The following is a 56509-nucleotide window of genomic DNA, read 5'->3' on the forward strand; positions in this document are numbered from 1 at the left end:
GCATCACAAGGAAAGCTTCCTCTACGAACGCTTCGACGAGATTACCGAGATCATGAAGGCCTATGACGTCGCCTACAGCCTCGGCGACGGCCTCCGCCCCGGCAGCATCTATGACGCGAACGACGAGGCGCAGTTCGCCGAACTCTACACGCTGGGCGAGCTCACCAAGCGCGCCTGGGCACAGGATGTGCAGGTGATGATCGAGGGGCCGGGCCACGTCCCGATGCACAAGATCAAGGAGAATATGGACAAGCAGCTGGAGGCGTGCGGCGAGGCGCCCTTCTACACGCTCGGGCCGCTCACCACCGACATCGCGCCGGGCTACGACCATATCACCAGCGGCATCGGCGCCGCGCAGATCGGCTGGTACGGCACCGCGATGCTTTGCTACGTCACGCCCAAGGAGCATCTGGGCCTGCCCGACCGCGACGATGTGAAGGTCGGCGTGGTGACGTACAAGCTCGCCGCGCACGCCGCCGACCTTGCGAAGGGCCACCCCGCAGCCCAAGTCCGCGACGACGCGCTATCGAAAGCGCGCTTCGAATTCCGCTGGCGCGACCAGTTCAACCTGTCGCTCGACCCCGACACCGCCGAGCAATATCACGACCAGACCCTCCCAGCCGAGGGCGCCAAGTCGGCTCATTTCTGCAGCATGTGCGGCCCCAAATTCTGCTCGATGAAGATCAGCCAGGAAGTCCGCGACTTTGCCAAGCTGCAAAATCAGGACAGCGCCGCCTTCATCGCCGCCGAAGAGGCCGAAAAGGGCATGGCGAAAATGAGCGAGGTTTATGAGGAAACCGGGCGGGAGCTGTATATGGGCGCTGGTGGTCGGGAGCATGATTAAGGCCGAAGACGCTCCGCTCAATTCGTCGACATATCGGCTCGACTCGTCGCGGGCTCAGACTGGCGCAGGATCGTTGACGTGAGTTAGATGCGGCTGCATCGCCCAACGTGACAGCGAATCACGCTGCGAATGGGGTACGGAAATGTCGTCTGGATATGATCCTCGCGTTGTCGTGAACGCGCTGATTGATGCTGCCAACAAGGCGCACATACCCGTCAGAAATGTTTCCATACAAAAGCTGCTCTATTTCGCTCATGCTTCCTTCTTGGTTCATTATCGGCGCCCGCTCGTAAAAGGAGCGTTCGAAGCGTGGGAATATGGACCGGTGTGTCGCCCGATTTACGACGCCCTGAAAGGTTATGGTCGCAGCGAGGTGACCGCACCGATCACAAGGACCGACCCATTTACCGGCGAAGTGTCGGAGCTACCTCTATTGCAGGATGCCGCTGCGCAGCGGCACATTGAGCATCTGATGCACGTTATGGGACGTGCCACGCCCAGCCAACTCATAAGCCTCTCGCACGTAGAGGGCGGCGCATGGTGGATTGTCTGGAACAAATCGAAAACAGGTGCTACAGTGGGCAACAGAATCGATGACGAGTTAACCATCGCGACCTTTGGGAAACTCAAGGTCGCGCTGAAACCGCCCGAAATGCAAGAGGGGTTAGATGAAGCTACGCCGTTTGCCGGAGACTGATCTGGCCCGCATCGCGCCTCTTTCGGTTGCTGACAAACACGCTCAGCTGCGAGCATTCAATTCCGGCGGCGGCAGTTGGTCGTATGCACCGGCCCGCGAACAAAACTTCAACATTGCCAATCCCAAAAACCCAATGGGCTTGCAGTCGCCGCGCCCATCTCTCGAAAAGATTAAAGCACTTGTCGCACGATCTTGTTCGCGTGAAGAGCAAGAGGACAGCTGCGTTGAGGTTGTCGAACTTTTCTTCAACTGGTTCACCCAGAATGCATCTGACGCAATCGAACGGCATATCCCGTCTATGGGCATTGGTACGCTCGGCGTCGTTCGATACTGGGAAAATTTTGCTGCAATGATTGACGGCCGCCCGTGCTTCTTTTTTCTCGACTATCGCCGGAACGGTGGGTTGACGTCCAGAGCGCGTCGGTTTGCCTTTTCAATGATGAACGAGCAAATTCGCCGGAGCGACCCCGATTTCTCTGATGCAAATCTCATGATTTTGCAGTTCACCCAGAAGAAAGGTGAAGCGAGAATCGTAAAAAACTACAGCGTGGATGAAGGCGAACTCTACAGCCTCAGCGACCTGAACGAAATGATCGACGAAACATACAAAATCTGGCAAGATGTCCTTATGGATCGTCGCGATGATACGGGACCCAAAAGAGCGGGTGGGCTTCTCTAAATAAATCTCGTTGATATTTACGACCCTAGATTATGCATTTCTAATTCCAAAAGGAATATGCACACACGGCGTATTTTCCGATGCAGGTGTGAGATGACCTATCTGATCGTCAAAGAATATCTGGGGTTTCATAATATCTAGAATGTTCTTTTTCTCGATACCTCCGGTAAGAAATAGTTCGTCTGCCTCAAGCCCCAAGTGCTTCATAGTATTTATAAGCCGCTCGTGAGCGGGAGCATTTCGTGCGGTGACGATCGAAATTCGAATAGCCTTTTCTGGATTATTCACACGAGAGGACTGCTCTTCTTGCAGTTTCTGGATATCGGAAAGGCGTTTCAAAAGCGGCATAAGAGGGCCGTCCTTCAAAGGCCGATCCTTGTTCTCGACTTCATAATGGAAGAATAACGGCAAGCCGCCGTCCGCATATTTTGACTCTGCTTCATCATCGACGAGCACTCCGTCGAAGTCGAAAGCTATTCTGAGCTGGTTATCACCATCGTCATTCGCCGCCGCTGCGCATGGCAGGACATGCCCCGCAGGGAAACCGCCAGCCACCGCCTCTTTGACCTCTTCCTTGTTAGTGCTGAGATAAAGGCACGCGTTGACGGCCTCCATATAGGGGTAGGGAGGCGCTCCCGACAAAAAGAATGCTCGCGTTATATCCAATTCATAGTGCGGCATTGCATCCATCATCCTCAAACCCGCTTCGGGGTCATTCCTCGACAGAATGACGACTTCAACTGGCATTTGGTCAGGGAAGATTTTGTTTAAATGGAGCAGTCTCTTGATGAAGGGAAATGCCGCACCAGGCGGCGGCACTTCGTGACGGTGTTCGGCCTGATATGATCTAAAAGCCTCCAATCCATCAGAAACGAAAATGTCGTGCTCTTTGGAAAAATCGAACAATGCTGTCGATGTTATTCCTACGACTAACTTGCTCTCGATTGGATACGCCAAAGCCAAACCCTCACAGGAAAAGACACTCTACATTTAAGTTAAGCTGGCGCTGGAGTCTATCCAGCGCCAAATGATGCCGATTATTGCGCTACCCCATTCATGCGCCCCAAATCCCCACACCATGCTACACTCCCACCCATGCGCGCCCGAAATCCCCTCTATGTCATGGCGAAGCCGCCGCCGGAGGTGCAGGCGGCGATCGTCGCGCTGCCGCGCAACGACCCTGGGCGCGGCCCCGACCTGCTCCATGTCACGCTGATCTCGCTCTACGACCTGCATTATGCTCCGCCCGAGTGGCTGCCCGCGACCATCGCCGCGCTCGACGGCTTCGCCGCGGCGCCCTTTCCGCTCCGCTTCGACCGGATCGAAAACCGCAAGGCGGTGACGCTGCGCACCCGCGATCCGCTGGCCGGGGCGCGGGCGTTCCAGAAGGCGCTGGTCGACCATCTGCTACGCGAAAAGGCACCGATCATGGACGGCACCACCCCCGAACCGCACATCACGATCAACTATCGCGGCGACCGGCTGAATGCGCAAAAGATGCCGCCGATCGGCTGGACGGTCGACGAGATCATCCTGACCGAAAGCATCGTCGGCAAGACCACCCATGTCGGCCATGGGCGGTGGAAATTGCGTGGGGGTGGGGGCTGATCGATTGCATCGCCCACCTCCGTCACCCCGGGCTTGACCCGGGATCCGCCTTCCTTCTTCGGACACCGGATCGAAGGCAAGGCAGGCCCCGGGTCAAGCCCGGGGTGACGTGTGTGAGCGAAATGCTGGCGGTCCGGTCGAACGCACCCCCTCAGCCGAAGCGACGCCGGAACCAGCCCCGCTTTCGGGGAACGACCGGGGTCTGGCCCGAAATCCGCACCAGATACTGACCCAGGATCGCCGCTTGCTGTTTGGTCATCAGGACCCGGAACAGGTCGGGGTCGTGCTTCCTTGCCGCTTCCGACGATTGCACGCTTTCGAGCCGGAGCATGACCCGGTCGCCCGCATCATGATGGTCCCAGCCGACCAGCGCTCCAAAACTTTCCATCATCCCGACCTGTCCCTTACGACCTGCCCCTTACGACCTGCGCGCGACCGACGCCGACATCCCGGGGGAGAGTTTACCAAAGCATCGGGCGAATGTCGCGTCCGCCCTATGCCGCGGGTTTCAGCCAGTTGTAGAGAAAATCCTGGATCGCATCGCCATAGTTGCGGTCGGTGTCGGCGGCCGCATCGTACAGCAGCCGCTTCCCCGCCGGCCACTGGGCCTGCGGCAGTTTCAGCGTCGCGCCGTCGTACAGGCGAATCGCGTCGCGGAACGGCGCCCAGCGGTTGCCCGCGTTCGACGCCTGCCACTTCGCGGTCAGCACCGCCTGTCCCGCGGCGCGCACGCGCTTGTGCAGGATTTCGGCCTTTTTCGGATCGCGCGCATAGATGCCGACGAGCGTGGGCCAGCCGCCCGCGTCCGCCCTGTCCCACTCGGTCTGCCACATCGCGGTCAGCTCACGCGCAAAGCTTTGCATCAGGCCCGGCGGGGTCGTCACCGCGGTCTTGCCCGCCCTGTCGGGCTTGCCGTCGGCGCCAAGCCGGGTGAGCTGGACAACGCGGTCCTTCGGGAACGCGAACTCCTCGAGCAGGTCGATCTCGCCCGCGTCCAGCCTGCCGTCGCGGCGCAGATGGCCGATCACCCGCTTCGCCTCGTCCTCGCCGATATATTTGCGGTACAGCGCGGGGTTCTTCGGGTCCTTTACCGGCGCCCATTCGGTCAGCAGCGCGAACACCTCGGGCGAAGCGACCGCCGCATCGTCGAGCGGCCTGGCATAGGCCGCCTCCCACTCGGTCGCGGGCAGCCCCGTGACCGGGGCGACGGTGCCGCCGGTCTGGGCGACCGCGGGACAGGCGAGCGCGAACGCCAGGGCGGCGAACAGCGGGCGGGAAAGCGGGACGGGTCCGGGCATCGTTCCTCCATCGACCCGCGTCCTGCCTATCAGCCCGCCGCCATCGCGCAAGCCCGAACCGCGACGCGCCCCGGCCGCCTTGTCTATCCGGCCGCCTTCGGGCAGGCTGCAAGGCGACGTGAACGAACCACAGGAGTAGCCGCATGACCGCCTATCGCCTCCCGTTACTCGCTCTCGCCGCCGCGCTGGCGCTGGCCGCGTGCGGTGCAAAGGCCGACAAGGCGCCCGCCGACGCGCCGGCTGGCGACGCACCGGCTGGCGACGGGGCCGCCGCCACGGCTGCGACCAAGGCCGGCGCCGACGATGCCGGGCCTACCGAAACCTCGCCGCTGCCGCCGACCGCGGGCACCAAACTCGCCGCCTATGCCGGCAAATATCCGTTCGACAAGGTCGACGGCGTCGCGTGGAACGACCATGCGCTGGTCAAGGCGGGGATCGCCGCGAGCGTGAAGGATGCCACGGTGCGCAAGGCGATCACCACGCTCGAAGGACCCGCCTCGCCGATCGAAATGCGCGGCGACAAGGTCGTGTCCTGGTCGTGCGAGGCGCATAATTGCGGGTCGCACCAATGGTCTGTCCAGATCGACCCGCGCACCGGCGCGACCGACGTCTGCTATTATGACGAAGCGGCCGACGCCGCGAAATCGCGGTGGTTCCTCGCGACCGGCAAGGAAGAAAAGCGCGACGGCAACTGCCAGTAAACGACGATTCGACACGGACGCCAGATGAGAACATAATAGGAACATTATCCGATTCGGAGGAAGACCGATGACGCCGATGTTCCGCTATTTCCTGGGCTTTCAGGTTCCCGCCGCCCGCGCCGGCTGGCTCGCGCGCCAGATGCCGCCGGTCGCGGGCGACCTGTTCGCCGGACTGAAACCGCAGCTTTATCATCTGACGCTGTGTACGATCGCCGAAATCGCCGAACCGCACCCCTTCCTGCGGCAGCGCGTCGCGCGAGCCTTTGAGGCGGGCCTGCCCGCCGCAAGCCCGATCCCGTTCGGCCGCATCGTCGCCCGGGGTCGGGGCGCCGAACTGGTCGCGGCCGGCAGCATCGCCGACATCAGGGGCCTCTACGCCGCGATCGTCGAGCTGCTCGCACCCTGCGGGATCGACGCGATGCACCGGCAGTCGGGCCTCCGGCCGCATATCACGCTGGGCTATGGCGACTGCGAATTCGATCCGGTCCCGCTGATATGGAACTGGGTTCCCGACCGGCTCGTCCTGATCGAAAGCCACATCGGGCACCGCCGCCACCGCGTGCTGCAAAGCTGGACGCTGGCGCCGCCGGCGCAGGGCCGGTTCGACTTCATGGCGGACGAACTGCCGGCGCCGCTGCGCCGCGCCGCCTAGGGTTCTTACCCTAGATCCTGGCCCTAGCTTTCGAGGCGGTGTTCCAGCGTGATCTCGCAATCGAGCAGCTTCGACACCGGGCAATTCTTTTCCGCCTCTTCGGCGATCCGGGCGAATTCTTCCGGCGCGATGCCGGGCACGTTGCCCGTCAGCGTCAGTGCCGACCTGGTGATGACAAAACCGCCCTCGACCTGATCCAGCGTCACCGCGGCGCTCGTTTCGAGCGTGTCGCCCGAATAGCCCGCGCGGGCGAGCCCGAAGGAGAGCGCCATGGTGAAGCACGCCGCGTGCGCCGCAGCGATCAGCTCTTCAGGGTTGGTGCCGGGCAGCCCTTCGAAGCGTGTGCCGAATCCATAAGGTTGTGCGTTCAGAACGCCCGACTTCGTGGTAATCGACCCTTTGCCCTCCTTGCCAAAGCCTTCGTAGCGGGCGGACGCACGATTGACGGTCATGGGGCTGTCTCCTTCGATTGAAAGCGTGTGGACTCGGGAAAGGGCCGTCGGGCCTTGATCAGCTTACGCCCGCTCCGGGCCCGCTGCCACGCCTTTCCGCGACCACAGGCTATGCGGCCGTGTCAGTGCCCGGTGCGCGCGACCCCGGCTCGATCAAGTTCCGGTCCAAGGCGCCCGGTGAGCCATAGCGCCCACATCCTGAAATCGGCGGCGAGGCTCCAGAGCGGATAGGTGAATGTCGCCGGCCGGTTCTTCTCGACCCCGAAATGCGCGACCCAGGCAAAGAAATAGCCGGCGATCGGCAGCGCGATCAACCATCCCCACCGCCCGGTCAGCGTCGCCGCGATCGCGATCAGGACGACCAGGCTCGTTCCCACATAATGCAGGGCCCGCGTCCGCACCTTGCTGTGTTCGCGCAGGTAGAACGGCCAGAATTCGGCGAAACTCGTGTATAGCCGGGGCATGGCCGCAGACTGTCGCGAGTGACCGCGACGGTCAAGCCCCGGCCACCCCGGACCTGCCCGCACGATTTGCCCTTCGCCCCGACGCGCCGCGTGATAGGGTGGCGAAAACGGGGAGAGGGAATGACCATATGAAAAAATCGATGCGCGCCCTGCTCGGGCTCGTGCTGCTCGACGCGATCGTCGTCTGCGGGGCCTGGTGGATGATCGACCGCACCACCAGCGGCGCGTGGAATTCGAACAATCCGGCCGAATCGGTCAACATGATAACGACCACGGCGGGCATGATGATCGGCGTGATCTCGGTCGTGCTGATCCTCGCCTTTTTCCGCCACCGCGCCGCCGGAAACTGACGTCAGACCGCCCGACCGTCACCAGTGGGGGGTCGGGCGGCGCCGGCGGCCCCGTCCACCCCCCGGTCGGAGGCGCCGCCGCAATCCTTCCGTCAAATCGTGCCCTCCCGCCGAGGGTCGCAACCGGCGGGAGGGCTGATCCCGGGCTGACGTGGTGCGTCGGCGCGGGACGAATCCGTCTCTTGCCAGGGATCATGCCGAATCCCGTTCGCCGCCGCGGTGATCGCCGTCACTCGCGCTGAAAAAATGGGCGGCCGGACAGCGCGGCCTATCCGGCGCGTTTCAGCCGCACCACCGCCGCATCGAGCGCTTGCAGGAATTGCGAGCGGTCCGCCCTGGAAAAGGGTCGCGGTCCGCCGATGCCCTCTCCCAACCCGGCGCGCAGGTCGGCCATGATCGCGCGCGTCGCGATCGCGGGCCCGATCGATGCGGCGGTGAACGGCTTGCCGGTTGGCGCCAGCACCGTCGCGCCCGCCTTCAGCACCCGATCGGCGAGCAGGATATCGGCCGTGACCACGATGCTGCGCGCGTCGGCCGCGTCGGCGATCCAGTCGTCCGCCGCATCGAAGCCGTCCGATACCACCACCCGCTCGACAAGCGGATGCTCGGGCACGCGCAGCCGACTGTTGCTGACGACCTTTACCGGCACCTCGTGCCGCCAGGCGACGCGATATATTTCGTCCTTTACCGGACAGGCATCGGCGTCGATCAACAGGACGGGTCCGCTCTTTCCGGTCGCCATGTTCACCCGCTCACCCCGTCCCAGAAAAGCTTGGCGCCAAGCAGGACCATCAAGCCGTAGATGATCCCGTAGAAACGCGCCGGATCCATCCGTTTCAGCCAGCGGACCGTCAGCAGGGTCGAAACGATCGCGAGCGGCATCAGGAGAAGCGCGGCGACGACGACCTCGTGCGGAAACGCGCCGAGCGCCAGATAGGCGGGCACCTTCATCCAGTTGATGATCGCGAAGAGGATCGAACTCGTCCCGATGAAGACGAGGTGCGGCAGCTTGCGCGGCGTCACCCACATCTGGAACGGCGGCCCGCCGGCGTGCGCGATCTGGCTGGTGAGACCCGTCACGGCGCCAAAGATCGTGCCGACCCAGCCCGGAGACTGCGAGGCCGCGGGAACGCGCTGACCGCGTTCGATCCACAGACGGTAGAGACCGAAGGCCAGCGTGATCGCGCCCAGCGCCGCCATCAACTGCGCCTCGTTGACCCGCTCGGCATAATACCAGCCCGCGGCAACGCCGATGGCGGCGCCGGGCAACATCCATGCGATGATCCAGCCGTCCCACGTCTGCCGAAACGACCAGACGCTGATCACGTCCTGCACGATCAGGATGGGGAGCAGCAGCGCCGCGGCGGTCGCGGGCGGCAGCACGAGCGCCACGAGCGGTGTCGCCAGCGCGCCGACGCCGGCCAGCCCGCCCTTCGCCATGCCGAGCAGGATCACCGCGACGATCAGGACCGCCAGCGTGGCAGGGTCGGCCAGCAGGCTCATTCCGCGGCGAACGCGGGGACGTCGGGCAGGCGCCAGTCGATGGCGCCGCGACCCTGCGATTCCAGAAAGGCGTTCGCCTGGCTGAACGGCTTCGACCCGAAAAAGCCGTTATGCGCCGACAACGGCGAGGGGTGCGGCGCGCGCAGGATCAGGTGGGGGCTATTCACGGCGAGCCCCGGCACATTGGCCGCCTTGCGCTGCGCATGACTGCCCCAGAGGATGAAGACCTTGGGCGCGGGATCGGCCGCAACCGCTGCAACGGCGGCATCGGTAAACGCCTCCCACCCCTTGCCCTGATGCGACGCCGCCTGTCCCGCCTCGACCGTCAGGCAATTGTTGAGCAGGAGCACGCCCTGATCGGCCCAATGCCCCAGATAGCCGTGCGAAGCCCGCTCGATCCCCAGATCCGACTGCATCTCCTTGTAGATGTTGACGAGGCTCGGCGGCGGCCGCACGCCCGGCTGGACCGAGAAGCAGAGCCCATGCGCCTGTCCCGGCCCGTGATAGGGATCCTGCCCGAGGATCACGACCCGCACATCCTGTGGCGGCGTCGCGTCGAGCGCCGCGAACCAGTCGCGCGGCCGCGGATAGATCGTCTTTCCCTTGGCGCGCTCACCGGCCAGAAAGGCCTTGAGCGCGGCCATATAGGGCTGCTCGAACTCGCCGCCGATCCGCGCGAGCCAGTCGGGATGCAATTTGACCTCGGCCATGCTGCGCGCTTCACCAGAGCGCGCGGACCTTGTCCAGCGCCTTTCCCACCGCTAGGCACGGCCGCGAAGGGATCGGCGATGAGCAAGGCGATGGGCGAAACTCTGGGGCGGCTGGAAGCCACCATCAACGACCGGCTGGCGGCCGGCGAGGCCGAGGCGAGCTATGTCGCGAGCCTCGCGGCGAAGGGTCGCGCGAAGATCGCGCAAAAGGTCGGCGAAGAGGCGGTCGAAACGGTCATCGCCGCGCTGGACAGCGACGACCGCGACGTCATCGGCGAAGCGAGCGACCTTGTTTTCCACCTCTCGATCCTGCTTGCCGAGCGAGGCCTTGGGTGGGATGCGATCGCAGCCGAACTCGACCGGCGCGACGGAACGTCGGGCCATACCGAAAAAGCCAGCCGCCAGAACTAGGAGCCCTTCCATGCCGATCGACGCGACGCTTCCGTATGACGACAACAATATCTTCGCGCGCATATTGCGCGGCGAGCTGCCGTCCAGAACCGTCTATGAAGACGACTATGCGCTGGCGTTCCACGACATCAACCCGCAGGCCCCGCTGCACATCCTCGTGATCCCGAAGGGCCCCTATGTAAGCTGGGACGATTTTTCCGACCGCGGCAGCGAGGCCGAAATCGCCGGATTCGTCCGCGCGGTCGGCAAGGTCGCCCGCGATCAGGGCCTTGTCGCGCCGGGCTATCGCCTGCTCGCAAATATCGGCCTCGACGGCCATCAGGAGATCCCGCACCTCCACGTCCATATCTTCGCAGGGCAGAAGCTGGGGCCGATGCTCGCGCGCTGAACCGGCGCACAGATTCGCTGTTCCGGTCATCCGCGACCTGATCGCGCGGGACGGGGCGGGACGGGGGCGGCGAATCCCGCGCGGCAAATATCCGATTTCCTGTTTGTCTATGATGGCTGTCACAGCAAATTCCCCGTCCACGATTAACCGTGCGCGATGCGCGGTGACGGGTGGACTTGGGCCCCTGTTTCCAGCAGGATAGGTTCGGGTCCGATCGGGGGAGACGACGGGATGATGACGGCATGGCAGACGCTGGCGAAAAAACTTGCCGGCAGGGTGCGGCTGGCCCTCATCGTTCCGCTGGCGGCGGCGCTCGTCGCCGCGGGCGGCGATACCGTCCCGCAGGTCACGCTCGCGACCCCCGGGTCTTCGGGAACGGGCGACGGCACGATCAGCCGCTTCACCTTGCGCTTTTCCGAGGACATGGTCCCGCTCGGCGATCCGCGTGCCAAGGCGCCGGCGACGCATGATTGCAAGGTGGCCGCCGACGGCCGGTGGGTCGATACGCGCACCTGGGTCCTCGAATTCGAAAAATCGCTTCCCGGCGGCGTGAGCTGCCACGTCCAGCTCAAGGCCGGCCTGACCACCGCGCGCGGCGTCAATGTCGTCGGCAACGAACGGTTCGAAATCGATACGGGCGGCCCCTCGGTCCGCGCCGTGATGGCGGGCGGCACCTATGACGGGGTGGAGGAGGACCAGATTTTCCTCGTCGCGACCAATGTCGCCGCCGACCGCGCGTCGATCGGCCGCTTCGCCTATTGCGCCGTCGACGGCATCGGCGAAAAAATCCCCGTCGATGTGCTGAAGCGCGAGACCGCGGTCGAGATTCTCGACGGCATGTCGAACGAATGGTCCTCGCAATCCTTCGCCTATGATGCCGGCCTGCCGCTGCGCCTTCCCGCCGCGGGCAGCGACCGCGACGCGCTGCTCGAACGGGTCGTGCCGGTCAAATGCCGCCGGCCGCTGCCTCCGGGGCGCGAGATGGCGCTGGTCTGGGACGCCCGCATTTCGCAGGCCGGGGTGCCCGGCCGCACCGCCGGCCGCGACCAGCGGTTCGACTATGACGTCCGCCCGGCCTTCACCGCGAAGATGTCGTGCAGCCGCGTCAATCCGCAGGCGGGCTGCAACCCGCTGAAGGACATCAACGTCGTCTTCGCCGCGCCGGTGCTGCGCGAGACCGCGCTCGCCGCGACACTCAACACCGCCGATGGCAAGCGCTATGCCGCGAAGTTCGACGACGACGACAAGAATGACAAATATCTGGAGCGCATCCACTTCGCCGGCCCGCTGTCGCAGAATGTCGATGCGACGATCGTCCTGCCGGCCGACATCAGCGACCAGAGCGGCCGCAAGCTGCAGAACCAGTCGAACTTCCCGCTGAAATTCCACATCGACCGCGCCCCGCCGATCGTCAAATTCGCCGCCGAATTCGGCATTCTGGAAGTCAGCGAGGGCGGCATCCTGCCCGTCACCGTGCGCGGGGTCGAAGCCTCGCTGGTGCAGGCGAACCTCAAGATGCCGGCAACGACGCTCCGCGTCGGGGACGACGATGCGGCGATCGCGCGCTGGCTGAAGCGCGTCGCCGACGCCGACGACACCGACTTTCGCGAGGAAAAGAACGCGAAGGGCGAGGACGTCACGGTCAACTACACCGGTACGAAGTCGGTGTTCGAGGACGCCCCTGCGGGCGGCGAGCGCCGCGACATGCAACTCGCGCCCGCCGCGGGCGGCAAGGAGTTCGAAGTCGTCGGCATTCCGCTGGCCGAAAAAGGCTTCCACGTCGTCGAGATCGCAAGCCCGGAACTCGGCGCCGCACTGCTCGGCCGCAAATCGACGCGCTATGTCGCGACTGCCGCGCTCGTCACCAACATGGCGGTGCACTTCAAATGGGGCCGCGAAAGTTCGCTGGCCTGGGTGACGGCACTCGACACCGGGCTGCCCGTCGCGGGTGCCGAGATTCGTGTCACCGACAGCTGCACCGGCCGCCTGCTGGCGCGCGGCACCGCCGACAAGGCCGGCCGTCTTGCCTTTCCGTCGGGCCTGCCGCTGCCCGAAACCTATTCGAGCTGCGAAGAAGATGCCGACCCCGCGAACAGCGAGGGGCATGCGCTGATGATCAGCGCGCGATCGGCGGGCGATTTCAGCTTCACACTGACCGACTGGGGCGACGGCATTCGACCCTATGACTTCGACCTCCCCTATGGCTGGTCGGAGCGCGAGGATATTCTCCACACGCTTTTCGACCGCGCGCTCGTGAAGGCGGGCGAGACGGTCCATATGAAGCATATCCTGCGCCGGCCGGTCGGCACCGGCTTCTCGACCCCCAAGCCCCTCGCGGGCAAGCTGCGCCTCGTTCATCGCGGTTCGGACACCGAATTCGAAATGCCGTTCAGCATCGACGCGGGCGGAAGCGGCGAAACCACGTGGAATGTTCCCGCGACCGCGCCGATGGGCGACTATGAACTCGTCTTCGTCACCAAGGACAAGGATGGCGAGGACAAGACGATCTGGTCGAGCCAGTCGGTCAAGGTCGATGAATATCGCCTGCCGACCATGAAAGCGACGGTAACGGGGCCAAAGACGCCCCCCGTCCGCCCGGCCGCGGTGCCGTTGTCCTTCTTCGTCGGCTATCTCTCGGGCGGCCCCGCGCCGAACCTGCCGGTCGAGATTCGCACCAATTTCCGCGCGAGCTGGAATGCGCCCGAGGATTATCAGGACTGGGATTTCGATGGCCAGCCGGTCAAGGAAGGCGTCATCCAGCTCGACGACAGCGGCGATGAACCCGAAGCGGAAATGCCGCTCGCGCGATCGACACCGCTGAGGCTCGACGCCAATGGCAGCGCCTCGACCAGTGTCACGGTCGATCAGCCGATCACCGAACCCACGGTGATGGCGGTCGAGATGGACTATGAGGACGCCAATGGTGAAACGCTGACGTCCAGCCGCCGGATCACGCTTTTCCCCTCGGCCGTCCGCCTCGGGCTCAAGACCGACGGCTGGCTGATGCGCGACAATGACCTGCGCCTCAAATTCGTCGCGCTCGATCTCGACGGCAAGCCGATCGCCGGCCAGCGCGTGTCGGTCGCGCTTTACAATCGCGAGATCATCACCGCACGGCGGCGCCTGATCGGCGGCTTCTATGCCTATGACAACCAGCTGCGCACGACCAGGATCGACGCGACGTGCAGCGCCACGACCGACAAGCTCGGCCGCGCAAGCTGCGCGATGGCTCCGGGTCTGTCGGGCGAAATCACGGTCGTGGCGACGACGCAGGACGCCGACGGTAACGAAGCGCGCGCGGTGCGTTCGGTCTGGCTTGCGGGCGACAACGACTGGTGGTTCGGCGGCGACAATGGCGACCGCATGGACGTGATCGCCGAAAAGCCGCGCTATGCGGCCGGTGATACCGCGAACTTCCAGGTCCGCATGCCGTTCCGCGAAGCGACCGCGCTGGTCACCGTCGAGCGCGAGGGCGTGCTGTCGAGCTTCGTCGTGCCGCTGAAGGGCACGAATCCGGTCGTGAAGGTCAAGCTGCCCGCCACCTATGCCCCCGACGTCTATGTCTCGGTCATGGCGGTGCGCGGGCGTGTCACCGGCAACGAAAGCTGGTTCCGCCAGATGAAGCGCGCGGTCGGCTTCAAGATCGAGAATAGCGAAGGCGCACCGCCGACGGCGCTCGTCGATCTCGCCAAGCCGAGCTACCGCCTCGGCATCGCGAAGATCAAGGTCGGCTGGGAGGGTCATCAACTCGGCGTCAAGGTAAAGGCCGACAAGGAAAAATACGCGATCCGCGAGACCGCGAAGGTCGCGATCGAGGTCAGGAATCCGGCCGGCAAACCCGCGGCCGGCGCCGATGTGGCCTTTGTCGCGGTCGACGAGGCGCTGCTCCAGCTCGCCCCCAACGAAAGCTGGAAGCTGCTCGACGCGATGATGGGCGAACGCACGCTCGACGTCCTCACTTCGACCGCGCAGATGCAGGTCGTCGGCAAGCGCCACTATGGCCGCAAGGCGCTCGAACCGGGCGGTGGCGGCGGCGGCGATCTGTCCGGCCTGACGCGCGAGGATTTCCGTCCCGTGCTGCTGTGGCAGGGCCATGTTCCGCTCGACGCCAAAGGCCGCGGGGTCGTGGACGTGCCGCTGTCCGACAATCTGTCCGGCTTCCGGCTCGTCGCGCTCGCGACCGACGGCTCGCAATTTTTCGGTACCGGAGAGACGAGCGTGCGCACCGTCCAGGATCTTGGCGTGTTCGCCGGCCTGCCCGAACTGGTCCGCACCGGCGACACGTTCGACGCGCGCTTCACCCTGCGCAACGGCACCGACAAGGCCATGACGGTCACCGCCACGCCGACGCTGGCCCCTGCGGTCGCGACGGCGCCGCCGCTGACCGTGACGATCCCGGCGGGCGCCGCCGTACCGATCAGCTGGCAGGTGACCGCGCCCGATCAGACCGGGCCGATCGAATGGACCGTGGATGCCGTGTCGAAGGACGGCAAGGCGCGCGACCGCCTTGTCTTCCAGCAGGTGGTCGAACCCGCCGTGCCGGTCGAAACCTGGGCGGCCAGCCTGTTCCGCGTCGGTCCCGACACGACGTTGCCGATCGCGATCCCGGCGGGCGCGCTGCCCGGCGGCTATGTCGACGTCGCCCTTGCGGGCACGCTCGCACCGCCGCTTTCCGGCGTTCGCGACTATATGGCGATCTATCCGTATAATTGCTTCGAACAGTCGACCTCGCGCGCCATTGCGCTTGGCGACGTCGGTCGCTGGCAGGCGCTCGCGAACGCGATGCCGACCTATCTCGATGGCGATGGGCTGCTGCGCTATTGGCCGAATGACCGGATGGAGGGCTCGCCCGAACTGACCGCCTATGTCATGGCGGTGACCGCCGCGAACGGCTTTGCGGTCCCCGACGCGTCGAAGGCAAAGATGATCAAGGCATTGCAGGCGGTCGTCGAAGGGCGCCTCAGCCGCAAGGGCTATGGTCCCTACGACCTTCGCCCCGTCCGCATCGCCGCCCTCGCGGCGCTTGCCCGCAATAATGCGTCGAGCCCGCAGCTCGTCGCCGCGATCGACACAAGGCCGATCGACATGACCACCGGCACGCTTGCCGACTGGCTCGTCGCGATCGAGCGCACCCCCGGCGTCCGCAACGCCGCCGCGCTGCGCACCGCCGCCGAGGCCGAACTGCGCAAGCGGCTGGTCTATGAAGGCACGCGCCTCGACCTTGTCGACGACGGCCGCGCGCCCTGGTGGATGATGACCAGTGGCGACGAAATGGCGATCAAGGCGCTCGAAGCGGTGCTCGGCCGCAAGGGTTGGGAGGATGACGCGGGCAAGTTGATGGTCGGCGTCGCCCAGCGCCAGCGCAAGGGCCATTGGGATACCACCCCCGCCAATGCCTGGGGCGCGGTCACCGTCCGGCGCTTCGCCGAACTCTATCCGGCGAACGCGATCACCGGCATCACCAATATCAGTCTTGCGGGCAATAGCGCCTCGCAGAACTGGCCGCTTCCGGCCGAGACGCCGTCGCCGCTTCGCGTCGCGCTGGCCGCCGCCACGATGAACCTCAAGCATGAAGGCACCGGCGCCCCATGGGCGACGGTCAGCGTCAAGGCCGCCGTTCCGCTCAAGGAACCGCTCAACGCGGGTTACCGAATCAAGCGGTCGGTCAGCGTCGTCAAGGCCGCCGACCCGAGCCACCTGACGCGCGGCGACGTGATCAAGGTGCGGATCGAAGTCGTCGCAGCGGCCAGCCGGACCTGGGTCGTGATCAACGACCCGGTCCCGCCGGGCGCGACGATCGTCGGCAATCTAGGCGGCCAGTCGGAGATGCTGGCGGCACAGGCGAACGGTTCGAACTGGCAGCCCTCCTATGTCGAGCGCGGCAAGGATAGCTGGCGCGGCTATTACGGCTGGATGCCGGCGGGCACCCACGCGGTCGAATATGTCGTGCGCCTCAACGGGTCGGGCCGCTTCACCCTGCCGCCGACGCGGGTCGAGGCGATGTATTCGCCCGCGATCCGCGGCCAGTGGCCGAACGCGCCGGTGACCGTGGCGGCTTCGGCCGAGTGACGGGGCTGCCGACGAATATCTCCTCCCCGTCGCGAAGCGATGGGGAGGTGGCAGCCCGCAGGGCTGACGGAGGGGCTATGGCACAGCGTTGCCGCCCCTCCACCACCGCTTCGCGGCGGTCCCCCTCCCCATGACTTCGTCACAGGGAGGATCGATACAGGGAGGATCGATCAGATCCTGTAGGCCATGACCGCCAACGGCCGCCGGCAACATATCCGCGACGCCCTCGCATGGCTCGCTCTCGCCGCCCTGATCCTCACCACCGCCGCGCACCTGTTCACCCGGCCGCCGGCGATGCCCGACTATGCCGCCGTGCGCGCCGACTGGAAACCCAGCGAGGCCTGGCTTTACGACCGTGACGGCGGCCTCCTCGACAGCGAGCGCATCAACTTCGAGCGCCGCCGCCTTGCGTGGGTGCCGCTGAGCGATATCAGCCCCGCGGTCCGCAACACGGTCGTGGCCGCCGAGGATCACCGTTTCTGGTCGCACGGCGGCGTCGACTGGCTCGCGATGGCAAGCGCGGTCAGGACGCGCTGGACGGGCGGAAAATCGCGCGGCGCCTCGACCCTGCCGATGCAGCTCGCGGCCTTCCTCGCGCCTGAATTGTCGCAGCCCGGGCAGCGCGGCTGGCTCGCCAAGATCCGCCAGATGCGCGCCGCGCAGGATCTCGCCGATCATTGGACCCACGCGCAGATGCTCGAGGCCTATTTCAACCTTCTGCCCTTACGCGGCGAGGCGCAGGGCATCGGCGCGGGCGCGCAGAACCTGTTCGGCAAGAAGCCGGCCGAAATGAACCGGACCGACGCGGCGCTTTTCGCAGGCCTGCTCCCCAACCCCGCCGCGAGGGCCGAAATGCTAGGCAAACGCGCCTGCCGCATCGCGAAGGCGGCCGACTGCACCGCGATCGATGCCGCCGCCGCGACGCTCGTCTCGGGCGAGCGCGCGGCGCGCTTCGACCCCGCACTCGCCCCCCACCTCGCGACCCGCCTGCTCGACAAGCCCGGCAAGCGTGTCACCACCACCCTCGACCGCCGTATCCAGACGGCCGCGATCGTCGCGCTGCGCCGCCAGCTCGCCGGGCTCGGTTCGGATCGCGTCCGCGACGGCGCGGTCGTCGTGCTCGACAACGCGACCGGTGAAGTGCTGGCCTATGTCGGCGGCGTCGGTCTCAAGTCGACGGCCGCGATGGTCGACGGCGCCAACGCGCGGCGCCAGGCGGGTTCGACGTTGAAACCGCATCTTTACGCGCAGGTGATCGAACATGGCTGGCTCACCGCCGCGTCGATCCTCGACGACAGCCCGGTCCAGCTCGACACCGCATCGGGGCTCTATGTCCCGAAAAACTACGACCACAGTTTCAAGGGGCCGGTCAGCGTTCGCCATGCGCTCGCCAGTTCGCTGAACGTTCCCGCGGTTCGCGCGCTGATCATCGACGATGTGCAGGAATTCCGCGACCGGCTCTGGGCGCTCGGCTATCATGGCCTTGTCGAAGATGGCGAATATTACGGCTTCAGCCTCGCGCTGGGGTCGGCCGAGGTCAGCCTTGTCGAGCAGGCCAACGCCTTCCGCACGCTCGCCAATCAGGGTCGATGGTCGCCCGTCCATTTCCGCCTCGGCGAAGCGCCCGGCGAACCGCGCCGGATCGTCAGCCCCGCCGCCGCCTTCATCGTCGGCGACATCCTCGCCGACGCCTCCGCGCGCGCCGATGCCTTTGGCGCCGACAGCGCGCTCCGCCTGCCCTTCTGGGCGGCCGCGAAGACCGGCACATCGAAAGGCATGCGCGACAATTGGTGCATCGGCTGGTCCGACCGCTACACCGTCGCGGTCTGGGTCGGGAATCTCGAGGGGGACTCGATGCGCGCCGTCTCGGGCACCTCGGGCGCGGCGCCGGTCTGGCGCGACGTGATGATGGCGCTTCACGCGGCCGCCCCCGGCAAGGCGCCGGCGATGCCCGAAGGGGTCGAGGCGCGGCAGATCAGCCTGCCCGGCACCCGCGAGCCCCCGCGCCGCGAATATTTCCTGACCGGCACCGCCCAAACCGAAATGGCGGCCGCGCCTGCCGCCAGCCGCCGGCCGCGGATCACCAGCCCGGTCAGCGGAAGCGTCTATGCGCTCGATCCCGACATCCCGTTGGGTCGCCAGCGGCTTGCCGTCATCGTCAGCGGCGACGTCACCGGATATCGCCTGATCCTTGACAAGGCGGTGCTCGGCGATGCCGATGCCGGGCAGCAAATCCTGCCACGTCCCGGCGCGCACATGCTCACGCTTGTCGATCCCGGCGGCCGGATGATCGACCGGGTTCGATTTACCGTACGGTGAGGCCCCGTCTCCCATGAAATTAAGTTGCGCTGACGCGCGGAGCGTTTAGTCTGTCCCGGTATGAGAAGGCCCGTTCCGGGCCCCAAAGGGGATATTTGGATGATATTTGGTCGCGTCAAATCGCTCGACGCCATCTTGGCCACAGCCGAGAAAAAGTCGCTGCACCGATCGCTCGGCGCCTTTCAGCTTACAATGCTCGGCATCGGCGCCGTTATCGGCACGGGAATTTTCGTGCTGACCGCCGAGGCCGCGCAGAAAGCGGGCCCGGGCATGATGGTCAGCTTTGTCATCGCCGGAATCGTCTGCGCCTTCGCCGCGCTCTGCTATGCCGAAATGGCGGCGATGGTGCCCGTATCGGGCTCCGCCTATACCTATAGCTACGCGGTGATGGGCGAGATGATCGCGTGGATGGTCGGCTGGGCGCTGATCCTCGAATATGCGGTCGCCGCCGGCGCAGTTTCCGTCGGATGGTCGGGATATGTCGTCGGCCTGATCGAAAATTTCCTGAGTATCGACATACCCGATACGCTTGTCGCCGGGCCGTTCGACGGCGGCATGATCAACCTGCCCGCGATGTTCATCGCCGGCCTGGTGACCTGGCTCCTGGTCATCGGCACCAAGGAAAGCGCGACGGTCAACGCGATCCTCGTCGCGATCAAGGTCACCGCGCTGACCGTCTTTATCATTCTCGCCGTGCCGGTCATGAACAGCGAGCAATTCTCGCCCTTCGCACCGACGGGCTTCATCGGCATCTCGATGGCCGCAGCCTCGATCTTCTTTGCCTATGTCGGTTTCGACGCGGTTTCGACAGCGGCCGAAGAGACCAAAAATCCGCAGCGGAATATGCCGATCGGCCTGATCGGCAGCCTCGCTATCTGTACGATCTTCTACCTGCTCGTCGCCGCCGGAGTCATCGGCGCCCCCGGCCTCAGCACGCAGCCGGTGACCGGCGCTGCCGGCGCCGTGCTCGACCCCGGCAGCCGCGAACTGGCCGCACAGTGCGCGACGCGCGCCGCCGAAGGGTTCAAGGACGTCGTCTGCTCCAAGGAAGCGCTGGCCTTCACGCTGCGTGAAATCGGCTGGCCGCAGATCGGCAATCTGCTTGGCCTCGCCGCCGGCCTCGCGCTTCCGTCGGTCATCCTGATGATGATGTTCGGCCAGACCCGCATTTTCTTCGTCATGAGCCGCGACGGCCTGCTCCCCGCTGCCTTCTCGAAGATCCATCCGAAGTTCAACACGCCGCACGTGATCACGATCATCACCGGCATTGCCGTGGCGCTGTTTGCGGCCTTCTTCCCGGTCGGCCAGCTTGCGAACATCTCGAACTCGGGAACGCTCTTCGCCTTTGCGGCGGTGTCGATCGCGGTGATGGTGATCCGTAGAACCGAACCGAACCGGCATCGGCCGTTTCGCACCCCGCTGGTGTGGGTCACGGCGCCGATCGCCATCATCGGCTGTCTCTATCTGTTCGTCAGCCTCGATCACAAGAGCATCATCCTCTTCCTGATCTGGGCCGCCGTCGGTCTCGCCGTCTATTTCGGCTACAGCCGCTCGCGCAGCCATGTCGGGCGCGGGATCGTCGAGGTCCATGAGGACGATGCCGACGCCCCGCCCCAGCCGGTCCCGCCGGTCAACTGATCGAAAAATGGGAAAGGGGGCTTCGGTCCCCTTTCTTTTGCCCCTCAATAGGGAGTCTTCGGTGCCGTTCCCGGCCGGGTGAACAGCTTCCCGCGCTCGGCCCAGAAGACCAGCACCAATCCGATCACGCCGGAAATCAGGAAGGCATAGGCGAGCGGCAGCGTCGTTCCGTCGTATTGCTGGCCGATCAGCGCGCCGACGGTCGCCGCGAGCAGGGTCTTGGCAAAGCTCTGATACGAAGAGGCGACGCCCGCCATATGACCGAAATCCTCCATCGCGATCGATCCGAAATTGCTGCCGATGAAACCGATCAGCCCGACATTGACCATCATCAACAAGGTGAACATCCACAGCGTCTCCGCCCCGCTCAGCGCGACGATAATCTGGACGATCGACGTCGCCATGAACGCGAATGTGGCGCTCTGCGATACGCGCCGCGCGCCGAAGCGCTCGACGATCGCGGCGTTCGAGAAATTGGCGGTCGCGATCCCCAGCGCGACGCAGGCGAACACCAGCGGGAACCAGCTTCGCGCATCGAAGATATCGGCGATGATCTGTTCGCTGCTGTTGAGATAGCCATAGAGCGCGCCCTGCATCATGCCCGATGCGATCATGTAGCCGGCCGCCCGGCGGTGCCGCGTCACGGTCGCCCATCCCGCGATCATCGTGCGCATGTCCAGCGGCCGGACATCGGCGGGGTCGAGCGTCTCGGGCAAGCGGCGAAGCCACAAGATCATCACCAGTCCCATCACCGCGAGCACGATGAAGATCGCGCGCCAGCCGGCAACCGCCGCGACGCCCGCCCCCATCGTCGGCGCGATCGCGGGGACGATCATGAAGACGAGAAAGATCATCGACAGCCGCTTTGCCATCGCGTCGCCCGAAAAGAGGTCGCGGATCACCGCAACGACGATGACGCCAAGCGCGGCGCTGATCAGCCCATGTCCGAAACGCAGGGCCAGCAGCATCGGGAAGCTCGTCGCGAGCCCGCAGCCGATCGAAAAGGCGACGTAGGCAAACAGCGCGGGCACGAGGACGCCCTTGCGACCGAAACGATCGGAGAGCGGCCCGTAGAAGAGCGAACCGGCCCCGATGCCGAAGAGATAGGTCGAAATGACATGCTGGCGGTCGTTCGCAACGGCGACGCCCAGCCCGTCGCCGATCGCCGGCAACGCGGGGAGCATCGAATCGATGGCGAGCGCGTTCAGCGCCATGACCATCGCCATCATGAACACCATTTCGCGATCGCCCGGCATAGACGACCGGCGCGCAGTTTCGGTCTTTTTGTGCATTGCAACAGCGCTATGCGCTACCGCCCCTGCTTTGGATAGCCCCTATCCTCCGGCGATCCGGACGCCGCTCACGCCGCCCGGCTCGCCGGCGGCTCGACGTAAAGCGACGCGGGCCGGATCAGCCGGCCGGTCAGCGCCTGTTCGCGCGCGTGCGCCAGCCAGCCCGCGACCCGTCCCATCGCAAACACCCCGGTAAAGCCATGTTTCGGGAAGCCGACCGCTTCCAGAAGCAGCGCCGTATAAAACTCGACATTGGTATCGATCACGCGATCGGGCTTCCGCCGACGAAGCCCCTCGAGCGCGGCCCGTTCGACATCTTCGGCAAAACGCAGCCGGGCATCGACAGGCCCGAACGACAGCAACGCCGCCTTCAACGCATCGGCGCGCGGATCGCGCGTGCGATAGACCCGATGGCCGAAGCCCATCAACCGATCCCCGCCATCAAGCGCGCGGTCGATCCAGCCCCGGCTGTCTCCTTCGGCGGCAATCGCATCGAGCATGTCGATGACAGGGCCGGGAGCTCCGCCATGGAGCGGCCCCTTCAGTGCGCCGAGACCGGCCAGAACCGAAGAGGTCAGTCCGGCCTGGGTCGAGGCGACGACCCGCGCGGCAAAGGTCGATGCATTCAGTCCATGGTCGCTGACCGTCACAAGATAGGCGTCGAGCGCCGCCGCACCGTCCGACCGCCCCAGCATGCGGATCACGTCCGCGGCATGGCCGGCGTCCGCCGCGGGCGCGATCGCCGTGTCGCCCGCTTGCAACCGGATCAGCGCGGGAAGCAGGACCGCCGGCGCCGCAAGCAGGCGCAAGGCGTCGGAAAGTGCCGTGCCATCCGGCAGCATCGCCGTCAGCGCCCGCATCGCATCGTACAGCGGCAATTCCGCGACCGCGCCGATCCGCTCGCGCACGCGCTCGAACACCTCGACCCGCGCCATGCCCAGTCCCGCCGCCAACCCGGCAGCGTCGGTCAGATCGGCAAAGAAGCCGGTGAACAACAGATGCGCGGTCTGCTCGAACGTCCAGTGGCCGGCCAGTGCCGAAAGCGGATGTCCCCGGATGATCAATTGTCCTTCGGCACCACGGACGTCCGAAAGGACGGTTTCGGCCGCCACGACGTTTTCGAGACCATTGTTCATTGCCTATGCTCCTTGACCAGCAAGATATGCGATGATCCGTTCCCGGAACCGAATCAATCTTGATCAAGTGAATCAATCATGCACGAATGGATGACGCGCGACGAGGCGCTGACACAGCTCAACGTCCAACCGCAGACGCTCTATGCCTATGTCAGCCGGGGCCGGATCGAGAGGCGGGCCGATCCGGCTGACCCCCGCCGCAGCCTCTATCGCGGCAGCGATATATTGGAGCTTGCCGCGCGCCGCGCGCGCGGGCGCCGACAGTCCTCGGTCGCGGCAAGCACGCTGGCGTGGGGCGAACCGGTAATCCCGACCGCCATCGCCACCGTCCGCCGCGGCGACCTGGTCTATCGCGACCGGCCCGCCACCGCGCTGGCCGAACATATGGGGCTGGAAGACGTCGCCGCGCTGTTATGGGGCCAACCGGCGGCAGCGATCTTCCCCGAAGCTCTCGCCGCCGGCAACGCCTTTCACGCGCTGGCCGATCTGGCCGACCGCGGGCGATCGTCGCTGGGCCGGCCGCCCGCGAAGCTAGCCGCCGAAGGCGCAAGATGTGTTGCGGCGATGGCGGCCGCCTTCGGCGCCGTCGGCGCAGGTCCGATCCATCGCCGGCTCGCGGCGGCATGGGCCCTCGATGCCGATGGCGAGGACAGGATTCGACGCGCGCTGGTTCTGCTCGCCGACCATGAGCTCAACCCGTCGACCTTCGCGGCGCGGGTCGCCGCCTCGACCGGTGCCGCGATACCGGCCTGCGTCCTTGCCGCGCTGGCCGCATTGTCGGGACCCAGACACGGCGGCGCCGGGGCTGCGCTCGAATCCTTGCTGATCGAAACGACAGCCGTCGGCGCCGATGCGGCGATCGAGCGCTGGCTGGCATCGGGTCGAAACCTGCCCGGTTTCGGGCACCCGCTATACCCCTACGGCGATCCGCGCGCGAAGGCTTTGCTTGCGACGATCCAGCCCGACGGGCAACTCGCCGCGCTGCGCGATGCCGTCGCCGACACGCTGGGGCTCGAACCCAATATCGACTATGCCCTTCTCGCGATCATGCATCGGCATGCGCTGCCGCCGCGATCCGGCTTCGCACTATTCGCCATCGCGCGGACGGTCGGTTGGGTGGCGCACGCTCTCGAGCAGGTGGCCGCCGGCGATATCATCCGTCCCCGCGCCCGCTACCAGGGCAAGAACTAGAAAAGGGCCGCGCCCGGCGGGAGCGACCCTTTTCCGCTTTCGAAACCCGAAGGATCAGGCCTGACGGGTGCCCGTCATCGCCATCGATCCGAACGCGCCGGCCTTGATCGTGCCGGTCAGCGTGTCGCCGTCGATCGTCGCCTCGGCTTCGAGCGTCATCGGCATCGGCACCTTCATGTTCATGGTCCAGGTCAGCTTGTTGCCGTCGACCTTGCCATTTTCGACATCGAGCGCGCCCATGGCACCGGCATTCTGGCCGGTGAAGCTGTCGCCGTCGCTCTTCACGGTGAAAACCGACTTCTGGTCGCCCATCGGCGACTTGGTAACGCACTCATAGTTGCCATCGACTTGAGACATCAGGGCTCTCCTACTGAAATCAATGTTAGTTAGCGGGTTTCGCTATTTCCACCGGCAGGCCCAGCCCGTCAAGCTGCGGTTTCACGACCGCTGCATCGCCGACGATGACATAGACGAGGTCGCCGGTGCTGAGCGACTGCCGCGCCGCGGCATCGATCTCTGCGGCGGTCATCGCTTCATAGGCCTTGGGCAGCGTTTCGTAATAATTGTCGGGGCGCGCGAATTTCACGATCTGGCGCAGGCCGCCCAGCACATCGGTCGAGGTTTCGAAGCTTCCGGGAAGCTCGCGAACATTCCCATTGACCGTGCGTTGCAGTTCCTCCTTCGTGACGCCCTTGTCGCCAAGGAAGGCCTTGAGGTCGCTCTGAAACTCGCGGATCGAATCGCCGGTACGATCGGCCTGCACAGGCGCGACCGCAACCCAGGTCAGCCGGTCGCTGTCGTTCGAGATGCGCGAGCGCACGCCATAGGACCAGCCCTTGGTTTCGCGCAGATTGGTGTTGAAACGCGACAGGAAATTGCCGCCGAAGATATCGTTCGCCGACCGCAACACTTCCAGATCGTCGGTTCCCTTCGCGGTCAGCACCTTGCCGGCCATGATCACCGACTGCGGCGACTTGGGCCGGTCGAAGAGCAGGATGCGCGGCGTCGGCGCGGGGACCGGCGTCTCGAAATGCTTCACGCCCTTCGCCGCTGCCGGCGCCTTCCAGTTGCCGAACGCGGCGTCGAGCTGCTTCGTCACGTCTTTCAGCGTCGTATCGCCGACGACGAAAATCCTGGCATTGTCGGGACGCACCCACGCGGCGTGGAATGCCGCGAGCTGGTCGCGCGTTGCGGAGGTCACGGCGGCCGTCGTGCCAAGTCCCGAGGGCGGAATGCCATAGGGATGGTCGGCGCCGTACAGCACCGGCATCAGCACCCGGCCCGCGATCGCGTTGGGATTGTTGAGTTCGGCCTTCAACCGGTTGAGCTGCTGCGCACGCACGCGATCCAGTTCCTGCCCGTCGAACGCGGGATTGCGGATGTAATCGGCCAGCAGGCCGAGCGAGGCGGACAGGTTCGGTTTCAATGCGAACAGGCTGAACACCGTCTCGTCGGCGGTCGCCGAACCGTCGATCTGGGCGCCAAGGCGTTCCTTCGCTTCGGCGAAAGCGATCGAATCGCGGCTCGTCGTTCCTTCGTCCATCAGGCTGAGCATCAGCGACTGGGTGCCGAGCGCGTCATGCGGATCGGCGGCATAGCCGGCGTCGAAGCTCACCGCGACATTGACCGTCGGCACCGTCGCGCGGCGCGCGAAGACGACCTCGATCCCGTTCTTGAGCTTCGCCCGCTCGATCGCCGGGAAGTCGAGGGCCTTCAGGTCGGCGACGGCCGGCAGCTGCGACCGGTCGGCGATCTGCGTGGCGGCGCCAATGCCCGTATCGGGACCGATATCGCCGAGCGCGGGGTTCCAGTACCGGTCGGGCGCGACCGCTTCGGCGACCTTGCCGGCGGTTACCGCACCGCCGCGATTCTCACCGCCCTCGGTCCGTTCGCCGGGGGTATAGGTCAGCGAAAAGGCCGGGCGCGACATCCATTTTTGCGCGACCGCCTTCACCTCATCGGGCGTGGCCTTGGCGAGGCGGTCGAGCTCGACCTTATAATATGCGGGATCGTTCGAATAGAGCGCACCCTCGGCCAGCGTCACCGCCTTGCCGCCGAAGCCGCCGACCGATTCCAGGCCCGCGATCGTGCCGCCGAGATAGCTCGCCGCCGCGCGCTGCAGTTCGTCGGCGGTCGGGCCTTCGGCAAGGAATTTGGCGATCTCCTCGTCCAGCTTCTTGCCGACGACCGCCACGTCGGTACCCGCCTTCACGTCGGCCTGGACGAGCAGGATACCCGCATCCTCGAACGTCTGGGCAAAGGCGCCGACATTGACCGCGACGGGGTCCTTGCGAACCATCGCATTGTCGAGCCGCGACGACGACAGGCCGCCGAGCACGGCCGTCGCCATCTGGAGCGCCACGCCGTCGGCGTCGTTCAGGCCGGGGATCGCCCACATGCGATAGATGCGCGTCGTGGGAACCAGGTCCTTGACTTCCTTCGCGAGCGGCGCGGGCAGCGTCGGAACGGCGGTCTGCGGCGCCTTCACTTCGGGGCCACGGGGAATGTCGCCGAACCATTCGGTGACCTTGGCCTTTGCGGTCGCCAGATCGACATCGCCCGCCAGCACGAGCACCGCATTGTTCGGGCCGTAATTGTCGGTGAACCACTTTTTCACGTCGGCGAGGCTCGCCGAGTTGAGGTCGCCCATCGATCCGATCGTGCTGTGGTGATAGGGATGCCCCTTGGGAAAGAGATTCTCGAAAATCTCATAGCGCAGCAGCCCATAGGGGTTGTTGTCGCCCTGCCGCTTTTCGTTCTGGACGACACCGCGCTGGTTATCGAGCTTTTCCTGCGTCACCGCGCCGAGCAGATGCCCCATGCGATCGCTTTCGAGGAAAAGGGCACGGTCGAGCGCGCCGGTCGGCACCGTCTCGAAATAATTGGTCCGGTCGACGTTGGTCGTGCCGTTGCTGTCGGTCGCCCCGACCTCCTGCAGCGGCTCGAAAAAATCGCCCGGCGAATTTTCCGATCCGTTAAACATCAGATGTTCGAAGAGATGGGCAAAGCCCGTCTTGCCCGCGGGCTCATGCTTCGACCCGACGCGGTACCAGACCGACACGGCGACAACGGGAGCCTTGCGATCTTCGTGGACGATGACACGCAGGCCGTTGTCGAGCGTGAAGCTCTGGTACGGAATGTCGACAGCCTTGACGAGATCGGCAACGGGGGCAGGCTTGGCTTCCTTCGCTTTGGCGAGGGCGGGGCCGGCGGCGACAAGCGAAGTCGTCACCGCAAGGGCGAGAGCGAAGCGATGGAAACGGGGCATGGAATTCCTCTTGGTAACCGATGCAGGCAATCAAAACCTGCTGCGACCGGGTGCCGGATAGCACTGTATCAAGGGTTTAGGACAGCGTCCGACGGCTTTCAAGGCCGATAGAAACGCGCCCCGCTGGCCCGCAGCGTCGCCGGATCGAACAGAACGGGCTTCAGCTTGTGCGCGACGAACAGCGGCGCCTGATCGTTGTAATGCGGGCTGTCCGGCCGCGTCGTCGCCGCGCCGAAGGGCTGGATCGATTCCGACCGGACCTTGCCCGCGGCGTCCCAGGTCACGAACATGATGAAGCTGTCGCCGTGACGAACCTTCAATCGCCCGTCGGGCTCGGCGTCCCACAGGGTCGATGCGCGCACCGTGTCGTTGCCGCCGTCGAGCGGCAGGTCGACCCGGTGCGGCCCCTCGCCGTGGCGGAGGCGCAGGACGGTGCCGAGCTTCGGATCGAGGCTCGCGAAATGCTCCTGCAGATGCTGGACCGTATCGCTCAGCACCTGGTGCGGATCGGGTTCGGGCTTGCGCTGGTAATGGCTGCCGTTCGCGGGGCGCAGAACCATCAACGCGAGCGCGTCCCCCTTCCCCTTGCCGTCGAGGTTCCAGTCCCACTGCCGCAACAGCCGCTGCGCCTCGGCAAGGGCGGGGTCGCCCTTCGTGTCGAGCGCCAGCAGCTTTGCCATCCACGCCTTGGCATATCCGGTCTTCGCATAAGCGGTGTCATATTTGATGGTCTTCAGCCGCGCCTCGTCGATCTGCCCCGACGCCTCGAACAGTTCGATCAGCCTCGTCGCGCGGTTGGTCATGTCGTCCTCGACCCCGAGCAGCGGCGAAAAGGCCGCCGCGTCGAGCTCGTCGCCGGGCCCAGCGGCGACCCACGGCGTGTTGTTCGCGTTCATCACATAGCCCGACCGCGGATTGACGAGCGCCGGCACCCGGTCGAACGGCAGCGTCTTCGTCCACAGGTCGGCCGATGTGTCCCCCGGCAGGACGCCGCGCCAGTTGAATCCCGCCGGCCGGTCGGGGAACATAGCATTATAGAAAAGCCCGATATTGCCCTTGGCATCGGCATAGATGAAGTTGGTCGCCGGCACGCCCTGCCCCGCCATCGCGGCGCGCCACTCGGCAAAGTTCGTCGCCTTGTTCAGCCGGTAATATTGCGTGACCATGTTCGCCTGATCCATCCCCGCGTAGCGGATCGCGAAGGCGCCCTTGTCGTTCCGGATCACCGGTCCGTGGACCGAGCGATAGATGGTACGGGGGACGGGCAGCACGAACGGCCCATATTTGACGCGCAGCCACACCCGCTTCGCCTCGAGCGGCAGCCATTTGCCGTCGAAGCGGTATTTCTCGCCGCTGTCGTCGAGTACCAGCTTGTAGACATCGATCAGATCGGGCCGGTTCACCGTATTGGTCCAGCCGAGATATTTGTTGTGACCGAGGAAGGGGTAAGGCGATCCGGGGAAATTCGCCCCCGCGAAATCCCAGCCCTCGCCCGAATGCACGACCAGTTCATACCAGGCCACGCCGCCGGTCCATGGCTGGTGCGAGTTCGAGACGAGCCGCGTCGCGCCGTCGGTCGATCGCGCCGGCGCGACCGCCATGCCGTTCGACCCGTTGGCTTCGGGATCGCGGCCCACCGGCGTCAGCTCGCGCGGGATCAGCTTACCCTTGGCGTCGAGCGACGGCCCGCCTTCGCGGCCGAGCGGCTTGTCCTCGGTCAGCCCGCCCAGCACCGAATCGAGCCCGAAGAAGAAAGGCGAACGCAGCACGAAACCCGCGACGACGTCCTCGCCCGTCACGGGAAACAGGCCCGACAACCGCACTTCGTCCGGATGCTTGTCGGCATAATGGTTGAGCCCGGCGGCATAGGCGGTGAAGAGAATCTGGACGTCCTTCGGCAACCGCGGCCAGTCGCGCGTCGTGGTCTTGCGAATATCGAGCAGCGCGGCGGCGTAATCGACCTTCGCCCCGTCGGCGCCCAGCATCGCGCCGGCCCGCCCGCGCGTCATCGCGAGAACTTCCTGCAAGGTCGAAAAATCATCCTCGGCATGCGCGAAGGCGATGCCATAGGCGACGTCGGCGTCGGTCTTTCCAAAGATGTGCGGCACCCCGAACTTGTCGCGGGCAATCTGGACGTCGGTCGGCTTGAAGGTCGGCGCGGCGGGCGGCTTCGCGGTCAGCGGCTCCCAGACGGCAAGCGCGGCCGCGGCCACGACGACCAGCACCAGAAGTCCCAGAAAAATCCGTCGCAGCATCTTCGACCCTTTTGACGCATGGCAGGCGCGCCTGTGTGGCGGGCCTGTTCGTCGAAGGCAAGCGACTGTCGTTTGTCGATGCCGGATTTCATATCCGCGTGCGCCCTCTTGTGTTGCACAATGGCAACACTATCTCTGACAGCGAGAAAGGGGCTTATCCACATGAACCTCGAAAAATTTACCGACCGCGCCAAGGGCTTCCTGCAGGCGGCGCAGACGATCGCCATCCGCATGAACCACCAGCGGATCTCGCCCGAGCATATCGCGAAGGCGCTGCTCGAAGACAATCAGGGCATGGCGGCAGGCCTGATCCGCGAAAGCGGCGGCGACGTTGCCCGCGCGGGTGCCGGCATCGACGCGCTGCTCGCCAAGGTTCCCGCCGTGTCGGGTTCGGGCGCGCAACAAACGCCGGGACTCGACAATGACGCCGTGCGGCTGCTGGACCAGGCCGAACAGGTCGCGGCCAAGGCCGGGAGCGAGTTCGTCGCCGTCCAGAATATCCTGCTTGCCATGGACCTTGCGCCGGGCACCCCGGTCGGCAAGGTCCTCGCCGATGCGGGCGTGAAGCCCGAAGCGCTCAACGCCGCGATCGCCAAGCTTACCGGCGGCCGTGCCGCCGACAGCGCGTCGGCCGAAGACCGCTATGACGCGCTCAAGAAGTTCGCGCGCGACCTCACCGAAGTCGCGCGCGAGGGCAAGCTCGACCCGGTGATCGGCCGCGACGAGGAAATCCGGCGCACAATCCAGATCCTCGCGCGCCGGACCAAGAACAATCCGGTACTGATCGGCGAACCCGGCGTCGGCAAGACCGCAATCGCCGAGGGGCTGGCGCTTCGCATCGTCAATGGCGACGTGCCCGACAGTTTGAAGGACCGCCGCCTGCTGTCGCTCGACATGGGGGCACTGATCGCGGGCGCCAAATATCGTGGCGAGTTCGAAGAGCGGCTGAAGGGCGTGCTCGACGATGTGAAGGCCGCCGAGGGCGAGATCATCCTGTTCATCGACGAGATGCACACGCTTGTCGGCGCGGGCAAGGGCGAGGGCGCGATGGACGCCTCGAACCTCCTGAAGCCCGCGCTCGCGCGCGGCGAGCTTCACTGCATCGGCGCGACCACGCTGGACGAATATCGCAAGCATGTCGAAAAGGACCCCGCGCTCCAGCGGCGATTCCAGCCGGTGTTCGTCGGCGAACCGACGGTCGAGGATTCGATCTCGATCCTGCGCGGGCTCAAGGAGAAGTACGAACTGCACCACGGCGTGCGCATCACTGACGGCGCGATCGTCGCTGCGGCGACGCTGTCGAACCGCTACATCTCCGACCGCTTCCTGCCGGACAAGGCGATCGACCTGATGGACGAGGCGGCAAGCCGCATCCGCATGGAAGTCGAATCGAAGCCCGAGGAAATCGAGACGCTCGACCGCCGGATCATCCAGATGAAGATCGAAGAATCCGCGCTCGGCAAGGAAAGCGACGCGGCGTCGAAGGACCGGCTTGCCTCGTTGCAGGCGGAACTCGCCAATCTCGAACAGCAGTCGGCCGAGCTTACCCAGAAATGGCAGGCCGAAAAGGACAAGATCCACGCCGAGGCGAGGATCAAGGAAGAGCTCGACGCCGCGCGCTCGGCGCTCGATCAGGCGCAGCGCGCCGGCGATCTCGCGAAGGCGGGCGAACTGTCCTACGGCACGATTCCGGGCTTGGAAAAACGGCTCGAGGAAGCGCAGGCCGCCGCAGGCAATGCGATGCTGCGCGAAGAGGTCACCGCCGACGACATCGCCGCCGTGGTCAGCAAATGGACCGGCATCCCCGTCGATCGGATGATGGAGGGCGAGCGCGAAAAGCTGCTGGGCATGGAAGACACGCTGAGCGGCCGCGTGATCGGGCAGGACGAGGCCGTCCGCGCCGTCTCGACCGCGGTGCGACGCGCACGCGCGGGGTTGCAGGATCCGAACCGGCCGCTCGGCAGCTTCCTGTTCCTGGGGCCGACGGGCGTCGGCAAGACCGAACTGACCAAGGCGCTCGCACGGTTCCTGTTTGACGACGACAATGCGATGGTCCGCATCGACATGTCCGAATTCATGGAAAAGCACAGCGTCGCGCGGCTTGTCGGCGCGCCTCCGGGCTATGTCGGTTATGAGGAGGGGGGCACCCTGACCGAGGCGGTGCGTCGCCGTCCCTATCAGGTCGTGCTGTTCGACGAAGTTGAAAAGGCCCATGCCGACGTCTTCAACATCCTCCTGCAGGTACTCGACGACGGCCGGCTGACCGACGGGCAGGGCCGCACGGTCGATTTCACCAACACGCTGATCATCCTGACGTCGAACCTCGGCAGCCAGGCGATCGCCGCGCTCCCCGACGACGCGCCGGTCGAACAGGCCGAACCCGCGGTGATGGAAGTCGTGCGCGCGCATTTCCGGCCGGAGTTCCTGAACCGGCTCGACGAGATCGTGCTCTTCAACCGGCTCGCGCAGCAGCATATGGGCGGGATCGTCGATATCCAGGTCGCGCGGGTGCAAAAGCTGCTCGCCGATCGCAAGGTGACGCTCGCTCTGACCGACGCGGCGCGCACCTGGCTCGGCCGGGTCGGCTATGATCCGGTATATGGTGCACGGCCGCTGAAGCGTGCCGTGCAGAAATATCTGCAGGATCCGCTCGCCGACCTCATCCTGAAGGGCGAGGTTCGCGATGGATCCACGATCCACGTCGATGAAGGCGACGGTGCCCTGAAACTCACGCCCGCGTGATCAGAAAGTCAGAAAGGGCGGCAGAGATGCCGCCCTTTCCAATCCGCAAAAGCCGCTGCTGGTTTCAGCAGGGCCCCATCGGCGAACAGCTGCTCGCCTTGCTGGTAAAATGATCCAGCGTGTCGCGCGAGTCCTGGTTGCCCTGAACCCAGAGCTTTTTCCACTCGTCATTGGTGTGACAGACGCGCGCCTTCTTCACCAGCGACCCGATCTCCTCGATCTTGCGGCATTTGATGAAGTCGGGATGGGTCGGCGCAAGGCCGACGTTATAGGCCTTGATCTCACTGCCCGTCATCGTCGACGCCGGCCGGTCGAGGGGTGGCCGACGCTCTTCGACCGCCGGAGCGGCGCCGGTAGCCAGCGCCAGAACCATCATCGTCGGGTTCATCAAAGCCTCCTATCCTCGCCGGTTCGGCCGACTCAGCAGCCTCCCGTATGACGACAATCGCTAAACTTGCTGGCATAGGCGTCCACCGTGTCACGCGAGTCCTGGTTGCCCTGAACCCACAACTGTTTCCACTCGTCATTGGTGTGGCAGACACGCGCCTTCTTCACCAGCGACCCGATCTCCTCGATCTTCCGGCACTTGATGAAATCCGGATGGACAGGGTCAAGGCCCTGATTATACGCCTTTATCTCTGTTCCCGTCATCGTCGATGCGGGCCGGTCGAGCGGCGGGCGACGCTCTGCACTGTCGGTTGCGGTTGCGGTTGCGGTTGCGGCCGTTGGTGCGGCCATTGCCGACAACGCCAGTGCGATCACCATATTAATCACCTTATGCCTCCTGTTATTGCGGTCGCCCCGTCGACGGCATGATCTGGTCCTTTGGTTCCTGTGAACTGCTGAAGCCGCGCTGAATCCACTCCATGGAATCGCGCGCCTCCTGATTGCCCCTGTCGGCGATCCGCTTCCAATCGGCATTGGTGTTGCAGACACGCAGTTTCTTGACGAGCGAGCCGACCTGCTCGAGGCGGCGGCAGCGGATATAGTCGTCGTCGGTCGATGCGCGGCCCTGATTGTAAAGGTCGATCTCGGCGCCGGTCATATCCGACGGCGCACGCGCAAGCGGCGTATCGCCTTCGCTGGCAAGGACGGGCGCCGCCGACAGGAAGATCAGCAACGCCAGACTGGCGGCTCTGTGCATCGTCTCTCCCCTTTCCGATCAATCTGACAATCAGTTGGACGAACTGCCGCCCTTGCTGGTGAAGGCCTCGGTCGCATCGCGCGCATTCTGGCTGCTGTTCGCGATCACTTCCTTCCATTTTTCGTTCGTGTGGCAAACGCGAACCTTCTTCACCAGCGAGCCAAGCTCCAGCGTTTTGCGGCACTTGATGAAATAGGGATGCGTCTCGGGAAGGCCGGCATTGTACGCCTTGATCTCGGTCGGCGTCATCGCCGACGGCGTCTTGGTGGGCGGCGCGCGGTCAACCGGGGTCGCTCCCTCGGCAGCGAAAGCGGCAGGCGCGGCGAGCAACGCCGCAGCGGCAAGCATGGGTAGAATCCGGGTCATCATGGTCCTCCTGCCGCGGGCAGGACCCGCAGCCTCATTTGGCCATCATATTTGGCCTATGGCCTTTCGCAAAGCGGATTTTCGATCGAGGATGGAGCTAGTTCGGCGAACCCGAATTACCGCGCCACCGCATATCCCGACGCATCGGCCGACGCGAAATAGCGCAGCAACAGCTCGCGCTCGCCTGTCGTCAGATGAGGATTCCACACGTCGAAGATCAGCACCGCGCGCAGTTCATCGCTGTCGTTCCACGCTTCATGCTCGATGGTATCGTCAAAGGCAAAGGCCCGGCCCTCCTCCCACGCCCGCGTTTCGCCGCCGACACGGAACCCGCATCCCGGCGGCACGATCAGCGGCAGGTGGACGATGGCACGGGTGTTCGTGACGCCGGTATGCGGCGGGATGCGCGTGCGCGGCTTCAGCATCGAGAAAAAGGCGCTTGGTGCACGGCCGGGAATGCGCGCCCCCGGAACCGCCGCCAGCGCCGCCGCCGTGGCGGGACAGCGGTCGAGGACGGGCTGGTTGGGTTCGCCATATTCCCACAGGAAGCAGGCGCCCCAGTCGAGCCGGTTGTCGAGCCCCGACCAGATCGATTCGGGCGTCCCCGCATCCATCCGTACATAGGGACGAAGCGCCTCGCCCGGATCGGCAAGCAGCGCCATCAGTTCGGCACGGATCGCCGGCACCTGCGCTTCGATGTTGGCGAACCAGGGGAAATGATGCTGGTCGAAAAACTCGTCGGCGGGCAGGAAGGGATAGAAAATGCCCGCGCATTCGTTGTGATAGACGCGCCGCCGCCCCAGCGCGCTGGCGATGAAGGCCTCGCCGCGCCGCGCCTCGGTTTCCGACAAATCGCCGCGAAGAACGCGAAAGGCGTCCGACGCCGCCGCGAACATCGCACCGGTCGCCCCGTCGATGAAAGCCTGCCCCTGCGCGAGCAACGGCGCAAGCGGCGGCGGCACCGGGTCGAGCTGCGCGCCGAGCGACACCGCCGCGCTCCACGCGGCCAACGCCTGACCGCCTTCACCAAGCGCTTCATGGCGTTCGGCCTTGCGGATCCACGCCATCAGGTCGCGACGATCGATCGACAGCGCGATGTCGAGCGCCGCGATTTCCTTCGGCGCATCGTCAAGCGCACGCCAGGCCGAAGCGAGGTTGCGGTGCAGCGCGCCCGATCGCGGATCGGCGGCGACGGCAGCGGCGAAATGTGTGGCGGCGGCCTGCGGATCGCCCGATTGCAGGGCCGCAATGCCAAGGCGATTGGCTTCGACGGCGGATGCGGGCGGGGTCGCGCTGGTCATGGCCATGCTTGCCATCGGGCGGCGCAATCGGCAAGGTCGATTGATGACCGCCGCGCCCTCCGTAGCGACCATCATCGGCGATGCCGGGTGGCTCGCGCATCGTTACGATCCCGGTCACGACGCCTTCCATTTTCGCCGCGTGTCCCGCGATGCGCGGGCCGAAGTTCCCTTTCTCACCGACCAGTATCTTGGCGAAGAGAGCGCACCCGTAGTCCTGCGGCGCAGCGACTGCCGCCTGGCCGCCGCGTCGCCGGAACCGCCGCTCCACTTCCTGCTTCACTCGGCCTATTGCGCCTCGACGATGCTGGTTCAGGCCTTCGACCGACCGGGCGTCGCGACGGGCCTGTCCGAACCCGTCCTGCTCAACGACATGGTTGGCTGGCGCCGCCGCGGCGCCGAGCCGCGCGCGCACGGCCGCGCGATGGACGATGCACTCGCCATGCTTGCGCGGCCGCTGACCGATGGGGAAGCGGTGATCGTCAAGCCTTCGAACATTTTCAACCCACTCGCCCGCGGCGCCTTGATGCTGCGCCCGCAAGCGCGCGCGCTTCTCCTCCACGCGCCGCTGCGAGCGTTTCTGCTTTCCGTCGCGCGCAAGGGTATCTGGTGCCGGCTCTGGTGCCGCGAACTGCTCGAATCCTACCTCGCCGACGGATATGTCCAGCTCGGTTTCGAGCCGCGCGACTATTTCCGTCAGTCGGACCTTCAGGTCGCGGCGGTCGGCTGGCTCGCCCAGCAACAGGCGTTCGCGGCGTTCCTCGACGGAGCGCCCGATCGCTTCGCCTCGCTCGACAGCGAGACGCTCACGGCCGATCCGGTCGCCGCGGTCACCGCGGCCCTCGCTCATTACGGCCTGCCGGCCGATCGCGATGCGATCGCGGCACACCCCGCGCTCGGACGCAACAGTAAATCGGGCGCCACCTTCGCAGCGGGCGAGCGTCAGCGCGACCTCGCCGCCGCCGAGGCGGCCTATGGCGAAGAGATCGACCAGGTGATCGGCTGGGCCGAGGTCGTCGCCGCCCGGTTCGATATTCCGCTGGCCTTGCCGCGCCCGCTTCTGGTGCGCTGATCGCGGAGGCCTCCGGCGGCAACGCGCCGGGGCAACGGCAACGCGGCGGCCGCGACATCAGCCTCGCCAATCCAGACAGCCAGCACGAACCGGACATAGAAAAAGGGGCGGACATCGCTGTCCGCCCCCAATTCTTGCCGAAGCGTGAAGCGACTAGAACTTCAGCTTCGCCGACACCGCATAACGGCGGCCCAGCGCGTCGTAGGACGACGGGAAGGTGTTGCCGCTGTTGTAGGTGGTCGAACCGATCGTGTTGCCGACGATCGGCGGGCCCTTGTCGAGCAGGTTCTGCACGGTCGCCGTGAACGTCAGGTTTTCGCTGATGTTGAAGCGCGCGGTCAGGTCGAAATAATGCTTCGACTTGATCTTGCGGAACTGCGGATCGACGACGCAACCATTGTCATCGGTGCCCGTCGGATCGGGGCAACCATTGACCGGGTCGGTGCCGGCATCGACCGCCGCAGCGATATCAGCCTGAAGCTGCAGGGGTTCGAACGAAACCGCGTCCTGCCAGCGCCACAGCAGCGACAGATCGACCTTGTCGAAGCCGAGCGTGAAGCGCTGCGAGAACTGGAATTCCGGCTGGATCGAACCCGTGAACGAGCAGTTCACGCTGTAATAGCCAACGCACTCACGGTTGATCGAGTCGGGATTCGCGACGTTCGAGTTGAACTTCGAGTGGCGCGTCCAGTTACCGACGAACGACCAGTCGAGGCTGGCGAAGCCGAGGTCGGTGCCCCAGTTCATCAGCAGGTCGAAGCCGTCGGTGTACAGGCGACCCAGATTGTTGGTCTGACCGAAGAGGCCGCCCGTCGTCGCCGGGTCACCGTCAAGACCACCCGTGATCGGGTTACGACGGATCGTCGTACAAGCAGGATCGGTCGCGCTGTTGGCACCCGACGCACCGAAGCAGGCTTCGATGATGTCGCCCGGCAGCGGAGCACCGATAACGTTATTGATCTTGATGTTGTAATAGTCGAGCGACATGTTGAAGCGCGGCAGGAAATCAGGCTGCCACACGACGCCCAGCGTCCAGGTGTCGGCCTTTTCCGGCTGCAGGTTCAGGTTACCGCCGGCCGTGATGTTCGCCTGGGCCGCGGTCGGGTTCTCGATCGTACCGATCGTACCGGCCGGAGCGCCCTGAGCGATACAGATCGCGCGCAGGTTGGCATCACCCAGCGGGGCAGCGCCAGCGCAGGGATCGATGCCGAGGTTGGTCAGGCCGACCGACAGCGGCGTGAAGAGTTCGCCGATGTTGGGGGCACGGACCGCGCGGCTGTAGTTACCACGGAACTTGACGCCCGCGCCCGGTTCCCAGCTACCGCCGGCCTTCCAGGTGGTGGTGTTATACCCGCCAGCGCCTTCAATGCTGTAATCCGAGTAACGGATACCGGCTTCGAGGGTCAGGCTTTCGAAGAAGGGCTTGTCCTCGATCAGCGGAGCGACGACTTCGGCATAAGCTTCATAGACGTCATAGCCGCCATCGATGTCCGGAGCCGCGCCGCCGGCGCCGCCGAGTTCACCCGGCGTCTTGGCGAGGAGGTCGGACGACTGCTGCGCCTTGTACTTGCGATATTCGCCACCGATCGCGAAACCGATCGGCTGCACCGCGCCCGGCGACGTGAAACCGAGGTCGCCCGAGATGACGGCGCGAGCCTGGGCCAGCGACGTGCGGTTGACCGAGGTGCTCTTTTCCGAAAGGAAACGGGCCGCTTCCGGCGTGATCGAACCTTCGGGGCCGAACAGGTTGACCGGGACGCAGTTCCCGTTGCCGCTCTGACAGGTCACGCCGTCGTTCGACAGCGCCGCTTCACGGAAGCGCGACTGCAGCGTGTATCCATTGATGCTCTGGATGTTTTCGGATTCGCCGTACGCACCCTCGACGTTCCAGTCGATCGAATCGGTGATGCCGCCACGGGCGCCGACACGATAGTCGAAGAAGGTCGTCTGGTAGTTGCTGATACGCGGACCGACTTCCGGCGTACGGCGGCTGAGCGCCACCGTGACTTCGCGGTAGTTCGGATCGCTGCGGCCGGTTGCGGTCGCAGCGGCGTCGCACTGGGCTTGGGTAAACTGCGGAGTGTAAGCCGTCTGGCCCGAAACCGAGGCACCTGCCCCATTCACACCATTGACCACCGGCGCCACGTTCAGTGCGCAGAACTGGTTGCGCAGCGCGGCCGGCAGGAACGGGTTGTTCAGGTTGATCGTGACGGTACCGCCGAACGAACCCGACGGCGCGATGATCGTCGACACGGTGTTCTTCGAGAACATGCCGCGCGTATAGACTTCAACCGCGTCCGAGACCTCGTAATTGGCCTGGCCATAGATGTTGTAGCGTTCAAACGGCGTCTGGAAGATGTTGAACGGGTTGAAGTTGTAGGTCTGGAACGTACCGACCGCCTGGCCAGCCGCATTGACCTGACGAACCGCACCGTTCGCTGCGCCACCGGCGGTCAGCGCCAGGACCGGCAGAGTCGCCGGGCTGGTCGGATCGGTCGGGTCGTAGTTCGGGTTCGGAACGGTCGCGCCGGTATCGGTGTACTGGGCGATCGTGTTCGGCACCCCGTTGGTCAGACCGCGCGTACCCGAGAAGCGCGACGGAACCGACGTACCCGAACCCACGAACGTGTTCGAATAGCTGTCGAGCGTGTTGTTCGAGAAAGCGCGGTCACCCTGATAAACGGCGTCCGCCTGCTGATAACCGATGCTGAGAACGGCATTACCGCGACCGTCGTCGAAATTCGCACCGATCGTCGCATCGACGCGGAAGACGTTGCCGTCGCCCTTTTCGGTAATCTGTTCCGAAGCGGCGACTTCCAGACCCGCGAAATCGCGCTTGGTCACGAAGTTGACAACGCCGGTGATGGCGTCGGCACCATAGGTGGTCACCGCCGCACCGGTCAGCGCGTCGACGCGCTCGATCAGGGCCAGCGGGATGTTGTTGAGGTCGACGCGGCCGTTGACGTCCGACGGAGCGACGCGGTTGCCGTTCAGCAGGACAATGTTGCGGGTCGAGCCGAGGCCACGAAGATCGACATACGAGCCGCCCGAGTTGCCGTTGTTCACCGCCGAACCCATGTTCGGGACGACGCCGGGCATTTCGCGCAGAACTTCTTCCGCGACGTTCGACTGCTTGAGTTCGATGACGTCGGAGGTGGTGACGTTGACCGGGGTCGACTGTTCGAGGTTCGGGTTGCGGATCAGCGTACCGGTGACGACGATTTCCGAGTTCGGAGCGGCGCCCTCTTCGGCCGCATCCTGCGCATAGGCAGGAGCCGAAACCAGCGCGACGCTCAGCACGAGCGGTGCGGCGCTAAGCTTCAGCTTGGAATATTGAGTGGTTTTCACAGTGCAGTCCCTTGCTACTGATGGTGATGGTACCTGGGCCCCCTCTGCACCGGCGTGACGCCGACCCACAGATGCCCCGATAGCGTGCGGGATGACCGGTCATTCATGTGGAGTAAAGGAAAATTGGCGCGACTCCGACGGTTTCGACAGCCATTGTGACGTATTTGCAACAGCCCGAGGACTCCGCGACATACTATGCCACTGCTGCCCGGCATGGCGGAAACTTTGTTTCAGTGGAAACCAGTTTACCTCAAACAGGCTGCGGTCAACCGCCGATCGGGCCCGCCAGCTTGCCCGGATCGAGCCGTGCGTCGCGCCACTTCAGTCCCCAGTGCAGATGCGGACCGTTCGCACGCCCCGTCCGGCCGACCGCCCCGAGCTGTTGGCCCTGCACGACGCGGTCGCCGACCTTCACGTCGAGCCGCTGGCAATGCAAAAAGGCGCTCGACAGGCCCATGCCATGGTCGACGATCAGCAAATTGCCCTCCAGCGTGAAGGGCACCGCGGCAGCGAGCGTCACGACGCCGTCGGCCGGCGCGACAAAGGGGGTTCCGGCCGGCACCGCGATGTCGGTCCCGCCATGATAAGCGCCGGGCTTGCCTTGGTAGATCCGCTGCGACCCGAAAAACCCCGACAACCGCCCGACAACTGGCCAACGGAAAGCCTGTTTCCAGCCATCGGACTCAACCGCCACGGCCCGCGCCGCGGCGATCTGCGCGAGTTCGGCCGGGCGGCGTCGCTCGAAATCGGCGTCGCTCGTCGCGCTGCCCCGATAGGGCGTGTTGACATATTCGACGCGCCAACTCCCCGGCGCGACGCTGATCGGCTGTTCGAGGGTGCGGCCGCTGGCGAAGGTCGCGACGAGCATCGCCGATGCCGCCGCATCGCGGTCGAACGCGATCAGGAACCGACCGTCGGTCGCAAACGCGACCGGCTTGCCATCGAGCGCGAGCGAGCGGGTTCCCTGCGGAACCCGACCCGTCAGCGCGCCCCCCTGTTCCGCTGCGCCGCGCAGCGCGAAGTCCGCTCGAACGGGAACCGAAGGTTCCGGCGGAAGGGCAGGTGGCGGGGCTGGCGGTTGCGGCGCCACGACAGGCGCCGCGCCGGACGCCGCTGGCACTTCGCTCGCCGGAACACAGCTCGCGGCGATCGCCAGCAAAGGCAGTACCGCGCCGAAACGCGGCCCGATACGCCGCCTCATGCCCCGGCGTCGAGCGCGGCCTGCACCGAAATCGCCGCGGTCGCATAGGGCTCCTGCCGCGCGACCGACCAGTAACGCAGCTCATCAAGGCCGATCGGCGCTCCGCTCACCGCGCACAACACATGGTCGCCAGGCGACAGAACCCGGAACCCATTGGGTCCGAAATGCAGGCGGGCAAGGCGGTTGCGGCTGGCGATCAACATGATTCGAGGTCCGTTCGGGCGTAAGTCATCGCCGCGGTTATAACAGGATCGGGACGTCCGGCCACCCCCGCTGCGGTCAAAAGAGCTCGCCCTGCCCCCGGCCCGGCGCACCCGGCGGCGCCTTGCGCAGCGGTTTCGCAGCGATCGTTGACGGCGTCGCATCGCTTCCGGCAACCTCAACCGGCACCTCGCCATCGGCGAACTGCAGCCTGAGATCGCTGGCCGCCCTCGCTTTCGCGGCGGTGGTGACGATTGCGCCCCCGGCATCGCGCACCATTGCATAGCCCCGCGACAGAAGCGCCCGCGGATCGAGCGAACCGAGCAGGCGTCCCAGCCCTTCGAGCCGCGCGCGATCCCGGTCCCAACGCCGCGCGAGCAGCACCGGTCGCAACGCCCCCGACCGCGTCGCCAACCGCTCGGCAACGACGGCGAGCCGCTGCCGCTGCGCGCGGTCGATCCGGTCGCCCTGCTCGTCAAGCCGCTGGCGTTGCGGCGCATAGAGCGCCTCGCGCTTCGGCAGGTGACGCGCCAGCGCCGCCAGCCGCTCGCCGGCCAGCGCCTGCTGCCGGTTCGCCGCGCCGATGATCCGGGCGCCCCAGGTCGCGAGCTGCGCCTGCAACTCGGCGCGCACCGGCACCGCCATTTCGGCGGCGGCGGTCGGGGTCGGCGCGCGGACATCGGCGACATAGTCGGCGAGCGTCACGTCGGTTTCATGCCCCACGGCGCTGATCGTCGGGATGCGGCATTCGGCGATCGCACGCACGACGACCTCTTCGTTGAACGCCCACAAATCCTCGATCGAGCCGCCGCCGCGCGCGACGATGACAAGGTCTGGGCGCGGCACCGGCCCGCCGGGCGCGATCGCGTCGAACCCGCGCACGGCCTTCGCGACCTGCGCCGCCGCGCCCTCGCCCTGCACCAGCACCGGCCAGACGATCACCCGCGTCGGGCAGCGATCGGCCAGGCGATGCAGAATATCGCGGATCACCGCCCCGGTCGGCGAGGTCACGACACCGATCACCTGCGGCAGATAGGGCAGCGGCTGCTTGCGCCCCCGATCGAACAGTCCTTCATCGCCCAGCCGCGCCTTCAGCTTTTCGAACAGCAGCATCAGCGCGCCTTCGCCCGCGACCTCGAGCGTTTCGACGACGAGCTGGTACTTCGAACGGCCGGGATAGGTGGTCAGCTTGCCGGTCGCGATCACTTCGATCCCGTCCTCGGGCCGGAACGCGAGGCGTGCCGCCTGTCCCTTCCACATCACCATGTCGATCAGCGCGTTGTCGTCCTTCAGCGCCGCATAGAAATGCCCGGACGCCGCGCGCTTCGCGCCCGACAGCTCGCCGCGCACGCGGACGCGCGCAAAGCCGTCTTCGACCGCCCGCCTGATCGCCGCCGACAATTGGCTGACCGACAGCGCGGGCGCCCCGTCGCCGGATGGCGACCGACCGACATTGTCGCCGGGCGCCGCCTCGGCTAACAGCCGCGCTTCGGTGCCATCGTCGGACGCCGGATCGGGAAAAGGGACTGTCATGAATATCCTGCTCATCGGGTCGGGCGGCCGCGAACATGCGCTGAGCTGGCAGTTGGCACAATCGCCAAGCTGCGCCAAGCTCTATGCCGCGCCGGGCAATCCGGGGATCGAACTTTACGCCGAATGCGTCCCCGTCGCCATCGACGATCTGGACGGGCTGATCGCGTTCGTTCGCGCGCATGCCATCGACTTCGTCGTCGTCGGCCCCGAAGCACCGCTCGTCGCCGGGCTTGCCGACCGGCTGCGCGACATGGGCATAGCGACCTTTGGCCCGGGCGCCGCCGCGGCCCGGCTGGAAGGATCGAAAGGCTTCACCAAGGATCTTTGCGCCCGCGCCGGCATCCCGACCGCCGCCTATGTCCGCTGCACCAGCGCGGAAGAGGCGCTGGCGGTTCTCGACGGATTTTCGATCCCCGTCGTGATCAAGGCCGACGGCCTTGCCGCGGGCAAGGGCGTGATCATCGCCGAGACGCGCGAGGACGCCGACGCCGCGATCGCGGACATGTTCGACGGCGCCTTTGGCAACGCCGGTGCCGAAGTGGTGATCGAGGAATATATGACAGGCGAGGAAGCGAGCTTCTTCGCGCTCTCCGACGGCACCGACGTCATCGCCTTCGGCAGCGCGCAGGACCACAAGCGCGTCGGCGACGGCGACACCGGCCCGAACACTGGCGGCATGGGCGCCTACAGCCCCGCACCGGTGCTGACCGCCGGGATCGAGGCGCAGGTCATGGACCGCATCATCCGGCCGACCGTCGCCACCCTCGCCGCCGAAGAAACGCCTTATATCGGCGTCCTCTTCGCCGGACTGATGCTGACCGATGACGGCCCGAAACTGATCGAGTATAATTGCCGTTTCGGCGATCCCGAATGCCAGGTGCTGATGATGCGCTTCAGGGGCGACTTCGCGGCGCTGCTCCATGCCGCCGCCACCGGCAATCTTGCCGGTGCCCCGACCCCCGCTTTTTCACACGACTATGCGCTCACCGTCGTGATGGCCGCGAACGGCTACCCCGGAACGCCCGAAAAGGGTGGCGCGATCCGGCGCATCGCCGATGCCGAGGCGGGCGGCGTGCGCGTCTTCCATGCCGGCACCGCGCGCGAAGACGGCCGGATCGTCGCCGCGGGGGGCCGGGTGCTGAACGTGACCGCGACGGGCAAGACGGTCACCGAGGTGCAGGCGCGGGCCTATGCCGCGGTGGACAAGCTCGATTTCCCCACCGGCTTCTGCCGCCGCGACATCGGCTGGCGCGAAGTCGCGCGCGAGGGGAAATAGCCTGAATCCGTTATCCCGGCGAAAGCCGGGATCCCCCCGGTGCGGTCGATGGCGTGGTCGAGACTCCGGGCTTCGCCGGAATGACAAATAATGAAAGACGGCGGCTGGACGCGAATGACGCTGCCGCATAGGCTGACCGCAAGACAGGGAGATCAACATGGCGTGGCTTCAGGACAATTGGATCATCGCGGTCGTCGGCCTCGTCGTCGCGGTCGTTCTGCTATGGTGGCTCCTTGGCCGCAAAACGCCGCAGGAGTTCGAAACCCCGGTCGCGCCGGCGGCCGAGCCGCGCAAGCCGCTCGAAGCGGTAAAGCCCGAGATCATCGCCGCCGAGCCCGCGCGCTTCAAACCGAAAGAGCCGGCACCCGCGCCCGTCGCCGCCACGCCGCCGCCCGCCCCGACACCGAAGCCGGTGGCAGACGCGCCCCCGCCGCCCGAACCTGAACCAGCACCCGCCCCGACGTCCGAGCCCACGCCGGAACCGGTCGCCGACCTTCCGGAAGAGCCGACCGTTCCGGCCGCACCGGTCGCGGAAACCCCGCCTCCCGCGACACCCGAACCCGCTCCACAGACCGAGCCTGCGCCGGCTCCCGAGCCCGCGCCGACCTCCGAGTCCGCGATTGTCGTGCCCGAGGAACCGACCGCTCCGCCGCCTGCGCCCGAACCCGTCCCTGCTCCGGCCGCCAAGGCGGACAATCTGCAACTGCTGAAGGGCGTTGGCCCCAAGATGGTGGCGCTGCTGAACGGCCTCGGCGTCACCAGCTTCCGGCAGATCGCCGACTGGACCGATGCCGACGTCGCGGCCATCGACCCGCAACTCGGCGCCTTCCAGGGCCGCATCGCGCGCGACGCGATCGTCGACCAGGCGGGCTATCTTGCCCGCGGCGACAAGGCCGGGTTCGAAGCGAAATATGGGGCACTCGGCGGCGAGCTATAGCGGCCGGCTTCGACCGTTTGCCGGCGATCATATCCTCCCTGTGGCGCAGCGATGGGGAGGATTTTCCTTGTCGTCATCCGGGACTTGATCCGGGATGACGAAGGGGGAAAGGCCGCACACTATCCCGTGCCCACCATTCGCCCCCGATCCGGATGCATTGACAGCAATCGACCGGTTGCGGACGTCCGAAAGGACGCTAATCTAGGTCGGTGTTCGCTTCCTCAATCATCTCTCGCGAGAATTTGCCAACTGCGTTTACACTGATCGCGTTGGGGGTTGCGACGTGGCTATTCGGGTTCCGCATCGTTGGTAAATTTTGCCTTTTCATGGCCCCGATGAGCGTGGGGATTTCTGCTTTTCGGGCGGACAGGTTTCCATATTCGTTTGGAAAATCCAGTCTTATTCGGGCGTCCGATCCGCGCGGATTTTGGATTGCTGTGGCCATTTGCGGTTTGATCGCGGCGAGGAACCTATGGGTGTTTGTCGACACCTTGCAGTCGAACGCTGGATAGTCTCCCGTTTCCGGATTTTAAAAAGCCAGAGCGTCCGCCTCCCACCCCAAAGCCGACCATAGCCGAAAACCCCTTTCCTACATTATCCGGCCATGCTCCCTATTGGTGGATGGAACACAGCATCCCGCCCGCTTCGCTGCTCGCCGGCACCTGCCTCGCTTTCACCCCCGTACCCCGACAGCGCCATCGCGCCGACGGCTGGGCGCCCGATACCCAGGCCAATTTCATCCGCGCGCTTGAGGCGATGGGCTCGGTCGGACAAGCTGCGAAGGCAATCGGCATGGGCCGTCGTTCGGCCTACCGCCTCCGCGAACGTCCCGGTGCGGGCAGCTTCGCGGCCGCTTGGGACCGCGCCCTGTCGATGGGCCGTATGCGTCAATTCGACTATGCGATGGATCGCGCGATCAACGGCGTCACCACCGTCCGAATCCTGCGCGGCGGGGCGATCGACGTCAGCGGCGGCCCCGACATGGACATCGTCCGCTCGGCGCTGCGCGAGGACGCAGCGCCGCTTAAAGCCACAAAGGACACATTTTGAACGCGCGCACGCGGGACTTTTGTGGCTTTAAGCCGCGGCGGCTCGCATCACTCGTCCGCCTCATCCTTCGGCTTGCGCACTTCGCTCACCAGCAGCTTGTCGATCTTGCGGCCGTCCATATCGACGATCTCGAACATCCAGCCCCTGTCGGTGAACTTTTCCCCTTCGGTCGGCAGATGCTTCAGGATTGCCAGCGCGTGGCCCGCCGCCGTCGCATAGTCGCGGTCGTCGCCCAGTTCGATCCCCAGCCGATCGGCCATCTGGTCGGCGGGCATCGATCCGGCGATCAGCAGGCTGCCGTCTTCGCGCTCGGTAACGAACGGTTCGCTGCCGATATCCTGGTCCGACGCAAACTCGCCCGCGATCGCCGACAGCAGGTCGGCCGGTGTGACCAGCCCTTCGAAATGGCCATATTCATCATGGACCAGCAGCATCGGAATCTCTGCCGCGCGCAGGTTTTCAAGCGCATCCATCGCATCGACCTGATCGTGGATGACCTTGGCCGAGCGCGTCAGCTTCTCGAGGCTGAGCGTCTCGCCGCGAAACAGCGCGCCGGCGATGTCGCGCGCCTGCACCACGCCGACGATATCGTCCACCGATCCGCGCGCCACCGGCAGCCGGGTGTGCGGCGTGTCGAGGAGCTTTGCCCGCACCGCGTCGGCGTCCGACGCGATATCGATCCAGTCGACATCGATGCGCGGCGTCATCACTTCGCGAACCGGCCGGTCGGCAAGCCGCACGACGCCCGAAATGATCGCGCGCTCGCTTTCCTCGATCACGCCCGACTTCGACGCTTCGGCGACGATCAGGTGAAGCTCCTCGGCGGTCACCCGGTCTTCGGACTCGCGGTTGAGGCCGAACAGGCGAAAGACAAGCGCCGAACTGTTGTCGAGCAACCAGACAAGCGGTGCCGCGATGCGCGACAGCCAGTACATCGGCACGGCCATCACGATCGCGATCGGTTCGGGCGCCCGCAGCGCGAACTGCTTCGGCACCAGTTCGCCCGCGATCAGCGAGAAATAGGTGGTCAGCGCGATCACGACCGCAAAGCCCGCGCCCTGCGCATTCTCGGGATCGATCCCGAACCACGCCTCCAGCCGTTCGGCGACCGGGCCGCCGAGGCTGGCGCCCGAATAGGCGCCGGCGATGATCCCGATCAGCGTGATGCCGACTTGCACCGTCGACAGAAAGCGCCCCGGATCGGCGGCGAGCTGGCGTGCGATCTTCGCACCGCGGCTGCCGCGCTTTTCGGCGGCCTGCAGACGCGGGCCACGCGCCGACACGATGGCCAGTTCGGACAGCGCGAACGCACCGTTCAACAGGATCAGGACGGCGATGATCGCAACGTCGGACCAGGGAAAAGGGGTCATCGGGCGGTCATGCGGCGCGAATACGCCCGGCCCCTGTCAGCTTCGGTCATGCGAATCCTATAGGCGAAAGGGCGTGCGATGCACAATGGCGACCGACGACGACGCTCAGGCGGCGTTCAGGCGTTGAATGGAACCACAAGGGCGGCCAATATGTTATCGGCATGACGGCGGCATCGGCAGGACCAGTCCGGCCGCCCGGTAAAGGGAGCGATAGAATGAATAGCAAGACGATCAAGCTCACCGCCCTCGCCAGCATCGGCGCCATGGCGCTGACCGGCTGCGTCACCGACCCCGAGACGGGCAAGCAGACGATTTCGAAGGCCGCGATCGGCGGCATCGGCGGCGCTCTCGGCGGCTATCTGCTCGGCGATCTCGTCGGCGGACGGCGCGACCGGACGGAGAAAATCCTCGGCGCGGGCATAGGTGCGGTCGCAGGTGCGGGCGTCGGATATTATATGGACCAGCAGGAAAAGAAGCTGCGCGAACGCACGGCCGGCACCGGCATCGATGTCGAACGCCAGGGCGACCAGCTTGTTCTCAACATGCCGGGCGACGTGACCTTCGACTATAACAGTGCGCTCGTGAAATCGCAGTTTCGCAGCGCGCTCGATAGCGTCGCCTCGACGCTGTCCGAATATCCCAGCACCTATATCGACGTTTATGGGCACACCGATTCGACCGGCAGCGACACGTATAATCAGGGTCTGTCGGAACGCCGTGCCGCGTCGGTCGCCGATTATCTTGCCGGCCGCGGCATCAACCGCGCGCGCATGGCGACGCTCGGATACGGCGAATCACAGCTCAAATGTACGCCCGAACGCAGCGAGGCGGACTATCAGTGCAACCGCCGCGTCGAAATCCGCATCGCACCGGTCACGCAGAACGACGTCAACGCCGCGCAATAAGCAGCTTTACGAGGTCCATTCCCGTGGATCGAGGGGCGTCGCCGGAAGGCGGCGCCTCTTTCGTTCTGGCGAACGCGCGATCAGGCGAGGCTGGGGAAACTCGCTTTCAGGCCGTCGATCACGAACTGCGCCGCCAGCGCCGCGAGCAGCACGCCGAGCAGGCGCGTGATCACCGCTTCGCCCTTGTTGCCGATCAGCCGCATGAACGGTCCGGCCAGCAACAGCGCGGCAAGCGTGAGCAACAGGACGACCAGCAGCGCGGCAAAGATCACCAGCGCACGGTCGATGCCGTTGTTCTGCGCGACGAGCAGCATGACGGATGCGATCGACCCCGGCCCCGCCAGCATCGGCATCGCCATCGGAAAGACCGACACATCCTCGACCTCGGGCGTCGCCTTCACCTTTTCGGCGCGCTGCTCGCGCCGTTCGGTGCGTTTCTCGAACACCATGTCGATCGCGATCACGAACAACATGATGCCCCCCGCGATCCGGAAGCTGTCGAGGTCGATATGGAGAAAGCTGAGCAGCGCTTCGCCGAACATCGCGAAAAAGATCAGGATGAAGCCGGCGATCAGGGTCGCGCGGATCGCCATCGATCGCCGTTGCTCGGCGTTCGCGCCCGTCGTCAGGCTCGCATAGATCGGCGCACAGCCCGGCGGGTCGATGACGACGAACAGCGTCACGAAAGCCGAGATGAAAAGGTCCATCATGGCGCCGGCGCGGCCACGGCATTGTCGATGACGGTCTTCATCGTCTTGCCGTCCCACAGGCGAACGGTCACGCGGCGCGAACGGTCAGGGTGCACGGTCGATGTCCAGCTCAGCGTCTGGTCCCCCGACAGCCCGACCGCCATATCGTCACCCTCTTCGCCGGCCTCGATCGGCACGGCGGGGCGCGACCCGCACTTCGCCTGGCTTGATTCGATGAAGTCCGGTGCGGCGCGCGCCGTCGTCAACCCGTCGCCATGATCGAGGACCCAGTTGATCTTGCCGCTCATCGGATCGCGCATCCAGACGGTGGTGAAATAGCCGTTCGCTCCGCCCTTTTGCCAGGCACCGGTTGTCGCACCGCTGTTGCCGTCGCAGCTCACATACACCGCGTGCGGTTGCCATTTCACCGCTTCGGCGGGATCCTTCTGCGATTTCAGCCAGTCGCGCGCCTTGACGCGCTGCGGCACGAACATCACAGCCTCCGGCGCTGCCGTTTCGCGAAAGGCGGTCCACTGCCCCTTTTCCTGCGCCAGCCGGGCAAAGGCGATCTCCGCGGCGATATAGGCGCTCGGATTTGCGGCAAGCGGACGCTTGCGCGGATCGGGCCCCTGCGCGCAGCCGGCGATGAGCGAGAGGGCGGCGACAGCGAAAAGCAGGCGCATTCAGAATCCTTCCGGATCGGCGAGCCCCGCGCGGCGATACGCCGCGACGAGCGTGTTGCGAAGCAGGCAGGCGATGGTCATCGGGCCAACGCCGCCGGGTACCGGCGTGATCGCATCGGCGACGGCGGCCGCCGCGGCATAATCGACGTCGCCGACAAGCCGGCCCTTCGCGGCGCCATCCGCGGGCGGCAGTCGGTTGATCCCGACGTCGATCACGACCGCGCCGGGCTTGATCCAGTCCCCCTTGATCATTTCGGGCCGACCGACCGCAGCGACGACGATGTCGGCGCGGCGGACGAGATCGGGCAGATCCGTCGTGCGGCTGTGCGCGATCGTGACGGTGGCATTGGCACCGACCAGCAGGGCGGCCATCGGCTTGCCCACGAGGATAGAACGGCCGATCACCACCGCATCCTTGCCGGACAGATCCCCGAGCCGATCCTGCAGCAACAACAGGCACCCATAAGGCGTACAGGGCACCATCCCCGGAATGCCCAGGGCGAGGCGGCCGGCGCTGACCGGCGTCAACCCGTCGACATCCTTGCCCGGATCGATCGTCGCAACCGCGCGCTGCTCGTCCAGGTGGACCGGAAGCGGCAGTTGCAGCAGGATGCCGTCGACCGCCTCGTCGGCGTTGAGCCGCGCAAGCAGCGCCTCCACCTCGTCCTGCGTGGCGCTGGCGGGCAAGCGATGTTCAAAGCTCGCCATACCGGCAGCGATGGTCGCCTTGCCCTTCGATCCGACATAGACCGCACTCGCCGGATCGTCGCCGACCAGCACGACCGCGAGGCCCGGAACACGCCCCGTCGCGGCCGCAAAGGCGGGAACGGCGTCGCCGATGCGCGCACGCAGCCCGGCCGCGAAAGCCTTGCCATCGATCACGCGGGCGGTGGCGGTCATCTCCCCGGCCATTGCGTCACGCGACCCCGGCCTGCATTCCGAGGCGATAGAGATAGGGCATGACTGCCTGCTGCATGATGATAAGCAGGATCAGGACGACCATCGGCGTCAGGTCGAGCCCGCCGAAATCGGGCATGATGCGCCGGAACGGGCGATAGAGCGGCTCGGTGATCCGGTCGAGCACATACCAGAGCTGACCGACGAAGTCATTGTGGGTGTTGATGACGTTGAAGGCGATCAGCCACGACATCACCGCCTGCACGATGATGATCCACCAAAGGATATTGAGGAGGATCATCAGGATATCGAGAAGCATGAAATACAAGGAAGGTCTCCAGCCAGAAGGTCGAGGCGCCAGTCTTAGCGATGAATCAGCGTCCCCGCACCCCGTGCGGTGAAAATTTCGAGCAGCATCGCATGGGGGATGCGCCCGTCGAGGATGACCGCCGCCTCGACCCCCGCATCGACGGCGGCGACGCAGGTCTCGACCTTGGGAATCATCCCGCCGGTGATCGTCGCGTCAGCCTTGAGCGCGTCGATCGCGACCCGATCGAGATCGGTGAGCAACGCGCCCGATTTGTCCAGCACCCCCGCGACGTCGGTGAGCAGAAAGAACCGCTTCGCCCCCAATGCTCCGGCGATCGCCCCGGCCATCGTGTCGGCGTTGATATTATAGGTCGCACCATCGGCGCCAAGCGCGACGGGCGCCACGATCGGAATGAAATTGTCGCCCGACAGATTCCGCAGGATCGTGGGATCGACCGCAACCGGTTCGCCGACGAAGCCGAGGTCGACATGGCGCTCGATCCCGGAGTTGGGATCGGGTTCGGAGCGGTTGACCTTTTGGGCGAGCACCAGATTGGCGTCCTTGCCCGAAATGCCGACGGCCCTTCCGCCAAGGCTCGCGATCCAGCTCACGATTTCCTTGTTGATCTTGCCCGCCAGCACCATCTCGGCGACCTCGGCGGTCGCGGCATCGGTGACGCGAAGCCCGCCGACGAACGTCGATTCGATCCCGAGCTGTTTCAGCATCCGTCCGATCTGCGGGCCACCGCCATGGACGACAACCGGATTGATACCGACGGCTTTCAGCAGGACGACGTCCTCGGCGAAGTCGCGCTGCGCCTCGGGATCGCCCATCGCATGGCCGCCATATTTGATGACGAAGGTCTCGCCCGCGTAGCGCTGCAGATAGGGCAGCGCTTCGACAAGCGTTTCCGCCTTCGCGAGCAGATCGGGCATTTTCGACGGGTCGGTCACGGGCGTCATCCGGCTTCGGTCGCGTCAAGCTTGCGGCCGATCGCGACCACCGCCATCACGAGCAGCGGCACCATCACCGCCGACAACACGACCTTGGCGAGCATCTGCCCAAGCATCAAATCCCCAATCGGGCGCACGCCATAGAAGCTCACGGTAATGAAGATCAGCGTATCGATGATCTGGCTGAGCGCCGCGGCGATGAAGCCGCGCAGCGGCAGCAGCCGGCCGTTGTTCGCGGTCATCCGCGAAAAGATCCAGACATTGAGGCTGACCGACACGCCATAGGCGAGGATGCCCGCCGCCATCATCCGCCAGCTTTGACCGACGATGATCGGAAAGGCTTCCTTCGCCGGTTCATACATACCGGCATCGGTCGGAAGCTGGAGCACGAACAGGGTCAGGAGAATCGCGAGGATAAGCGGAATGAACCCCAGCCGGACCAGCCGGTCCGCGACGCTGCGCCCGTGCAGTTCGGCAATGCCGCTGGAGATCGCAATCAGCGTCAAAAACGGAAAAATCCCGGCTTCGACCGCAAGCGAACCGAGTGCCACCTGCTTTGAACCGAGAAAGCCGCCAAGCGGAACCATGCCACCATAAAGGATCGCGAACAGCAGCAACGAGGGCGCAATCACGCGCGAAGAGCTTTTTTCCATCGGCGCCGCTTAATCGCTTTTACAGCGGCTGGAAAGATGTCGCATCGGCACGGGCTTGCCCCGCCGCCAAAGGCCGTTAGACAGGCGCAATAAACTTGCGGGGACGCATAGACATTATGGAACGACTTATCGGCTTGCTGGGCATCGTCGCATTGCTTGCGATTGCCATTCTCTTTTCATCGAACCGGCGCTGGATCCGCCTGCGGGTCGTCATTCCGGCCTTCCTCCTCCAGGCGGGCTTTGCGCTGCTCGTGCTGGGCACCCCCTGGGGCCGCAGCGTCATCCAAGGAATGTCGAGCGGCGTTTCGAACCTGCTCGGCTATGCAAAGGCCGGCACCGATTTCATCTTCGGTCCGCTCGCGACCCCCGAGATGGGGGGGCACAGCTTTGCGATTGCGGCGTTGCCCGTCATCATCTTCTTCGCCTCGATGATCTCGATCCTTTACTATCTCGGCATCATGCAGGTCGTGATCAAATGGGTCGGCGGTGCCATCCAGAAGATCACGGGCATCACCAAGGTCGAGAGTCTCGGTGCCGCGGCGAACATCTTCGTCGGCCAGAGCGAAAGCCCGCTCGTCATCCGGCCCTATCTCGCGAGTCTGACACCGTCGCAGCTCTTCACCGTGATGACCGTCGGCATGGCGGGCGTCGCGGGAACGATCCTCGGCGCCTATGCAAGCATGATCGGCGAGCAATTGCTGCCCTATCTGCTCGCCGCCAGCTTCATGTCGGCGCCCGGCGGCATCCTGATGGCCAAGATCATGATGCCCGACGACCCCAAGGATCTCGGCATCGAACCCGTGATCATGCCCGAAGCCAGCCACGACGAGGAAAAGCCGGCGAACATCATCATGGCGGCGGCGCAGGGCGCGCAGACCGGCGTTCGGCTCGCGGTCGCGGTCGGCGCGATGGTGCTGGCGTTCGTCGCGCTCGTCGCGCTCGCCAACGGGCTGCTGGCCGGAGTCGGCGGCTGGTTCGGCTATCCCGATCTGTCTTTCCAGGCGATCATCGGCACCATCTTCCGCCCGGTGATGTGGCTGATGGGGGTTCCGTGGGATGAAAGCGCCGCGGTCGGCGGCCTGTTCGGGACCAAGATCGTCCTCAACGAATTCGTTGCCTTCATCGATCTCGGCAAGGTGCAAACCGGCTTGTCACCCGCCTCGATCGCGATCGCGACCTTTGCGCTGTGCGGCTTTGCCAATTTCAGCTCGATCGCGATCCAGATGGCGGTGACCGGCGGCCTCGCCCCGAACCAGCGCCCGATGATCGCAAAGCTTGGACTGAAAGCGCTGCTCGCCGGCAGCCTGTCGAACCTGATGTCCGCCGCGCTTGCGGGACTGATGCTCGGCATCGCGCCGCCCGCGGCCCCGTCGCCAACCCTCGGCCCCGACGCGATCCCGAAGGCCATTCCGGCACCGCCAGCTGCACCCGGAGAGGCGCCTGCTGCGGCCCCGGCAAAGGCACCCTGAGCATCGCGCCGGCAATACCAGATGTGAGAATTTGCAAGCCGCTCGCTCATAGCGTAAGCCCCCGGAACAGAACGAATCCCCGGGTCGCGTTTCGCTGAAGAGGGAGGCTGACATGAAAGCCGCTTATCGTCTGTCGATCCTGGCCGCCGCCGCGATATCGATGGGGGCGAGCCTTCTCGCCACGTCGAGCGCCCAGACGGGCGAAGACCGATCATACCGCCCGCCCGAAGCCACGATCTATCGGGACGCGGCCTACAAGGGGCCGGCCGTCTTCGTCGGAGAAGCCAAGCCCAACCTCGGTCTTGCCTGGCCGGTCAATTCGGTGCGCGTCGCGAACGGACGATGGGAGCTTTGCGAAAAGACGCGCCATCGTGGCGCCTGCCGCATCGTCGACCGCGACACGCCGATGCTGAACAACATCCTGCGCGGCCTGACGATCCAGTCGATCCGACCGGTCGGATCAGGCGGCGGTGACGGGGGATGGAATCCGCGGCCGCCGGCGAACGATCAGGTCGCCCGCGGGAATTTTGCCGAGTTCCATACCCAGCCTGCTACGGGCAATTACCGCGTCCTCGCGTGCAGCGGCGGCGCGGCGACGGCCAGTTGCGCGGCGCGCACCGCAGACACATGGTGCCGTTCGGTCGGCTGGAACGGGTCGGCGCGCGAACATATGGAAACGGTCGCCGGCCGCGAATATCTGGCCGACGTGCTTTGCGTCCGATCGGGCTATTGATCCGAGCGCGACAATGGAGTCTGCCGCGTCGTCTATACGCCGCTACAGGCTCATCTCGGCCAGCGCCGCGCGCACTTCGCCGACGAACAGGTCGGGCTGTTCCCAGGCGGCGAAATGCCCGCCGCGGGGCAGCGCGTTCCAATAGACGATATTCTTGTACCGACCCTCCGCCCAGCGGCGCGACAGGCGCATGATCTCGTTCGGAAAGAGGCTGCATCCGGTCGGAACATGAATTTCGCCGAAGCCGAATTGCGCGAAACTGTGCCAGTAGAGGCGCGCCGATGACGCCGCGCTGTTGGTGAGCCAATAGAGGCTGATCGTGTCGAGCATCGCGTCCTTTGACAGCGATTTTTCGGGATGGCCGCCGACCGACTGCCCGCCGGGTTCATGCCCGCAGTCGGTCCAGCCGTGGAACTTCTCCGCGATCCAGCACATCTGACCGACCGGAGAATCGGCAAGAGCATAGCCCACCGTCTGCGGCCGCGTCGCCTGCTGGGTCGAATAGCCATTGTCCTTGGCGCGGTACCAGCCGAACCGGGCGAGATAGGTCTTCTCGTCGTCGGTCGGGTCGGCCATCGTCGCCGGATCGGGCTGGCCGACGATCATGTTGACGTGAATGCCGGCGCAATGATCGCCATGATTGCCGCCGATCGCGCAGGTTACGGCGCTGCCCCAGTCGCCGCCCTGCGCAAAGTAGCGATCATAGCCGAGCGCGCGCATCAGCGCGTCCCATGCCGCCGCAATATGCTCGACGCTCCACTTCGCCTCGGTCGGCTTGCCGGAAAAGCCGTAGCCGGGGAGCGACGGGATCACGAGATGATAGTCCGCCGACAGGGGCTCGATGACGTCGAGAAATTCGAGCACGGATCCCGGCCAGCCATGGGTCAGGACGAGGGGGCGGGCGTCGGGTTTCGGCGAACGGACATGAAGAAAATGGATATCGAGGCCGTCGACGGTGGCAAGGTAGTTCGGAAGCGAGTTCAACTGGGCCTCGACTCCGCGCCAGTCGTACTCGTCGCGCCAATAGGTCGCCAGTTCCTGCGCATAGGCAAGCGGCACGCCCTGATCCCAATCTTTGACAGTTTCCTTTTCAGGCCAGCGCGCGTTCGCGAGCCGGGCTTTCAGATCGTCGAGCGCCGCTTGCGGCACATCGATCGTGAAAGAACGGATATCGGCGACCTGCATCGATTTCTCCCCTATCAAGGCCGCGCGGGTGCCTTGCAGCCGCGCTCCAGCCCGACACCCTTCAAAAAGCCGCGCCGCACCGTACCGGCATAGACGGCTTCGGCGTAGCGGCGACGCTCGGCATTCGCGCCCGTCACTTCGCCGATCAGGCCGCGAAAGGGAATGACCGACCCCGCGACGCTGCCTGCGACGCGGCCGGCGGTTTCTTCACGCTTCTTCGCCCGGCTCTTGTCGACCGTCTGGTTTACGTCGGGACCAAGAACCTGGTCGAGCTCGGTGATTTCCTGGATGATCGCCGAACATTTGCCGAGGCCCGCAAGCGAATAGGGTGCACCCTGAACCGCCAGCAGCTTCGGCGGCACCTCCTTGCCGTCGAAGGGTTCCGCCACGGTGTTTGCGGTACCCTCGATCGTCGAGTCTTTCGGCGCACCCTCCTGAGCAAGCGACGGCGCACCAATCGTGAGCGAAAGAACGGTCAGGCTAATGGCGGCTTGGCGTAACATGGCAGCTCTCCTTCCGACCTTGAACGCCCGACGCGGCGTTCGGCTCCGTCTGCCGGGCCCGGATCA

The 56509-nt window shown here is 65.4% G+C and carries 53 protein-coding genes (1 of these 53 cut by a window edge); 21 read left to right on the forward strand and 32 right to left on the reverse strand.

The genetic code is table 11. The features are described 5' to 3' along the window. The 3 genes from JNM03_RS06255 to JNM03_RS06265 all read left to right on the forward strand — a co-directional run. Nucleotides 1-844: phosphomethylpyrimidine synthase ThiC (locus tag JNM03_RS06255; RefSeq protein ID WP_294035372.1), on the forward strand; the 844-nt coding region annotated here is incomplete at its 5' end. A gap of 172 nt (nt 845-1016) precedes the next feature. Then, entirely contained in the window at nt 1017-1541 is a 525-nt protein-coding gene (locus tag JNM03_RS06260; RefSeq protein ID WP_294035373.1) for a Panacea domain-containing protein, read from the forward strand. Next, the gene (locus JNM03_RS06265; protein ID WP_294035375.1) at nt 1513-2220 is read left to right on the forward strand and encodes a hypothetical protein; all 708 of its coding nucleotides are present in this window, start codon (nt 1513-1515) and stop codon (nt 2218-2220) included. Before JNM03_RS06260 ends, JNM03_RS06265 begins: the two co-directional genes overlap by 29 nt. A 30-nt stretch (nt 2221-2250) precedes the next feature. Here the strand turns inward: JNM03_RS06265 and JNM03_RS06270 are convergent, their stop codons facing one another. Beyond that, entirely contained in the window at nt 2251-3177 is a 927-nt protein-coding gene (locus JNM03_RS06270; RefSeq protein ID WP_294035377.1) for a 5'-nucleotidase, read from the reverse strand. Between the two features lie 138 nt (nt 3178-3315). On the opposite strand from JNM03_RS06270, the gene JNM03_RS06275 reads away from it, so the two are divergent. Beyond that, a complete protein-coding gene (locus JNM03_RS06275) occupies nt 3316-3828 on the forward strand; it encodes a 2'-5' RNA ligase family protein (protein WP_294035379.1) in 513 nt (170 codons plus the stop codon). A gap of 151 nt (nt 3829-3979) precedes the next feature. Here JNM03_RS06275 and JNM03_RS06280 read toward each other — a convergent pair whose 3' ends face one another. Together JNM03_RS06280 and JNM03_RS06285 are read right to left on the reverse strand one after the other, a co-directional pair. Continuing rightward, on the reverse strand, nt 3980-4219 hold the full coding sequence (locus JNM03_RS06280) for a hypothetical protein (protein ID WP_294035381.1): 240 nt from the start codon (nt 4217-4219) through the stop codon (nt 3980-3982). A 103-nt stretch (nt 4220-4322) separates the two neighbouring features. After that, a complete protein-coding gene (locus tag JNM03_RS06285) occupies nt 4323-5126 on the reverse strand; it encodes a hypothetical protein (RefSeq protein WP_294035382.1) in 804 nt (267 codons plus the stop codon). 143 nt (nt 5127-5269) lie between these two features. Between JNM03_RS06285 and JNM03_RS06290 the strand changes: the two genes are divergently transcribed. Continuing rightward, the gene (locus tag JNM03_RS06290) at nt 5270-5827 is read left to right on the forward strand and encodes a hypothetical protein (protein WP_294035384.1); all 558 of its coding nucleotides are present in this window, start codon (nt 5270-5272) and stop codon (nt 5825-5827) included. Between the two features lie 67 nt (nt 5828-5894). Beyond that, nucleotides 5895-6479 carry a hypothetical protein gene (locus JNM03_RS06295; protein WP_294035385.1) on the forward strand — a complete coding sequence of 195 codons (585 nt, stop codon included), beginning with the start codon at nt 5895-5897 and terminating at the stop codon, nt 6477-6479. Between the two features lie 23 nt (nt 6480-6502). On the opposite strand, the gene JNM03_RS06300 is transcribed toward JNM03_RS06295, so the two are convergent. Together JNM03_RS06300 and JNM03_RS06305 are read right to left on the reverse strand one after the other, a co-directional pair. Then, a complete protein-coding gene (locus JNM03_RS06300) occupies nt 6503-6931 on the reverse strand; it encodes an OsmC family protein (protein ID WP_294035387.1) in 429 nt (142 codons plus the stop codon). A gap of 122 nt (nt 6932-7053) precedes the next feature. Next, complete coding sequence (locus JNM03_RS06305; protein WP_294035389.1) at nt 7054-7395, reverse strand: DUF962 domain-containing protein; 342 nt, start codon at nt 7393-7395, stop codon at nt 7054-7056. A gap of 128 nt (nt 7396-7523) precedes the next feature. Here JNM03_RS06305 and JNM03_RS06310 point away from each other — a divergent pair, with 128 nt between their 5' ends. After that, entirely contained in the window at nt 7524-7745 is a 222-nt protein-coding gene (locus JNM03_RS06310; RefSeq protein ID WP_294035391.1) for a hypothetical protein, read from the forward strand. A 268-nt stretch (nt 7746-8013) separates the two neighbouring features. Here JNM03_RS06310 and JNM03_RS06315 read toward each other — a convergent pair whose 3' ends face one another. Genes JNM03_RS06315 through ung form a run of 3 tightly spaced genes read right to left on the reverse strand, consistent with a single transcriptional unit; the run spans nt 8014 to nt 9958 of the window. Beyond that, nucleotides 8014-8487, reverse strand: a complete 474-nt coding sequence (locus JNM03_RS06315; RefSeq protein ID WP_294035393.1) for a YaiI/YqxD family protein — start codon at nt 8485-8487, stop codon at nt 8014-8016. A gap of 2 nt (nt 8488-8489) precedes the next feature. Then, the gene (locus JNM03_RS06320; protein ID WP_294035395.1) at nt 8490-9248 is read right to left on the reverse strand and encodes a sulfite exporter TauE/SafE family protein; all 759 of its coding nucleotides are present in this window, start codon (nt 9246-9248) and stop codon (nt 8490-8492) included. Continuing rightward, entirely contained in the window at nt 9245-9958 is a 714-nt protein-coding gene (ung, locus tag JNM03_RS06325) for a uracil-DNA glycosylase (RefSeq protein ID WP_294035397.1), read from the reverse strand. The genes JNM03_RS06320 and ung overlap by 4 nt, the downstream gene beginning before the upstream one ends. A gap of 90 nt (nt 9959-10048) precedes the next feature. Between ung and JNM03_RS06330 the strand changes: the two genes are divergently transcribed. The 5 genes from JNM03_RS06330 (at nt 10049) to JNM03_RS06350 (ending at nt 20783) form a co-directional block, all read left to right on the forward strand. Further along, nucleotides 10049-10369, forward strand: a complete 321-nt coding sequence (locus JNM03_RS06330) for a phosphoribosyl-ATP diphosphatase (protein WP_294035643.1) — start codon at nt 10049-10051, stop codon at nt 10367-10369. 10 nt (nt 10370-10379) lie between these two features. Beyond that, nucleotides 10380-10757, forward strand: a complete 378-nt coding sequence (locus tag JNM03_RS06335) for a histidine triad nucleotide-binding protein (RefSeq protein ID WP_294035399.1) — start codon at nt 10380-10382, stop codon at nt 10755-10757. 231 nt (nt 10758-10988) lie between these two features. Further along, entirely contained in the window at nt 10989-16826 is a 5838-nt protein-coding gene (locus tag JNM03_RS06340) for an alpha-2-macroglobulin (RefSeq protein ID WP_294035401.1), read from the forward strand. A 186-nt stretch (nt 16827-17012) separates the two neighbouring features. Continuing rightward, a complete protein-coding gene (gene pbpC / locus JNM03_RS06345; protein WP_294035403.1) occupies nt 17013-19145 on the forward strand; it encodes a penicillin-binding protein 1C in 2133 nt (710 codons plus the stop codon). 99 nt (nt 19146-19244) lie between these two features. Further along, a complete protein-coding gene (locus JNM03_RS06350) occupies nt 19245-20783 on the forward strand; it encodes an amino acid permease (RefSeq protein ID WP_294035404.1) in 1539 nt (512 codons plus the stop codon). A gap of 44 nt (nt 20784-20827) precedes the next feature. Here the strand turns inward: JNM03_RS06350 and JNM03_RS06355 are convergent, their stop codons facing one another. After that, on the reverse strand, nt 20828-22039 hold the full coding sequence (locus JNM03_RS06355) for a multidrug effflux MFS transporter (RefSeq protein ID WP_294035405.1): 1212 nt from the start codon (nt 22037-22039) through the stop codon (nt 20828-20830). 104 nt (nt 22040-22143) lie between these two features. Then, complete coding sequence (locus tag JNM03_RS06360; RefSeq protein ID WP_294035407.1) at nt 22144-23211, reverse strand: citrate synthase/methylcitrate synthase; 1068 nt, start codon at nt 23209-23211, stop codon at nt 22144-22146. Nucleotides 23212-23301: 90 nt separating this feature from the next. Between JNM03_RS06360 and JNM03_RS06365 the strand changes: the two genes are divergently transcribed. After that, entirely contained in the window at nt 23302-24402 is a 1101-nt protein-coding gene (locus tag JNM03_RS06365; RefSeq protein WP_294035408.1) for a citrate synthase, read from the forward strand. A 54-nt stretch (nt 24403-24456) separates the two neighbouring features. Here JNM03_RS06365 and JNM03_RS06370 read toward each other — a convergent pair whose 3' ends face one another. The 3 genes from JNM03_RS06370 to JNM03_RS06380 form a co-directional block, all read right to left on the reverse strand. Continuing rightward, a complete protein-coding gene (locus JNM03_RS06370; RefSeq protein WP_294035410.1) occupies nt 24457-24759 on the reverse strand; it encodes a hypothetical protein in 303 nt (100 codons plus the stop codon). Between the two features lie 25 nt (nt 24760-24784). Then, nucleotides 24785-27670 (reverse strand): pitrilysin family protein, encoded by a 2886-nt coding sequence (locus JNM03_RS06375; protein WP_294035412.1) that lies wholly within the window; start codon nt 27668-27670, stop codon nt 24785-24787. Between the two features lie 98 nt (nt 27671-27768). Then, a complete protein-coding gene (locus JNM03_RS06380; RefSeq protein ID WP_294035414.1) occupies nt 27769-29925 on the reverse strand; it encodes an acylase in 2157 nt (718 codons plus the stop codon). Between the two features lie 162 nt (nt 29926-30087). Here JNM03_RS06380 and clpB point away from each other — a divergent pair, with 162 nt between their 5' ends. Then, the gene (gene clpB / locus JNM03_RS06385) at nt 30088-32667 is read left to right on the forward strand and encodes an ATP-dependent chaperone ClpB (protein WP_294035415.1); all 2580 of its coding nucleotides are present in this window, start codon (nt 30088-30090) and stop codon (nt 32665-32667) included. A gap of 64 nt (nt 32668-32731) precedes the next feature. Here clpB and JNM03_RS06390 read toward each other — a convergent pair whose 3' ends face one another. The 5 genes from JNM03_RS06390 to JNM03_RS06410 form a co-directional block, all read right to left on the reverse strand. After that, nucleotides 32732-33055 carry a hypothetical protein gene (locus JNM03_RS06390; protein WP_294035416.1) on the reverse strand — a complete coding sequence of 108 codons (324 nt, stop codon included), beginning with the start codon at nt 33053-33055 and terminating at the stop codon, nt 32732-32734. A 32-nt stretch (nt 33056-33087) separates the two neighbouring features. Beyond that, the gene (locus JNM03_RS06395) at nt 33088-33432 is read right to left on the reverse strand and encodes a hypothetical protein (protein ID WP_294035417.1); all 345 of its coding nucleotides are present in this window, start codon (nt 33430-33432) and stop codon (nt 33088-33090) included. Nucleotides 33433-33454: 22 nt separating this feature from the next. Then, nucleotides 33455-33811, reverse strand: coding sequence for a hypothetical protein (locus JNM03_RS06400; RefSeq protein WP_294035419.1), 357 nt, complete (start codon nt 33809-33811; stop codon nt 33455-33457). Nucleotides 33812-33841: 30 nt separating this feature from the next. Then, nucleotides 33842-34180: a hypothetical protein gene (locus JNM03_RS06405; RefSeq protein WP_294035421.1), complete on the reverse strand. Its 339-nt coding sequence runs from the start codon at nt 34178-34180 to the stop codon at nt 33842-33844. Nucleotides 34181-34293: 113 nt separating this feature from the next. Further along, nucleotides 34294-35493 carry an aspartyl/asparaginyl beta-hydroxylase domain-containing protein gene (locus JNM03_RS06410; protein ID WP_294035423.1) on the reverse strand — a complete coding sequence of 400 codons (1200 nt, stop codon included), beginning with the start codon at nt 35491-35493 and terminating at the stop codon, nt 34294-34296. 28 nt (nt 35494-35521) lie between these two features. Between JNM03_RS06410 and JNM03_RS06415 the strand changes: the two genes are divergently transcribed. Beyond that, entirely contained in the window at nt 35522-36547 is a 1026-nt protein-coding gene (locus JNM03_RS06415; RefSeq protein WP_294035425.1) for a hypothetical protein, read from the forward strand. Between the two features lie 153 nt (nt 36548-36700). On the opposite strand, the gene JNM03_RS06420 is transcribed toward JNM03_RS06415, so the two are convergent. The 4 genes from JNM03_RS06420 to xseA form a co-directional block, all read right to left on the reverse strand. Further along, nucleotides 36701-39895 carry a TonB-dependent receptor gene (locus tag JNM03_RS06420; RefSeq protein WP_294035427.1) on the reverse strand — a complete coding sequence of 1065 codons (3195 nt, stop codon included), beginning with the start codon at nt 39893-39895 and terminating at the stop codon, nt 36701-36703. A gap of 265 nt (nt 39896-40160) precedes the next feature. Next, nucleotides 40161-41096, reverse strand: a complete 936-nt coding sequence (locus tag JNM03_RS06425) for a M23 family metallopeptidase (protein WP_294035429.1) — start codon at nt 41094-41096, stop codon at nt 40161-40163. Next, nucleotides 41093-41299 carry a DUF2093 domain-containing protein gene (locus JNM03_RS06430; RefSeq protein WP_294035430.1) on the reverse strand — a complete coding sequence of 69 codons (207 nt, stop codon included), beginning with the start codon at nt 41297-41299 and terminating at the stop codon, nt 41093-41095. Before JNM03_RS06430 ends, JNM03_RS06425 begins: the two co-directional genes overlap by 4 nt. A 76-nt stretch (nt 41300-41375) precedes the next feature. Continuing rightward, nucleotides 41376-42830 (reverse strand): exodeoxyribonuclease VII large subunit, encoded by a 1455-nt coding sequence (xseA, locus tag JNM03_RS06435; RefSeq protein WP_294035432.1) that lies wholly within the window; start codon nt 42828-42830, stop codon nt 41376-41378. On the opposite strand from xseA, the gene purD reads away from it, so the two are divergent. From purD to JNM03_RS06450, 3 genes are all read left to right on the forward strand, one after another. Then, on the forward strand, nt 42829-44106 hold the full coding sequence (gene purD / locus JNM03_RS06440) for a phosphoribosylamine--glycine ligase (protein ID WP_294035434.1): 1278 nt from the start codon (nt 42829-42831) through the stop codon (nt 44104-44106). The genes xseA and purD overlap by 2 nt on opposite strands. Nucleotides 44107-44263: 157 nt before the next feature. Then, nucleotides 44264-45043: a hypothetical protein gene (locus JNM03_RS06445; RefSeq protein WP_294035436.1), complete on the forward strand. Its 780-nt coding sequence runs from the start codon at nt 44264-44266 to the stop codon at nt 45041-45043. 621 nt (nt 45044-45664) lie between these two features. Beyond that, nucleotides 45665-46093, forward strand: coding sequence for a hypothetical protein (locus JNM03_RS06450; RefSeq protein ID WP_294035437.1), 429 nt, complete (start codon nt 45665-45667; stop codon nt 46091-46093). A gap of 47 nt (nt 46094-46140) precedes the next feature. Here JNM03_RS06450 and JNM03_RS06455 read toward each other — a convergent pair whose 3' ends face one another. After that, entirely contained in the window at nt 46141-47463 is a 1323-nt protein-coding gene (locus JNM03_RS06455) for a hemolysin family protein (protein WP_294035438.1), read from the reverse strand. A 215-nt stretch (nt 47464-47678) separates the two neighbouring features. Here JNM03_RS06455 and JNM03_RS06460 point away from each other — a divergent pair, with 215 nt between their 5' ends. After that, a complete protein-coding gene (locus JNM03_RS06460) occupies nt 47679-48368 on the forward strand; it encodes an OmpA family protein (RefSeq protein ID WP_294035440.1) in 690 nt (229 codons plus the stop codon). A gap of 80 nt (nt 48369-48448) precedes the next feature. Here the strand turns inward: JNM03_RS06460 and JNM03_RS06465 are convergent, their stop codons facing one another. The 6 genes from JNM03_RS06465 to JNM03_RS06490 are packed head-to-tail and all read right to left on the reverse strand — an operon-like array spanning nt 48449 to nt 52553. Beyond that, on the reverse strand, nt 48449-49078 hold the full coding sequence (locus JNM03_RS06465; RefSeq protein ID WP_294035442.1) for a MarC family protein: 630 nt from the start codon (nt 49076-49078) through the stop codon (nt 48449-48451). Continuing rightward, complete coding sequence (locus JNM03_RS06470; RefSeq protein WP_294035444.1) at nt 49075-49740, reverse strand: hypothetical protein; 666 nt, start codon at nt 49738-49740, stop codon at nt 49075-49077. Before JNM03_RS06470 ends, JNM03_RS06465 begins: the two co-directional genes overlap by 4 nt. Continuing rightward, nucleotides 49741-50640 (reverse strand): bifunctional methylenetetrahydrofolate dehydrogenase/methenyltetrahydrofolate cyclohydrolase FolD, encoded by a 900-nt coding sequence (folD, locus tag JNM03_RS06475; protein WP_294035446.1) that lies wholly within the window; start codon nt 50638-50640, stop codon nt 49741-49743. Between the two features lie 16 nt (nt 50641-50656). Further along, nucleotides 50657-50956 carry a YggT family protein gene (locus tag JNM03_RS06480; RefSeq protein WP_294035645.1) on the reverse strand — a complete coding sequence of 100 codons (300 nt, stop codon included), beginning with the start codon at nt 50954-50956 and terminating at the stop codon, nt 50657-50659. A gap of 44 nt (nt 50957-51000) precedes the next feature. Further along, nucleotides 51001-51909 (reverse strand): acetylglutamate kinase, encoded by a 909-nt coding sequence (argB, locus tag JNM03_RS06485; RefSeq protein WP_294035448.1) that lies wholly within the window; start codon nt 51907-51909, stop codon nt 51001-51003. Continuing rightward, nucleotides 51906-52553, reverse strand: coding sequence for a queuosine precursor transporter (locus JNM03_RS06490; protein ID WP_294035450.1), 648 nt, complete (start codon nt 52551-52553; stop codon nt 51906-51908). The genes argB and JNM03_RS06490 overlap by 4 nt, the downstream gene beginning before the upstream one ends. A gap of 116 nt (nt 52554-52669) precedes the next feature. Between JNM03_RS06490 and JNM03_RS06495 the strand changes: the two genes are divergently transcribed. Then, the gene (locus JNM03_RS06495) at nt 52670-54022 is read left to right on the forward strand and encodes a NupC/NupG family nucleoside CNT transporter (protein WP_294035452.1); all 1353 of its coding nucleotides are present in this window, start codon (nt 52670-52672) and stop codon (nt 54020-54022) included. A gap of 112 nt (nt 54023-54134) precedes the next feature. Next, on the forward strand, nt 54135-54755 hold the full coding sequence (locus JNM03_RS06500; RefSeq protein ID WP_294035454.1) for a hypothetical protein: 621 nt from the start codon (nt 54135-54137) through the stop codon (nt 54753-54755). Nucleotides 54756-54797: 42 nt separating this feature from the next. Here JNM03_RS06500 and JNM03_RS06505 read toward each other — a convergent pair whose 3' ends face one another. The 3 genes from JNM03_RS06505 to JNM03_RS06515 all read right to left on the reverse strand — a co-directional run. Then, nucleotides 54798-55940 carry an epoxide hydrolase family protein gene (locus JNM03_RS06505; RefSeq protein WP_294035455.1) on the reverse strand — a complete coding sequence of 381 codons (1143 nt, stop codon included), beginning with the start codon at nt 55938-55940 and terminating at the stop codon, nt 54798-54800. Nucleotides 55941-55954: 14 nt separating this feature from the next. Continuing rightward, on the reverse strand, nt 55955-56443 hold the full coding sequence (locus tag JNM03_RS06510; protein ID WP_294035456.1) for a hypothetical protein: 489 nt from the start codon (nt 56441-56443) through the stop codon (nt 55955-55957). Nucleotides 56444-56506: 63 nt separating this feature from the next. After that, nucleotides 56507-56509 carry the final stretch of a hypothetical protein gene (locus JNM03_RS06515; protein ID WP_294035457.1) on the reverse strand. 480 nt of this gene lie beyond the right edge of the window, so the window shows 3 of its 483 coding nt (coding positions 481-483); its start codon lies off the right edge, out of view — the gene reads right to left on this strand; its stop codon occupies nt 56507-56509.

This window comes from Sphingopyxis sp. (genome assembly GCF_016793825.1).
Taxonomy (GTDB): Bacteria; Pseudomonadota; Alphaproteobacteria; order Sphingomonadales; family Sphingomonadaceae; genus Sphingopyxis.

Bases quoted from the DNA above. Each gene is read 5' to 3' on its own strand.
- JNM03_RS06265 (WP_294035375.1), top strand. From the start codon at position 1,513: ATGAAGCTACGCCGTTTGCCGGAGACTGATCTGGCCCGCATCGCGCCT.
- JNM03_RS06275 (WP_294035379.1), top strand. From the start codon at position 3,316: ATGCGCGCCCGAAATCCCCTCTATGTCATGGCGAAGCCGCCGCCGGAG.
- JNM03_RS06280 (WP_294035381.1), bottom strand. From the start codon at position 4,219: ATGATGGAAAGTTTTGGAGCGCTGGTCGGCTGGGACCATCATGATGCG.
- JNM03_RS06285 (WP_294035382.1), bottom strand. From the start codon at position 5,126: ATGCCCGGACCCGTCCCGCTTTCCCGCCCGCTGTTCGCCGCCCTGGCG.
- JNM03_RS06290 (WP_294035384.1), top strand. From the start codon at position 5,270: ATGACCGCCTATCGCCTCCCGTTACTCGCTCTCGCCGCCGCGCTGGCG.
- JNM03_RS06295 (WP_294035385.1), top strand. From the start codon at position 5,895: ATGACGCCGATGTTCCGCTATTTCCTGGGCTTTCAGGTTCCCGCCGCC.
- JNM03_RS06300 (WP_294035387.1), bottom strand. From the start codon at position 6,931: ATGACCGTCAATCGTGCGTCCGCCCGCTACGAAGGCTTTGGCAAGGAG.
- JNM03_RS06305 (WP_294035389.1), bottom strand. From the start codon at position 7,395: ATGCCCCGGCTATACACGAGTTTCGCCGAATTCTGGCCGTTCTACCTG.
- JNM03_RS06310 (WP_294035391.1), top strand. From the start codon at position 7,524: ATGAAAAAATCGATGCGCGCCCTGCTCGGGCTCGTGCTGCTCGACGCG.
- JNM03_RS06315 (WP_294035393.1), bottom strand. From the start codon at position 8,487: ATGGCGACCGGAAAGAGCGGACCCGTCCTGTTGATCGACGCCGATGCC.
- JNM03_RS06320 (WP_294035395.1), bottom strand. From the start codon at position 9,248: ATGAGCCTGCTGGCCGACCCTGCCACGCTGGCGGTCCTGATCGTCGCG.
- ung (WP_294035397.1), bottom strand. From the start codon at position 9,958: ATGGCCGAGGTCAAATTGCATCCCGACTGGCTCGCGCGGATCGGCGGC.
- JNM03_RS06330 (WP_294035643.1), top strand. From the start codon at position 10,049: ATGGGCGAAACTCTGGGGCGGCTGGAAGCCACCATCAACGACCGGCTG.
- JNM03_RS06335 (WP_294035399.1), top strand. From the start codon at position 10,380: ATGCCGATCGACGCGACGCTTCCGTATGACGACAACAATATCTTCGCG.
- JNM03_RS06340 (WP_294035401.1), top strand. From the start codon at position 10,989: ATGATGACGGCATGGCAGACGCTGGCGAAAAAACTTGCCGGCAGGGTG.
- pbpC (WP_294035403.1), top strand. From the start codon at position 17,013: ATGACCGCCAACGGCCGCCGGCAACATATCCGCGACGCCCTCGCATGG.
- JNM03_RS06350 (WP_294035404.1), top strand. From the start codon at position 19,245: ATGATATTTGGTCGCGTCAAATCGCTCGACGCCATCTTGGCCACAGCC.
- JNM03_RS06355 (WP_294035405.1), bottom strand. From the start codon at position 22,039: ATGCCGGGCGATCGCGAAATGGTGTTCATGATGGCGATGGTCATGGCG.
- JNM03_RS06360 (WP_294035407.1), bottom strand. From the start codon at position 23,211: ATGAACAATGGTCTCGAAAACGTCGTGGCGGCCGAAACCGTCCTTTCG.
- JNM03_RS06365 (WP_294035408.1), top strand. From the start codon at position 23,302: ATGACGCGCGACGAGGCGCTGACACAGCTCAACGTCCAACCGCAGACG.
- JNM03_RS06370 (WP_294035410.1), bottom strand. From the start codon at position 24,759: ATGTCTCAAGTCGATGGCAACTATGAGTGCGTTACCAAGTCGCCGATG.
- JNM03_RS06375 (WP_294035412.1), bottom strand. From the start codon at position 27,670: ATGCCCCGTTTCCATCGCTTCGCTCTCGCCCTTGCGGTGACGACTTCG.
- JNM03_RS06380 (WP_294035414.1), bottom strand. From the start codon at position 29,925: ATGCTGCGACGGATTTTTCTGGGACTTCTGGTGCTGGTCGTCGTGGCC.
- clpB (WP_294035415.1), top strand. From the start codon at position 30,088: ATGAACCTCGAAAAATTTACCGACCGCGCCAAGGGCTTCCTGCAGGCG.
- JNM03_RS06390 (WP_294035416.1), bottom strand. From the start codon at position 33,055: ATGAACCCGACGATGATGGTTCTGGCGCTGGCTACCGGCGCCGCTCCG.
- JNM03_RS06395 (WP_294035417.1), bottom strand. From the start codon at position 33,432: ATGGTGATCGCACTGGCGTTGTCGGCAATGGCCGCACCAACGGCCGCA.
- JNM03_RS06400 (WP_294035419.1), bottom strand. From the start codon at position 33,811: ATGCACAGAGCCGCCAGTCTGGCGTTGCTGATCTTCCTGTCGGCGGCG.
- JNM03_RS06405 (WP_294035421.1), bottom strand. From the start codon at position 34,180: ATGATGACCCGGATTCTACCCATGCTTGCCGCTGCGGCGTTGCTCGCC.
- JNM03_RS06410 (WP_294035423.1), bottom strand. From the start codon at position 35,493: ATGGCAAGCATGGCCATGACCAGCGCGACCCCGCCCGCATCCGCCGTC.
- JNM03_RS06415 (WP_294035425.1), top strand. From the start codon at position 35,522: ATGACCGCCGCGCCCTCCGTAGCGACCATCATCGGCGATGCCGGGTGG.
- JNM03_RS06425 (WP_294035429.1), bottom strand. From the start codon at position 41,096: ATGAGGCGGCGTATCGGGCCGCGTTTCGGCGCGGTACTGCCTTTGCTG.
- JNM03_RS06430 (WP_294035430.1), bottom strand. From the start codon at position 41,299: ATGTTGATCGCCAGCCGCAACCGCCTTGCCCGCCTGCATTTCGGACCC.
- purD (WP_294035434.1), top strand. From the start codon at position 42,829: ATGAATATCCTGCTCATCGGGTCGGGCGGCCGCGAACATGCGCTGAGC.
- xseA (WP_294035432.1), bottom strand. From the start codon at position 42,830: ATGACAGTCCCTTTTCCCGATCCGGCGTCCGACGATGGCACCGAAGCG.
- JNM03_RS06445 (WP_294035436.1), top strand. From the start codon at position 44,264: ATGGCGTGGCTTCAGGACAATTGGATCATCGCGGTCGTCGGCCTCGTC.
- JNM03_RS06450 (WP_294035437.1), top strand. From the start codon at position 45,665: ATGGAACACAGCATCCCGCCCGCTTCGCTGCTCGCCGGCACCTGCCTC.
- JNM03_RS06455 (WP_294035438.1), bottom strand. From the start codon at position 47,463: ATGACCCCTTTTCCCTGGTCCGACGTTGCGATCATCGCCGTCCTGATC.
- JNM03_RS06460 (WP_294035440.1), top strand. From the start codon at position 47,679: ATGAATAGCAAGACGATCAAGCTCACCGCCCTCGCCAGCATCGGCGCC.
- JNM03_RS06465 (WP_294035442.1), bottom strand. From the start codon at position 49,078: ATGATGGACCTTTTCATCTCGGCTTTCGTGACGCTGTTCGTCGTCATC.
- JNM03_RS06470 (WP_294035444.1), bottom strand. From the start codon at position 49,740: ATGCGCCTGCTTTTCGCTGTCGCCGCCCTCTCGCTCATCGCCGGCTGC.
- folD (WP_294035446.1), bottom strand. From the start codon at position 50,640: ATGACCGCCACCGCCCGCGTGATCGATGGCAAGGCTTTCGCGGCCGGG.
- JNM03_RS06480 (WP_294035645.1), bottom strand. From the start codon at position 50,956: ATGCTTCTCGATATCCTGATGATCCTCCTCAATATCCTTTGGTGGATC.
- argB (WP_294035448.1), bottom strand. From the start codon at position 51,909: ATGACGCCCGTGACCGACCCGTCGAAAATGCCCGATCTGCTCGCGAAG.
- JNM03_RS06490 (WP_294035450.1), bottom strand. From the start codon at position 52,553: ATGGAAAAAAGCTCTTCGCGCGTGATTGCGCCCTCGTTGCTGCTGTTC.
- JNM03_RS06495 (WP_294035452.1), top strand. From the start codon at position 52,670: ATGGAACGACTTATCGGCTTGCTGGGCATCGTCGCATTGCTTGCGATT.
- JNM03_RS06500 (WP_294035454.1), top strand. From the start codon at position 54,135: ATGAAAGCCGCTTATCGTCTGTCGATCCTGGCCGCCGCCGCGATATCG.
- JNM03_RS06505 (WP_294035455.1), bottom strand. From the start codon at position 55,940: ATGCAGGTCGCCGATATCCGTTCTTTCACGATCGATGTGCCGCAAGCG.
- JNM03_RS06510 (WP_294035456.1), bottom strand. From the start codon at position 56,443: ATGTTACGCCAAGCCGCCATTAGCCTGACCGTTCTTTCGCTCACGATT.